Genomic DNA, 57,671 nt, shown 5'->3' on the forward strand with positions numbered 1-57,671 from the left:
GCCGTATTCGGTAGACGGCATTAATCGTGAACAAATCAGCAACGGCCAACTGGGCATCAACGCCTCCGAAGCCCTGTCCCGCGTGCCCGGCCTGGTGGTGCAGAACCGCCAGAACTATGCACAAGACTTGCAGATCTCGTCCCGCGGCTTCGGCGCCCGTTCGGCGTTTGGCGTACGAGGCATCAAGCTGATCGCCGATGGCATCCCCGCCAGCACCCCCGACGGCCAGGGCCAGGCCGCAACGTTCAACCTCGACACTGCCGAGCGCATCGAAGTGCTGCGCGGCCCGGCGGCGACTCTGTATGGCAGTAACGCCGGCGGTGTGATCCAAATGTTCTCCCGCGACGGCGAAGGCCCACCGCGCATCGGCGCAGAAACGCTGGTGGGCAGCGACGGGCTGAACAAGAACCACCTTAGCGCGGAAGGCGCGGCGAATGGTGCCGGGTTCGTGCTCGATGCCTCACGCATGGACACCAACGGCTACCGCGACCACAGCAGCGCCCGGCGCGACCAGACCTTCGCCAAGCTCAACTTCCAGCCGGATGACGACAGCAAGCTGGCATTGATCTACAGCAGCCTGGAGCAGAACGGTACGCAGGATCCGCTGGGGCAGACCTGGACAGCGTACAAGGCCGATCCGCGTTCGGTAAGCGCCAACGCGCTGACCTATAACACGCGTAAAAGCATCGATCACCAGCAATTGGGAATGAACTACGAGCGCTACATCGGCAATGCGACGTTGCAGGTCAATGCGTATACCGGGCGCCGCAGTGTGATTCAGTACCTGTCGATCCCAAAAGGCACACCCGCCAACGAACGTGGCGGCGGCGTGGTGCAATTCGACCGCAAGTTCTACGGTGGCAGCGTGCGCTGGATGCAGCCCATCGACAGTGCGCCCGGCGACTTGATGATCATCACTGGCCTGGACTTCGACCAAAGCGAAGACAGCCGCCACGGTTATCAGAACTACAGCGGCAACACCCTCGGCGTGAAAGGCCAACTACGCCGCGACGAAATCGACACGGCTCGTAGCCTCGATCCGTATATCCAGGCCAACTGGGCCCTCGACCGCTGGACCCTGCAAGCCGGTGTCCGGCACAGCACCATGCAGATGGACGTCGATGATCAATTCCTGAGCAATGGCGATGCCAGTGGTAACAAGACCTACCAGAAAAACACGCCTTCGATGAGCGTGATGTATGCATTCACGCCCGACCTGCACGGCTATATCAGTGCAGGCAAGGGCTTTGAAACCCCGACCCAGGCCGAGCTGGCCTATGCCCCGGGCAACGTCGAGGGCTTCAACTTCGGCTTGAAGCCGCCTGAAAGCACTCAGTATGAAATAGGTGTGAAGGCGCAACTGAACAACACGCGGATCAACGCCGCCGTTTTTCAAATCACTACCGAGGACGAACTGGTGGTGCAGCAATCCATCGGTGGCCGTACCAGCTACCAGAACGCCGGTCGCACACTACGTCGCGGCTTCGAACTGGGTGTTGAAAGCCAACTGAACGAGCACTGGAGCACCAGCCTCGCCTATACCCGCCTCCAAGCCACCTACGACAGCGATTTCGCCAGCGGCGCCAACACCATCGACAAGGGCAACTACCTCCCCGGCGTCCCCCAAACCACCCTGTTCGCCGAACTGAACTGGAAGCCACGGGACTGGGTCAGCACGGCCATCGAAGGTATGTACCGCAGCAAAGTCTATGTCGAAGACACCAATAGCCAACACGCTGCACCGGGCTACAGCGTCTTCAACTGGCGGGCACGGTTTGAGCAGAAGGTGGAGCACTGGACCTTTCACCAGACCTTGCGCCTGGATAACCTGCTGGATCGTCAATATGTGGGGTCGGTGATTGTGGGTGACGGCAACGGGCGCTACTACGAAGCAGCACCGGGGCGCTCGTGGTATGCAGGCGCTGGGGCTGAATATCAATTCTGATGTGGGAGGGGGCTTGCCCCCTTCCACATTTGGGTATCAGGCGCCCGCTTAAACCACGATGGTTTTAGGCAACCGCTGATCGATCAACTGATACAACGCACTGCCCTGCGGCCAATTGCGCATAAACCGCGCCCGGTCTTTAGCGTATGCCGGCGCAAAACTGGCAACAGAGCCGTGCTGACACATGGCATCCAGATCAATCATCGCCCAACGCCCGTCATTCCAGAACAGGTTATGGCCTTTGAAATCGCCATGACTGATGCGCTCGCCAATCAACTGGGTAAACAACTGTTCCAGTGCGAGCAGCTCGCTCTCAGGCGCATCGCCGTTTTCAACATACGGCGCAAAGCGCTCGATGATGTCCGGCCCCGGCAGAAACTCGGTGACCAGATACGCACGGCTGCGCAGCCATAAAAAGCGCTTCTCCAGCACCGCCAGTGGCTTGGGCGTAGCAAAGCCGAGAAACGCCAGGCGGTTACCCTCGCGCCAGGAATGCCAGGCTCGGCTCGGGCGCCAGAAGCGCTTGAGCCAGTGGGCAAAGCCTTTGATGTTGTAGCGCTTGATCACCAACGGCCGACCAGCCACTTCGACCTTGGCCACACTGGCCGCGCCGCCAGTCTTGTACAGGTGGCCCTGGTCGAGCAAGGCGTCTGCCTGTTCCAGCACCGGTAACATGGCCGTTTCTTCTTCGCGACGAATCGCACGCAAGCCAAAGGCGCCACGCACCACGCTGAACAGCGTGCATTCGCGGCCAGTCTTGTCCAGAAAGTCCTTCAAGCGCCAGGCGCTGACTTTGCGCACCTGCTTTTCCAGGGCTTGCAGCGGCAAGGCGTGCTCACCATTACCCAGCAGGTAGTACACCAATAATTCTTCGGTAAACGGCTCAAGGTTTTTCGGCAGCTGGGCGAAAAACACGCCGAGGTTTTCCAGCACGCGATTGCGCGACAACGGCTTACCCGCCTCCTCGACACAAATGCCTGCGCCATCGATCAAGTACAGCTTGCCGTCCTGGCGCAGCAGGTTGTCCAGGTGCAGGTCTTCCTGCCACAGGCCTTTGGCATGCATTTGCGCAATCGCGCCCAATGCTTCGGCGAGCACGGCGGTTTGTTCGTCCGCCAACGGCGGCAGATGTTCGACGGCGTGCCACGCATCGGCTAGGCTTTGGGCGCCCTCGATAAACTCAAACAGCAGCCAGCCGCCCTCGCCGTCCTGCAAGCCATCGGCCAACAACAACGGTGTGGTCAGGCCTTGCTCAGCCAACAAACGCACACCCTTGAGTTCACGCTGAAAATGCCGCGCCGCCTTGCTGCCAACCAACAATTTGGCCAATACCGGGCGACCACGCCACACTGCCGCGCCCACGTAGCGCTGCCCGGGCAACACCCGCAGCAGGCTCAGCAGTTGCAACTGCCCCGGGCCTGCCGCATCCGCCAGATCGATGGTCAACGGCAGGCTGGGGCTACGGCCGGCATTTTTCAGCTCGGATAAACGCATCAGCGGTTCTCCTTGTGGCTGCGGCGTGCGGTCAGGCGCTGGTGCCAAGTGGAGACCAGGTCGCTGTCCTCGGGCTGCTCAAGATACGCCGCCAGCAGCTGGCGCACCTGCGCGTCCGACCATTGGGGCGCGCGACGCAGCAGCGGTTCCAGGTCCTTGACCCGGTCACGCCAGCCAAACAGCAACGGACGGGTTTTTTCCAGGTCGATCAGCTGCGCGGCATAACCCTCAGCGGTGGCCTGCAGGAAAATATGCTTGGGGTAAAAACAGCCATGCACCTGCCCGACGCTGTGCAGATGACGCGCCAGCTTGCCGCACGCCGACAGGATCGCACTGTGCTGGGCGACGCTCAATTGCTGCCACTGCTCCAGCAACGAATCCAGGTCGTTCCAACCATCCAGAGCACGGGTAAGCAGCATTGCCCGGCGCTCGCCCTTAACCTTGCGCTCACCGAAGAACGCCGCCTGCAGAGCAGGGATTCCGAGCTTTCGATACAGGCTGATATTACGGAACTCGCGCGCAAAACTCGGCTCGCCAAACGGCCGGTGCAAGGTGCGCGTCAGGTAGTTGCTCTGGCGCTTGAGGTAATAGCCCTGCCCTTCAAGCTCCAGGCGATACACACTGCTCCAGCCGCCGTGACTGGTATTGGGCTCGTCCACTGCGTCCAGTTGCTTGGCCCACAGGGCGTCAAACGTCGCCAGACCGTTGCGCTCAAGCAAGGCGCGGTCTTCGGCCGCCAGGAAGTCACTCATTCGCGTCCCTCAAAAAACTTCACCACGTGACGAATTCGCCGTTTGTCCGACGCCGACAAGTGCGTGCGCTGGCGGTATTGCAGGTAGAAACGCAGGCGCTGGGTGGCCGACAGGTGATATTTGGCGACCTTGTCCAGGCAAGCCAAGTCCTTGGTGATGCGGTACTTGAGCCAGAAACCACGCCAGAAATCACCGTTGGGGCAATCGATCAGGTACAGGGTTCGTTGGTCGTCCACCAGCAGGTTGCGCCACTTCAAGTCGTTATGAGTGAAGCGGTGCTCATGCATGGTGCGCGTGTATTCGGCGAGCTGGCGGCTGATGCCATCGACCCACCGGGGGTCTTTCAGGCGTTCGTCATTGCGCTCGGCCAGCACTGACAAGTCTTCCGTCTTGGGCAGCTCGCGGGTAATCATCGCGCCCCGGTTATAAGCCAGGCCCTTGCGGTCCAGGCCCCAGGCGACGACATCAGCCGTCGGGATGCCCCACTTGGCGAAACGCTTGAGGTTCTGCCATTCGGATTTCACCCGCGGCCTGCCCAGGTAACGGCGCAAGCCTTTGCCGGCGCCCACGTAGCGCTTGACGTAATAATTGACCCCGCCGCGCTCGACCCGGATGACTTCCGACAGCGGGTCGCGGGTCAATCGCTCGCCTTGCAAGGCAAATACCGCCTCCAGGCTTCCAAAGTCATCCGCCAGGGCGGCATAGGCAGGTTCCAGGTTCCAACCCGCCATCAGAGCGCATCCCCGTATCGTTGCTTGCGCGCGTAAAGCTTGGCGGCCATGCGCTCAAGCTCAGACAGCAGCGCAGCTTGCTCCGCCAGGATCTGGCGCAACGGCTGCTGGAAGTACGTCTTGAGAAAGCGCAGCTTGTCGCGCTGGGTCAGGCCGATCTCCAATGCGGAGTAATACAGGCCGGCCAGGTCCTTGTTACGCCAGCGCAGTGGAATCGTCGGACGCACCTGCGCACGGTGCAGGTCGATCACCGACAATTTCAGATTGTCGACGGTAATGGGCTGGTCCGTGTGCAACAGGAAATGGCAGAGGTAGCAGTCGCGATGGTTCACGCCACCGCGGTGCATCGCGCCGACGGTGCGCGCCAGCTCACGGGTCAAGGCGTGTTTGATGGCCGGCACGGGCGGTTGCTTGACCCAATCGAGGGTCAAGTCTTCCAGGCTGATAATCGGCGTCAGTTCCTGGGTAATGATGAACGAATGCTGGTCGGCCGGGTTGCTGCCTTTTTCGCCAAAGGCCACGGCGGTCATGGTCGGCACGCCCAGCGCTTGCAGGCGCTGGATCGCCAGCCACTCCAGGCCTGCGCCCAGTACCGGCAACTTGGCCGTGACCAGGTTCTTGAGGATTTCGCCCCAGCCAATGCCACGGTGAATCTTCACAAAGTAAGGCTGGCCTTCGACCACCGTACGCAACGTACGGCGAGCGGCCAGCTCGCGGAACACCTGGCCTTGCAGCTTCTCGACCTCGGCGAACGCATCGCGTCCGGCCCAGAGGGTCTTGAAGGGTTCGGCTAGAATCAACTTCATCGGTTTGGCTCCGCCAGAATCAGGTCCGCAGCGTACTGCGGCATGCTATAGAGGTCGGCCGTCTCGGCGAAGGCCAGACCATTGCGACTCCAGGTCGCACGCGCGTGTGGATCGTCGAGCATATCCACCAGGTACTGGTTGAGCTGGGCTTGCTCGAACGGCTCGTCCAACACCCGGCCGCTCTGGGCCTTGTCGATGTAGAACGCGTAGCCACACACCCGGCTCACCAGTACCGGGAGGCCGGCGACCACCGCTTCGACCAGCACCATGCCGGCCGCCTCGTTGTACGCAGGGTGAATCAGCAGGTCGGCGCCCAGCAGGAAACGCGGGATATCACTGCGGCCCTTGAAGAACTGCACCTGATCGCCCAGACCCAATGCCGCACTCTGCAATTGGAATACCTTGGGGTCGTCCTGACCGATTACAAACAGTCGGGTGCGCTTCTTCAGCTTGGAAGGCAAGGCGGCCACGGCCTTGAGGCTGCGGTCGACGCCCTTGGTCTTGAAGCCCGAACCGATCTGCACCAGCAACAGGTCGTCCTCGGCCAGGCCGAACTCACGACGAAACTCGGCGCGGATTTCGGCCGCGTCAGGCGGAGCGCGCCGGTCGCGGGCAATGCCCGGCGGCAGCAAGTGGAAACGCTCGGCCTGGGTGCCGTAATACTGGGTGAACAACTTCTGCTGATGTTCGGACAGCACCATGATTTGGGTCTTGGCGTCCTTATCGAACACCGCGCGCTCGTATTCGGCGAAGTGCCGATAGCGCCCGAACCAGCGGTACATGGGGTTGCGCAGGTTTTGAGCCTTGTCTTCGAACACCCCGTCGGCGGCAAAATACACATCCAGCCCCGGCATCTTGTTGAAGCCCACCACGCGATCCACCGGCCGCTTGGCCAGGTCGGCCTGTATCCAGGCATACAGCTTTTCATTGCGACGGTGATTGACCAGCGCCTTGACCGGCGCCACCAGTACTTCGAAGCCGGGTGGGATGTCGCCTTCCCAGATCAGCGTATAGACACGAATCTTGTGGCCGCGCTGCTGGCACTCCAGGGCGATGCGCATGAAGTCGCGCTGCAAGCCACCGAAGGGAAAGTACTTGTACAGAACAAAAGCCAGTTGCATCAGTGCTGCTCCTCAGCCAGTAACAACGTGCTCAGCCGGCTTGCTACACGCTCAGGATTCAAGCGCGTGAAGCACAGGGGCGACTCACGCTTGATGTCGAACCGCCGCAGGTCGTCGGCGGTAGGTTGATAGGTACACTGCTTTTGCAGGCACGGCGCACACGGCCAGTCGCTGGCCAAATGGATCTGGCCCTTGCCGTAAGCGCCAGTAAGGCCCGGATTGGTGGGGCCGAACAGGGAAATGGTCGGCACATCCAGCGCTGCCGCCAGGTGACCGAGGCCGGTGTCCACCGCCACACAGGCGCGGGCGCCCGCCAACACGCCGGCCACGCCCGCCAGGTTGAGTTTGGGCAGCACTTCGGCGTTGGGCAGGCCTTGGGCCAGGCGCTCGGCCCGAGCCTTTTCGGCGGCGTTACCCCACGGCAATTTCACGTCCACGCCCAGGCGCCCCATGCGTTCGGCCAGCTCACGCCAATAGGCTTCGGGCCAGTGCTTGGTGTCCCAGGTAGTGCCGTGCAGCAGCAACACAAAGGGTTTTTTCGGCGGCAGGCCCAGCAGCTTTTCAACGCTCAGGCCATAGTCGCCCAAGCCTTTGGGCAGGTCGTAGCCCAGGGCCACGGCGAACAGTTGGCGCAAGCGCTCTACCGCGTGTTGCCCGCGGGCCACGGCCAGGCGTCGTGAATAAAAACGCGCAGCGATCGGCTCACGGGCCGAGTTTTTATCAAAGCCGGCCACTGGAGCACGCACATAGCGGGTCAGCCAGGCGCTTTTCAGCAGGCCCTGGGCGTCGATCACCAGGTCATACTTGGTCGACTGCACGGTCTGCTTGAAACGCCGCCACTCGCCACTCTTGATGGTTTGCCAAAGGTTTTTGCGCCAGCGGCGAATCGCCACCGGGATCACCTTGTCCACCGCCGGGTGCCAGGTCGGGATTTCGGCAAAGCCTTCTTCCACCACCCAATCAAAGCGAATGCCGGGAATCGCCCGTGCTGCATCGGTCAACGCCGGCAAGGCATGGATCACATCGCCCAGGGATGAGGTCTTGACTACCAGTACCCGCAACTCAGTGAACCTCGACCACATCGCCCTGCAACCGCTGCAAGGCATCGGTTATCGGCTGCGGCAGCAATTGGCGCAGGCAGTTGTAGTGGCCGAAGCGGCAGGTGCGATCAAAACACGGGCTGCAATCCAGGCCCAGGCGCACCACTTCGACCTTGTCGGCCAAGGGCGGGGTGAAGCCTGGGGACGTGGAGCCGTACACCGCTACCAGCGGGCGGTTCAGCGCCGCCGCCACATGCATCAGGCCGGAGTCGTTGGACACCACCGAGTCGGCGCAGGACAACAAGTCGATAGCCTCGGCCAGGGACGTGTCGCCACTGAGGTTCACCGCCTCTTCGCGCAGGCCGGGAATCAGGCGCTGACGAATATCTTCACCTACCGAATGATCGTTCTTCGAACCGAACAGCCACACCTGCCAGCCTTCGCGGATCTTGGTCTCGGCGACCTTGGCGTAATGCTCCGACGGCCAGCGCTTGGACTCGCCAAACTCGGCGCCAGGGCACAAGGCCAGAACCGGCCGATCAAGGGTGAGGCCGAACTTGGCCAGCGCCGCATCGCGGGTCACCGGGTCGATCTGCAAGCTGGGGCGCGGGTACGGCGTGGGCAATTGCGCGCCGGGCTCGTAGGCCAGGGCCATGAAGCGCTCGATCATCAGCGGGTAGCGGGCTTTATCCAGGGTGCGTACGTCATTGAGCAGCACATAGCGAAACTCACCGCGCCAGCCGGTGCGCTTGGGGATGCCGGCAAAAAAAGGCACCAGCGCCGACTTGAGCGAGTTGGGCAACAGGATCGCCTGGTCGTACTGGCCGGCCATGGATTTGCCGATGCGTCGGCGGGTCGCCAGTTCCAGGGCACCGTGGCCGAGCGGAAAGCTCAAGGCCTTGCGCACCTCGGGCATGCGCTCCAGGATCGGCCGGCTCCACTCAGGGGCGAGCACGTCGATCTGGCAGTCTGGATAGCGCTGGCGCAGGCACTGGAAAAGTGTCTGTGCCATCACCATGTCACCGACCCAACTGGGCCCAACGATCAGAATATTCATGTAGTTTCCACAAACGATGCGGGGAGGCTTATGCCTCCCCGCCTCGATAATGACTGTAGATCGCGGCGCGCCAGGGAGCATCTTTATGTGGGAGCTGGCTTGCCTGCGATTGCATCACCTCGGTATCACTGATAAACCGAGGCGCCTGCATCGCGGGCAAGCCCGGCTCCCACATTAATCCGCATCCCATATAAAAATTGGCGTCGCCCAATCAGTCGAGTTTCAATTTAAGCCCAGCGCTTGCCAGATTCGCATCACGTGTCGCCGTTCGTCGGCAAACTGGTCCCCGGCGACCGTGCCGGCCTCGTTCTGCAAGGCCTGGCGGTGGGCGGCGGAGCGGTAGGCCTTATATACCTCACGCAGCAAATGGGCATCGGCGGCGGGCATCAGCCCGACCTGCTCAAGGCCCTCCAGAATGCGAATATTGTCGGTGTAGCGCAGCAACGATGGATGTTGCGCAGACCACGCCAAAGCCGCGTATTGCACCATAAATTCAATATCGACGATACCTCCGGCGTCCTGCTTGAGGTCGAACACCGCCGTGGCCTCGAAGGCATTGGCGCCCCTGCCGGCCGCCGTGGCCTTGGTACCCAGGTTATCGCGCATCTTGGTGCGCATCTCGCTGACCTCCTGGCGCAGCTTCGCCAAGTCCCGTTCACGCCCCAATACGTTGGCACGTACCTGCTCGAATGCATGGCCCACATCCTGGCTGCCCACCAGCACCCGTGCGCGGATGAGCGCCTGATGTTCCCAGGTCCAGGCTTCATTTTGTTGATAGCGATCGAAGGCGCCCAGGGAGCTCACCAGCAAGCCGGATGCGCCGGAAGGTCGCAGGCGCATGTCCACTTCATACAGCTGGCCGGAGTTGGTTTGGGTGGTCAGCAGGTGAATGATGCGCTGGCCCAGACGCGTGAAGAACTGCGCGCCGTCAATCGGCTTGGCGCCATCGGTCTCGGCCTGGGGGTCGCCATCGTGGATAAACACCAGATCCAGATCCGAACCATGCCCCAGTTCGATGCCGCCGACTTTCCCATAACCGACAATGATGAACCCAGGATCGCACAGGGTACCGTCCAGGCGCTGCGGCGCGCCGTGGCGGGCGACAGTCTGGCGCCAGGCCAGGGCCAGCACTTGCTCAAGAATGGCTTCGGCCAGCCAGGTGAGGTAGTCGCTGACTTTCATCAGCGGCAGGCTGCCAGCGATTTCCGAGGCCGCGACTCGCAGGCGGTGCGCCAATTTAAAGTGACGCAGGGCCTCCATTTGCTGTTCAAGGTCGTCCTCGGGAATGCGGGTGAGGCGCTCGCGCAGCTCGGCTGCCAACTCCGGCGCCAGCGGCGGCTTGAACAGGCGGCCCTCGTTGAGCAGTTCATCGAGCAACAACGGGAAACGGGTGATCTGTTCGGCGATCCACGGGCTGGCGGCGCACAGGGTCAGCAGGCGACGCAGCGCATCCGGGTTCTCGGTGAGCAACACCAGATAGGCCGAACGCCGGGCGACGGCCTCCACCAACGGCAACACGCGCTCCAGCACCAGGTCCGGGTTGGCGTGCTCGACCGCCTGGGCCAGCAGGCGCGGAATGAATGCATCCAGGCGCTCGCGCCCCAGCCGCTGCATGGCACGCAACTGCGGGCTGCCACGCAGGCCGGCCAAGGCCTTGAGGGCTTTGGGTGCATCGGTGAAACCGCCCTCGGCCAATTGACGGCACGCGGCGTCGTCATCCTGGGATTCCTCCCACAGCGGCAACCACTCACCACCGACGACCAATTCACTTTCTTCGCCTTCTTCTTCATCAGGGTCGGCAATCACTTGACGAAAGTGCCAGTCCACGCGGCCACGCCAGTACATCAGGCGTTCGTGGAACGCAGCCCAGTCGCTGAAGCCCAGCATGAAGGCGATACGCGCCTGATCTTCGGGATTGTGCGGCAGCATTTGGGTCTGGCGGTCGGCAATCGCCTGGATGGCGTGCTCGGTGTAGCGCAGGAATTCGTAGCCATTGCGCAGTTCGGTGATCACCGCAGCCGGCAGGTAACCCTGCCCCTCAAGCGTACCCAGCACGTTCAGCAGTGGGCGTTGTTGCAGGCTGAGGTCGCGGCCGCCATGAATCAGCTGGAACGCCTGGGCAATAAACTCCACCTCCCGAATGCCGCCTGAGCCCAGCTTGATGTTCTCGGCCATACCCTTGCGCCGTACTTCCTGCTGGATCAACTGCTTCATGGTGCGCAGCGCTTCGATGGCGGAAAAGTCCAGGTAGCGGCGGTAGACGAACGGGCGCAGCATATCGAGCAACTGCGCGCCGGCGACTTGATCACCGGCCACTACGCGCGCCTTGATCATGGCGTAGCGTTCCCAATCCCGGCCCTGATCCTGGTAGTACTGCTCCAACGCGTTGAAGCTGAGCACCAGCGCACCGGCCGAGCCGTAGGGACGCAGGCGCATATCCACACGGAAGACAAAACCGTCGACCGTCATAGGATCAAGGGCCTTGATCAATTTTTGACCAAGACGAATAAAGAATTCCTGATTGTCCAGGGAGCGCTTTACCCCCACCGTCTCGCCGCCTTCGGGGTAGGCAAAAATCAGGTCGATATCCGACGAGAGATTCAGCTCCACCGCACCGAGCTTGCCCATGCCGAGGATGACCATATGCTGCGCCTCACCGCTGCGCCGCCCGGTCGGCGTGCCGAACTGCGCGCAGTGGCGCTGGTACAGCCATTGGTAGGCCTGGTCGATGCTGGCGTCGGCCATGTCGGAAAGGTCGCGACAGGTTTGCACCAGGTCGGCCTGGCGCGTCAGGTCGCGCCAGATGATGCGCACCTGCTGGCGCGTGCGCTGGCGGCGCAGCACGCGGCCCAACTCATCTTCTGTTTCGGCCTGTTGCACGGCGCCGGCAATCTGGCTGCACAGCTCACCGGGCGCAAAGCTGCGGTCCAGCTCACCCCAGGCCACCAGTTCGAGCAACATCAAAGGGTCACGAACACTCTGTTCAATGACAAAATCACTGGCAGCGCACACGCGGGCGAAGTCGGCCCACCGTTGCGGCGTCCACGCAGAAAGGCCATGATCGTCGTCCAGCGCGGCCACCGCGTCACGAAATGACTGCTCGGCCCGCTGGGCATAAGGCAAGAGAATGGCCGGCAGTTCGGCCAGCGTTGGAAGGCTCATGGTCTATCCTTGATCGGCGTGTAATTGGCGTGTAGTTGTGAACGCAAGAGCCATGCTCGATGAAGGACTGTCGAACAAAAGTTAGAAATAGCTGAAATTAAATTAATCTTGGCAGGCAACATCAAACTTTCACCTTTTCTTGTTCGCAATAGACCAACAATAACGATTATGCTCACCAGCAAGACCGAGCCATACGCTCAGTCTTGTGTAGTTTTACTACTCGTATATACATTCGAAAGGCTGAAATGGCCGACGATTTGTAGTAAAACTACAGGACGCCGAAGCAACCTTCGGCCATCCAAGAATTTATGTCGTCTGCCCACAAGGCCAGTCGCAAACTTCAGGCAACCGATTCTGGTAGCCTTTCCGCCCTGGAGCAAGCCATGCAAGACCTCGATCCCGTCGAAACCCAGGAATGGCTGGACGCCCTGGAATCGGTTCTCGACAAAGAAGGCGAAGACCGTGCTCACTACCTGATGACCCGTATGGGCGAACTCGCGACCCGCAGCGGCTCGCAACTGCCTTACGCCATCACTACGCCATACCGCAACACCATCCCCGTTACCCACGAAGCACGCATGCCTGGCGACCTGTTCATGGAACGCCGCATTCGCTCGCTGGTACGTTGGAACGCCATGGCGATGGTAATGCGCACGAACTTGAAAGATTCGGACCTGGGCGGTCACATTTCCAGCTTCGCTTCCAGCGCCACCCTGTATGACATCGGCTTCAACTACTTCTTCCAGGCCCCGACCGACGAACACGGCGGCGACCTGATCTACTTCCAGGGCCACACCTCGCCAGGCGTCTACGCCCGTGCGTTCATGGAAGGTCGCATCAGCGAAGAGCAAATGAACAACTTCCGCCAGGAAGTCGACGGTCAGGGCCTGTCGTCCTACCCGCACCCTTGGCTGATGCCTGATTTCTGGCAGTTCCCGACCGTTTCCATGGGTCTGGGCCCGATCCAGGCGATCTACCAGGCACGCTTCATGAAGTACCTGGAAGCCCGTGGCTTCATCCCGGAAGGCAAGCAGAAAGTCTGGTGCTTCCTGGGTGACGGCGAGTGCGACGAGCCGGAATCCCTGGGGGCCATTTCCCTGGCCGGCCGCGAGAAGCTCGACAACCTGATCTTCGTCATCAACTGCAACCTGCAGCGCCTCGACGGCCCGGTTCGCGGCAACGGCAAGATCATCCAGGAACTCGAAGGCGTGTTCCGTGGTGCTCAGTGGAATGTGACCAAGGTCATCTGGGGCCGTTTCTGGGACCCACTGCTGGCCAAGGACGTCGACGGCATCCTGCAACGTCGCATGGACGAAGTCATCGACGGCGAGTACCAGAACTACAAGGCCAAAGACGGCGCGTTCGTTCGCGAACACTTCTTCAACACGCCTGAACTCAAGGCGATGGTTGCCGACCTGTCCGACGACGAAATCTGGAAGCTCAACCGTGGCGGCCACGACCCGTACAAGGTCTACGCGGCGTACCACGAAGCGGTCAACCACAAAGAACAACCAACCGTCATCCTGGCCAAGACCATCAAGGGTTATGGCACCGGTGCCGGCGAAGCGAAGAACACCGCGCACAACACCAAGAAAGTCGATGTCGACAGCCTGAAGTTGTTCCGCGACCGCTTCGACATTCCGGTCAAGGACGAAGAGCTGGAGAACCTGCCGTTCTTCAAGCCTGAGCCAAACAGCGCCGAGGCCCGCTACCTGAGCGAGCGCCGCAGCGCACTGGGTGGCTTCGTGCCACAGCGCCGCGCCAACAGCTTCAGCGTACCGACGCCGGACCTGAGCACCCTCAAGGCCATCCTTGACGGCTCGGGCGACCGTGAAATCTCCACCACCATGGCCTTCGTGCGCATCCTCGCGCAATTGGTCAAGGACAAGGACATCGGCCCGCGCATCGTCCCGATCATCCCGGACGAAGCCCGTACCTTTGGTATGGAAGGCATGTTCCGCCAGTTGGGCATCTACTCCTCCGTCGGCCAGCTCTACGAGCCAGTCGATAAAGACCAGGTGATGTTCTACAAGGAAGACAAGAAGGGCCAGATCCTCGAAGAAGGCATCAACGAAGCGGGCGCCATGAGCTCCTTCATCGCTGCCGGTACTTCGTACTCCAGCCACAACCAGCCGATGCTGCCGTTCTACATCTTCTATTCGATGTTCGGCTTCCAGCGTATTGGCGACCTGGCTTGGGCAGCAGGCGACAGCCGTACCCGTGGCTTCCTGATCGGCGGTACCGCCGGGCGCACCACGCTGAACGGCGAAGGCCTGCAACACGAAGACGGTCACAGCCACATCCTGGCTGCCACCATCCCGAACTGCCGCACCTTTGATCCAACCTACGGCTATGAGCTGGCGGTGATCATCCAGGACGGCATGAAGAAGATGACCGAAGAGCAGCAGGACGTTTTCTACTACATCACCGTGATGAACGAGTCCTACCAGCAGCCAGCCATGCCGGCCGGTGTGGAAGAAGGCATCATCAAGGGCATGTACCTGCTCGAAGAAGACACCAAGGAAGCGGCGCACCACGTACAGCTGATGGGCTCCGGCACCATCCTGCGCGAAGTGCGTGAAGCGGCGAAGATCCTGCGTGACGAATTCAACGTCGGCGCCGACGTGTGGAGCGTGACCAGCTTCAACGAACTGCGTCGCGACGGCCTGGCCGTAGAGCGCAGCAACCGTCTGCACCCTGGCCAGAAGCCAGCCAAGAGCTACGTCGAAGAGTGCCTGGCCGGCCGTAAAGGTCCAGTCATTGCCTCTACCGACTACATGAAACTGTTTGCTGAACAAATTCGCCAGTGGGTCCCGTCCAAGGAATTCAAAGTCCTGGGCACCGATGGTTTCGGCCGCAGTGACAGCCGCAAGAAGCTGCGTCACTTCTTCGAAGTCGACCGTCACTTCGTGGTGTTGGCAGCCCTGGAAGCCTTGGCTGACCGTGGTGAGATCGAACCCAAGGTGGTGGCTGACGCCATCGTCAAGTTCGGGATCAACCCGGAAAAACGCAACCCACTGGACTGCTGAGGAGATTTTTTGTGAGCGAACTCATTCGCGTACCTGACATCGGCAGCGGTGAAGGTGAAGTAATCGAGCTGTTTGTGAAGGTCGGCGACACCGTCGAAGCCGACCAGAGCATCCTGACCCTGGAGTCGGACAAGGCGAGCATGGAAATTCCTGCTCCCAAGGCCGGCGTGGTCAAGAGCCTGAAGGTCAAGCTGGGCGACCGCCTGAAAGAAGGCGACGAACTGCTGGAACTGGAAATCGAAGGCGCCGCTGATGCAGCCCCTGCGGCGGCTCCGGCTGCCGCTGCTGAACCTGCGCCTGCCGCTGAAAAACCTGCTGCCGAGGCCCCAGCGGCCCCGGCTGCTGCACCTGCCGCCGCCACCGTCCAGGACATTCACGTCCCGGACATCGGCTCGTCGGGCAAGGCCAAGATCATCGAGCTGCTGGTCAAGGTCGGCGACACCGTCGAAGCCGATCAGTCGCTGATCACCCTGGAGTCCGACAAGGCCTCCATGGAAATCCCTTCGCCGGCTGCCGGCGTAGTGGAAAGCATCGCGGTCAAGCTGGAAGACGAAGTCGGCACCGGTGACTTCATCCTCAAGCTGAAAGTACAAGGCGCTGCCCCGGCCGCCGCTCCAGCACCGGCGGCTGCTCCGGCTGCCAAGGCTGAAGCCGCTCCGGCCGCTGCTGCCCCGGCACCTGCTGCAAAAGCCGAGGCCACACCGGCCCCTGCTGCTGCCGCACCTGCGCCAAGCGGTGCCAAGGTGCACGCCGGCCCTGCCGTGCGTCAGTTGGCCCGCGAGTTCGGCGTCGAGCTGAGCGCCGTCTCGGCCAGCGGCCCGCACGGTCGTGTGCTGAAGGAAGACGTGCAGGCTTACGTCAAAGCCATGATGCAAAAGGCCAAGGAAGCACCGGCTGCCGGCGCGACGGGCGGCTCGGGCATTCCGCCGATCCGTACCGTGGATTTCAGCCGCTTCGGCGAAACCGAAGAAGTGCCGATGACCCGCCTGATGCAAATCGGCGCGGCCGGCCTGCACGCCAGCTGGCTGAACATCCCGCACGTGACTCAGTTCGACCAGGCCGACATCACCGACCTGGAAGCTTTCCGCGTTGCGCAGAAAGCCGTGGCCGAGAAGGCCGGCGTGAAGCTGACCGTGCTGCCACTGCTGCTCAAGGCCTGCGCGCACCTGCTCAAGGAACTGCCGGACTTCAACAGCTCGCTGGCGCCAAGCGGCAAGGCGATCATTCGCAAGAAGTACGTCAACATCGGCTTTGCCGTCGACACTCCGGATGGCCTGCTGGTACCGGTCATCAAGAACGTCGACCAGAAGAGCCTGCTGCAACTCGCTGGTGAAGCGGCTGCGCTGGCTGCCAAGGCCCGCGACAAGAAGCTCACCCCGGATGACATGCAGGGCGCCTGCTTCACTATCTCCAGCCTCGGGCACATTGGCGGCACTGGCTTCACGCCAATCGTCAACGCGCCGGAAGTGGCGATCCTGGGTGTTTCCAAGGCCACCATCCAGCCTGTGTGGGACGGTAAAGCGTTCCAGCCCAAGCTGATGCTGCCACTGTCGCTGTCCTACGATCACCGTGTGATCAACGGCGCCGCCGCTGCACGCTTCACCCAGCGCCTGAGCCAGTTGCTGAACGACATCCGCACCATCCTGCTGTAAGCCGCAGAGCCTTCCCTTTACGGGGAAGGCCCTTGCCGCACCGATTTCCGAGCGCCACGCTCGTACCTCAACCCCGCCACTTGGCGGGGCTTTTTTTGTGCGCTCGGTGTACGCACAGAACAGGTTTGTACACCTTCTGTCACTTCGATTGCAGAAATCCCCCGCACGGCCGATAACTGCCTTATAGCACTTAGCCTTCATCCTCTCTTGTCAGTGCGTGCCGCATGATGCAACCTTGCCGCAGGCGACAGTAAAGAGGGCGTGAGCCGGGCGCCACGCGCATTTTCCCAAGCGAGTTTCCCCATGAAAAGCCAACCCGATGTCGCCCGTATGGCGGCCGAGGTAGTGACGCAATTACCGGTGCCTTCGCGCCTCGGTATGCTGCGTTTCGAGCGGCTTAATGAGGCAAGCTGGGCCCTGCTGTACCTCGATCCCAATTGCGAGCGCCAGTTCGGCCTGCCAGCGGTGGAACTCTGCGCGCTGATCGGCACGCCCTACGCCAGCCTGATGGAGCCCCAGGCCCGCTATCAGCTGCACGACGCAATCCAGCAGCAACTGACCCACAGCCCCCATTACCTGGTGCGCTATACCCTACACACCCATGACGGCCCGATGAGCCTGCTGGAAATGGGCGAGGCCTACAAACAACACAACCGCCATCTGCTGCGCGGCTACCTGATGGTGGTCGACGGGCTGTTCAGCGATACCACCGCGCCCGCCCCGACCGCTGACCTGGAAAACCAGAACAGCCGCCTGCAGATCGCCCTGGAACTCAACCAGCGTGCGCAGCAGGAACAGTTGCAACACCTGGAACGGGTGCGCGCCCAGCAGGAGCTGATCCTGCTGCTGGCCCGACAGCGCTACACCACGCCCAATTCGCTGCAAGAAGCCGCTGAGCTGATCACCCGTAGCGCGTGCGACATTTACCAGATCGACTGCGCCAGCATCTGGCACCTCGAAGGCCAACATCTGGTGCCTATCTCGGCGTACCACCGCGCCGACCAACAGCACCGCCTGCCCCAAGCCATCGACGCCAGCGGTTTCCCGGATTATCTGGAAGCCCTGCACTCCAGCCGCGCCATCGACGCCACCCATGCCCAACGTGACCCGCGCACCCGGGAAATGGCCGAAAGCCTGCGCGCCAACGATATCCACGCGATGCTCGACGCCAGTATTCGTGTCGACGGCCAGGTCGTCGGCGTGCTGTGCCTGGAACAAAGCGGCAGTTCACGTGCCTGGCAGTCCGATGAAATCGCGTTTGCCGGCGAGCTGGCAGACCAGTTCGCGCAAGTCATCAACAACCACAACCGCCGTACCGCCACCAGCGCCCTGCACCTGTTCCAGCGTGCTGTGGAACAAAGCGCCAACGCCTTTCTGCTGGTCAATTGCGACGGCGTGGTGGAGTACGTCAACCCCAGCTTCACCGCAATTACCCAATACAGCGCGGAAGAAGTCCACGGCCATCGCCTGGCGCAACTGCCAGCCCTGGAAAATCTCAGTGAGTTGCTGTTCGACGCGCCGTCGGCCCTGGCCAAAAGCAACAGCTGGCAAGGCGAGTTCAAAAGCCGGCGCAAGAACCTGGAGCCCTACTGGGGCCAGTTGTCGATTTCCAAGGTGTATGGCGATAACCGCGAGTTGACCCACTACATCGGCATCTACGAAGACATCACCCAGACCAAGCTGGCGCAACAGCGCATCGAGCGTCTGGCCTACACCGACAACCTGACCAACCTGGGCAACCGACCGGCGTTCATCCGTAACCTCGACGAACGCTTTGCCCGCGACAGCGACAGCCCGATCAGCCTGCTGCTGGTGGACATCGACAACTTCAAGCGCATCAACGACAGCCTCGGCCACCAGACCGGCGACAAGTTGCTGATCAGCCTGGCCCGCCGTTTGCGCAATAGCTTGAGCAGCGGTGGCAGCCTGGCACGCTTTGCCAGTAACGAGTTCGCAGTGCTGTTGGATGATTCCGACCTGGAGACCGGCCAGCAGGTCGCCAGCCAGTTGCTGGCCACGCTCGACAAGCCGATGTTCGTCGACAACCAGTTGATCAGCGTCACCGGCTCCGTGGGCCTGGCCTGCGCGCCGCTGCATGGCCGCGACCCGCAGACGCTGATGCGTAACGCAGGGCTGGCGCTGCACAAGGCCAAGGCCAACGGCAAACACCAGGTGCAAGTGTTTACCGAAGCGTTGAATGCCGAAGCCAGCTACAAGCTGTTCGTGGAAAACAACCTGCGTCGCGCCCTGACCCAGAACGAGCTGGACGTGTTCTACCAGCCCAAACTGTGCCTGCGCAGCGGCCGTCTGCTGGGCATGGAAGCCCTGTTGCGCTGGAACCACCCGGAAAAGGGCATGATCCGCCCCGACCAGTTCATCAGCGTGGCCGAAGAGACCGGGTTGATCATTCCGATCGGCAAATGGATCGCCCGCCAGGCGTGCCGCATGAGCAGGCAGTTGAGCGCCGCCGGCATGGGCAATTTGCAGGTGGCGATCAACCTGTCGCCCAAGCAATTTTCCGATCCGGACCTGGTGACCTCGATTGCCACCATCCTCAAGGAAGAACAGCTACCGGCCAACCTGCTGGAGCTGGAGCTGACCGAGGGTTTGCTGCTGGAAGCCACCGAAGACACGCGCCTGCAACTGGACCAGTTGAAAAGCTTTGGCCTGACCCTGGCCATGGACGATTTCGGCACCGGTTACTCGTCGCTGAGCTACTTGAAAAAATTCCCCATCGACATCATTAAGATTGATCGCAGCTTTATCCACGAGATCCCGGATAACCAGGACGACATGGAAATCACCTCGGCAGTGATCGCCATGGCTCACAACCTCAAGCTCAAGGTGGTGGCCGAAGGCATCGAGACAGCCGAACAGTTGGCGTTCCTGCGCAGACACCGCTGCGATGTCGGCCAGGGCTACCTGTTCGACCGACCGATCCCCGGTGCAGAGCTGCTGACAATGCTTAAACGCTACCCGCGCGGGCCAATCGCCTGACAGCGCTGTAACACTCGGGCACACTGACTGTCTGACAATTTACTGTTACTCAACCTGACGAGAGGACTGATCATGGTCTTGCGCTCGGAAATTCTGGTGAACAAAAACGTGCTGCCTACTCAAGAACAAGCTTTGCCTGGCCGTGAAACCCCGATGAAGCTGCCGGAAACGCACTTCGTCAACGGCAACCCGCTGCTGGGTCCGTTTATTGATGACGTCGGTTTTGCGATCTTCGGCCTGGGTTGTTTCTGGGGCGCTGAACGTAAATTCTGGGAACGCGACGGCGTGGTCAGCACGGTGGTCGGCTATGCCGGCGGTTTCACGCCGAACCCGACCTACGAAGAAGTCTGCTCGGGCCTGACCGGCCACAGCGAAGTGGTGCTGGTGGTGTATGACCAGGCCAAGCTCAAGTATGAAGACCTGTTGAAGATGTTCTGGGAACTGCATAACCCGACCCAGGGCATGCGCCAGGGCAATGATATTGGCAGCCAGTACCGCTCGGTGATCTACGCCACCACGCCTGAACAACTGGCGGCGGCCAAAGCCAGTGCCGAGGCTTATCAGCAAGAGCTGAACAAGGCCGGCCTGGGTGAGATCACCACGGAAATCGAAGAAGCACCGACGGTGTACTTTGCCGAGGCGTATCACCAGCAGTACCTGGCGAAGAATCCGCAGGGGTATTGCGGGATCGGCGGCACAGGCGTGACCTGCCCGATCTAAGGTCAACATAGAACCAAATGTGGGAGGGGGCTTGCTCCCGATTGCGGTGTGTCAGTTACAGAAGTACTGACTGACACTCAGCAATCGGGAGCAAGCCCCCTCCCACATTTAGTTTTGTGTGTGGCCTGAGCGCTGACTATTCAGCGATAAGCCAATCCATCTGCCACCCACCCTGGGTCTGCCCAAGTTTCTTGGACAGCCACGGCAGCAACTCACGCAACTCCTCTTCCAGACCCCACGGCGGGTTGGCAATCGCCAGGCCCGAGCCGGTCAGGGTGTTGGGCGTGTCCAGTGGATGCACCAGCAGTTCCACCCGCAGCAGCTTCGGCGCACCGGTACCGGCCAGGTCCTGGTAGAAGCGGCGCAACATGCGCTGGTCCTTCACCGGGTACCAGATCGCCGCGACCGTCTGGCGCATGCGGCTGACGGCTTCCTTGAGGGACGCCGCACAACGCTGCATTTCGTCGAGCTTCTCGAACGGCGGATCGATCAGCATCAACGCGCGTTTTTCCGGCACCGGCAACAGGGCACGCGGCACATGCCAGCCTTCGCCCAGATGCACTTTGACCCGGCGATCACCCTTCATATTGTCCTTGAGCAGCACGCCATCTTCGGGGTGCTTCTCGTTGAGCAGCACACGGTCCTGGGGACGCGTGAGGCGTCGCGCCAGCTCCGGCGAGCCCGGGTAGTAGCGCAACTGGCCGTCCGGGTTCATCTCGTGCAGCACGCGCATGTAGTCCGCGGTGAGCGGCGGCAGGTCGCTTGCGCCCCACAGGCGAGCGATGCCTTCCAGGTATTCACCGGTGCGGTTGGCCTGGTCGCCCTGCAAGTCGTACAGGCCAATGCCGGCATGGGTGTCGAGGTAGGCGAACGGCTGCTCCTTGCGCGACATCAGGGCGATGAGGCGGGTCAAGGTCAGGTGTTTGAAGACATCGGCGTGGTTGCCGGCGTGAAAGGCGTGACGATAATTCATGGTTGCTCCTGCGCAGGGGGCGAAGTTTACCTTCTACCGGTGCAAAGGTGCAGGGCCGCATGGCGGGCGGTACGGATATCACGCGAGCCTCATGGGTTTAACTCAGTTGTGCGCCAAGGTAGTCCGCCAACTCGGCATGGCTGATATCCGGCCTGCGTGCGAAGTAGGCGACCTTGTGCTGCAGGATCGTGGGTGTAAACACAGTGTATAAGTCGGGACGCTGCTCCTGGAGCCATTGCAACACGTTGTCGATCAGCACCTGGGGCGAGTGTTGCGCCAGGCTTGCCAACAATGGCGCCGGCACTCGCCACCAAGGGCTGGGTTTGGCCGCAGCCACCTGGCGGGGCGAGACTGCCAACGACTGTCCATTGATTAAGTAACGCTGGAATACGGGCAGCACAGTGGCGGCATCGTCACCCAACTGCTGCAACATCGGCAAAAACTGCGCGCCATCCCAGAAGCGCAAAAATACCGGCTGATCTTCAGCCAGGTACACCTGGGTCAAACCCTTCAAGTGATCGATCACAACCTCCAACGGGCACGAAGACACCGCCAGCCAGCCCCAGTCCAAGGCCTGGGTGGTGGCTACCCAGTCGAGAAAAGCACTGCCAGGCTCGACAACGCCAACATAAGGCATCACCTCATTCCAATCGGCATAGGGCGTGCCCGCCCACACCGGTTGCGGCGGTGGTGCGACCGCTATGGTTTGCCAGGCTGCAAACGGCTTGGCCTCGCTGGTGTTGCCCATGACGACGTATAGCTGCTCATCAGGCTGCAACGGTTTTTGGGCCAGCCAGGCGCGGGGCGTCAAGGGTGAGGCCATCAGGGGAAACTCCGTGCGTAGGCGCTGATATCGCACTGCCCGTTTTTGCAGCGCTCACACTCTTCGCAAAACGGCGCACTGCGCTTGAGGCTGGCCACTTGCGCAGGGCTTAGCGGCGCGGGAATAACGGCCAACAATGTTTCCTTCACCCCCGGCATTAACGGCGGCGCCGCCGGAACAGGCGCGCCGCCTGGCTGGATTGGCACACTGCTGAATATCCCGCCCGCCGACAGCGTGATCGACTGCCCGCCCGCTTGAATCGTCACGCTGGCCCCCGCATCAATGACGATGCTTTGCCCAGCGCCCAATTGAATGGTCTGCCCGGCACGCATGTACTGCGAACCGCCGACCGCCAGATGATCATCCTGCTTGAGTTCAGTGAGGCGGTTGCCATGGGTGATGCGCCGCTCTTCACCCTGCAACTCATGGTGCGACTCGCCGCCCACCCGCACACGACGCTGGTTATCGACCTGCACCTGTTGGTCATTGAGCACATGCTGGGTCCAGTCCCGCTGGGCGCGCAGGTAGATTTCCTCGGCCCCCTTACGGTCTTCGATGCGCAGTTCGTTGTAGCCTCCACCGCCCGGGCTGCTCTGGCTACGCAGGATACTGCGGGTCTTGTCCGCCGGCAGGTCGAGGGGCATCGGCGTGGCGGCATTAGGCAGGCACCCCACCACCAGCGGCATATCCAAATCACCATTGACGAAGCCCACCAGCACCTCCATGCCGACCCTGGGGATCAGCACCACACCATAGCGGTCATGGGCCCAGCCGCTGGCCACCCGCAGCCAGCAACTGGAATGATCGTTGTGCTCGCCGATGCGATCCCAAGCCATCTGCACCTTTACCCGTCCGTATTCGTCGCAATGGATCTCACTGCCAACCGGGCCAGTGACCACTGCGCTTTGGTAACCCGATATCGTCGGGCGCGGCTGCTCAGCCAAGGGCGGGCGAAAGATTGCATCCCACGGCGTGGCAACAAAGGTGTTGCCATACCCCTGACGAAACGCCCCGCCAACCACCTCGGTGACCGCTTCCTCCAGCACCTGGGGCTGTTTGCCTTCGTGGGTGACTTGGGTGACCAACCATAAGTCATTCCACTCCTCGCGCGGGTGCTCCCTCAATTGCAGGAACCTGCCGCCGGCCAAGGCCGGCTCGTCGCTTTGCCCCTGGGCGATGCGGTAGTCGCTGCGGTGCCGCTCCAGGCTACGCTGGGCGAGGTATTTGCCATGGGCCCGGTCGGAAAAATAGCCGGGGAACTGCTGCGCCTCAAGCTTGGGCAACTGCGCGTCGGCCGCCGTGCTTTGCAGCTCGAGGTGCGGTTTGCAAAAATCGTAATCGCGCAGATTGACCGCCGTGGTGCGGGCTGCCAATTGCAGTGTGAAACGCTTGATCGCCGGCGCCTGGGCAACCATGCCCGACCCAGGCCGGTACGGCGTGGGCTGATCGACCTGGGCAAATACCGTCTGGTCATCGCCAAACACCAGCAAATGAGCATCGGGGCAATGCTGAAAGTGATAGTGAATGCCGACTTCGGCACACAGGCGTTGGATGAACGCCAGATCCGTCTCACCGAATTGCACGCAATACTCACGCTCAGGGTATTGACCGCTCAGCCGGAACTCAAAGCTGTCACTGTGGATGCCCTGCCCCGCCAACACCTGCGCAACGATCTGCGGCACCGTCTGATGCTGGAAAATCCGCTGATGACTGCTGTGCGCCAGATACGCCAGGTGCGGCGCCAGGCTGAGCTGGTAGCGTGTCAGGCGCCGTCCGGAATCGCCTTGGGCGACCCGGTACACCAGGCCATGCACACCATGGCCGCGGTCATCGAAACCCAGGTATACCTGACGATGCAGCAAGCTCTCCAGGTCGATATCCGGCTGCTCGCTGACCAGCTCAAGTTCGAAACGGTAAGGCTGGCTGATGGCCTCGGAGCCACTGAACTCATACACCTTGAGGTCACTGGGCGCCCCATCCAGGGCCAGGGTAAATGCACTTTGGTTGGCAGGAGCGAACATCCGGTGTTTCTCTGCGAAGGGTGGGCAGCCGATTCTGCACCAGCTTTTTGCCGGGCCGGGCGTAACGCAGCCAAATCAGTAAGGTCCTACCTGTGCCTTCATCCAGCCACCCTCGAAGGCAACCAGGCGAACTGGCCGAAACAAAAACGGCCCGCCATCCAAAGGACGCGGGCCGTTTTTGTTTCAACTGGACAGGCGCTCAACGCCCGGCGCAGTTATTTGTTGAGGTTGTAGTCTTTTTCGGCAGCATCAAAACGCTCGACCATACCAACCGTCGGTGCGCCCATCTTGCTCACGAAGTAGATCGCCAGGCTGGCGAAGATGAAGCCTGGGATGATTTCGTACAGACCCAGCAGTTCAAAGTGCTTCCACACGATCACGGTGATCGCACCGACCAGGATGCCGGCCAGTGCGCCGTTGCGGGTCATGTTTTTCCAGATCACCGAGATCAGCACCACAGGGCCGAACGCAGCGCCGAAACCGGCCCAGGCGTAGCTGACCAGGCCCAGGACGCGGTTTTCCGGGTTGGCGGCCATGGCGATGGCGATCAAGGCCACTACCAGCACCATGATCCGACCGACCCAAACCAGCTCAAGCTGGGAAGCGCCTTTACGCAGGAACGCCTTGTAGAAGTCTTCGGTCAGGGCGCTGGAGCACACCAGCAACTGGCAGCTCAAGGTACTCATCACCGCCGCGAGGATCGCCGACAGCAATACACCGGCAACCCATGGGTTGAACAGGATTTTGGCCAGTTCGATAAACACTCGCTCAGGGTTTTCAGTGACCGGGCCAGCCACTTCCGGATGCGCCGAGAAGTAAGCGATACCGAAGAAGCCCACCGCCACGGTGCCGCCCAGGCACAGGATCATCCAGGTCATGGAGATGCGACGTGCGTTGGCAATCGACTTCACCGAGTCGGCCGCCATGAAACGCGCCAGGATGTGCGGCTGGCCGAAGTAGCCCAGGCCCCAGCCCATCAGCGAGATGATGCCGATGAAGGTGGTGTTTTTCAGCATGTCGAAGTTGGTCGGGTCTTTGGCTTCGATGGCCAGGAACGTGGTGTCCACACCGCCGGTGGCCAGTAGCACGATGATCGGCGTCAGGATCAGCGCGAAGATCATCAGCGTGGCTTGTACGGTGTCGGTCCAGCTGACCGCCAGGAAACCACCGATAAAGGTGTAGGCAATCGTTGCCGCAGCACCGGCCCACAGCGCGGTCTCGTAGGACATGCCGAAGGTGCTTTCGAACAGGCGGGCACCGGCGACAATGCCGGAGGCGCAATAGATGGTGAAGAACACCAGGATCACCACTGCCGAGATGATCCGCAGCAGGCCGCTTTTATCTTCGAAGCGGCTGGAGAAGTAATCCGGCAGGGTCAGGGCGTCGCCGTTGTGTTCGGTCTGCACCCGCAGGCGGCCAGCCACGAACAACCAGTTGAGGTAAGCACCGGCGATCAAGCCGATGGCAATCCAGCTTTCCGACAGGCCGGACATGTAGATGGCGCCCGGCAGGCCCATCAACAACCAGCCGCTCATGTCGGAAGCACCGGCCGACAAAGCTGTCACCACGCTACCAAGGCTGCGACCGCCGAGGATGTAATCGGAAAGGTTGTTGGTGGAGCGATAGGCCATCAAGCCGATCAGCACCATTGCTGCGATGTAGATCACGAACGTGATCAGGGTTGGATTGCTAACGCTCATATGAGTGACGCCCTGGCTTTGTTTTTATGTAGCGACGGTCTGTCAGATCGCCACTGGTGGATAACCGAGTAGACGAGCCTGCTAGCCGCGCATTTATGACTGGCGTTTCCCCAGGAAAGCCGCCAGCCGATGAACCAAACCTTAGAGGTGGTTGCACCTTGGTGCGCGAATGCTATTCAACAAAGCAAATAAGGTGCAACCAGTTTCTTGCGAATAAGTTGCACCCAGGTGTGATTTAGGACAAACGCCGTGTTTTTGCTCCTTTTCGGAGCAAGAACAGCCGATCTCAGAAGCAAACGCACCAATGCCGAGCGGATTTTGTCGAAGGCCAATTTTTTTCCGATCAACCGTCGAAAATTTCCTGAACAAAAGGGTTGCACCCGGTTGCACCTCTGCATGGGCAAAGCTAATCTTGCCGCCAGCAGATGCCACTCGGTAGTGGCACCCATGAGGATAAGAAAATGGCAACGACCACCCTTGGGGTCAAACTCGACGACCCAACCCGCGAGCGCCTGAAAGCCGCCGCGACCTCCATTGATCGCACGCCGCACTGGCTGATCAAGCAGGCAATTTTCAATTACCTGGAGAAACTCGAGGGTGGTGCAACCCTGTCCGAGCTCAATGGCTTGAGCAGCAAGGACGCCGAAGACGCGGGCGAGATCCAGGCTGACCACGCCCACCAGTGCTTCCTTGAGTTCGCTGAAAGCATCCTGCCGCAATCGGTACTGCGCGCATCGATCACCGCCGCTTACCGTCGCCCGGAACCGGAAGTGGTACCGATGCTGATCGAGCAGGCACGCCTGCCGGCAGACATGGCCGAAGCCACCAACAAGCTGGCTGCCACCATTGCCGAGAAACTGCGTAACCAGAAGAGCGCCGGCGGCCGTGCCGGTATCGTCCAGGGCCTGCTGCAAGAATTCTCCCTGTCGTCCCAGGAAGGCGTGGCGCTGATGTGCCTGGCCGAAGCGCTGCTGCGCATCCCGGACAAAGGCACCCGTGACGCGCTGATCCGCGACAAGATCAGCACCGGCAACTGGCAGCCGCACCTGGGCAACAGCCCGTCGCTGTTCGTTAACGCCGCCACTTGGGGCCTGTTGCTGACCGGCAAACTGGTCGCCACCCACAACGAAGCGGGCCTGACCTCCTCCCTGAGCCGCATCATCGGCAAAAGCGGCGAGCCGATGATCCGCAAGGGCGTCGACATGGCCATGCGCCTGATGGGCGAACAGTTCGTCACCGGCGAAACCATCGCCGAAGCCCTGGCCAATGCGAGCAAGTTCGAAGCCAAGGGCTTCCGCTACTCCTACGACATGCTCGGTGAGGCCGCCCTCACCGAACACGATGCCCAGAAGTACCTGGCATCGTATGAACAAGCCATTCACTCCATCGGCAAAGCCTCCCATGGCCGTGGGATCTATGAGGGCCCTGGCATCTCCATCAAGCTCTCCGCCCTGCACCCGCGCTATAGCCGTGCGCAGTACGAGCGCGTGATGGACGAACTGTACCCGCGCCTGCTGTCGCTGACCTTGCTGGCCAAGCAATACGACATCGGCCTGAACATCGACGCCGAAGAAGCCGACCGCCTGGAACTGTCCCTGGACCTGCTGGAGCGTCTGTGTTTCGAGCCGCAACTGACCGGCTGGAACGGTATCGGTTTTGTGATCCAGGCCTACCAGAAGCGTTGCCCGTATGTAATCGACTACGTCATCGACCTGGCCCGCCGCAGCCGCCATCGTCTGATGATCCGCCTGGTAAAAGGCGCGTACTGGGACAGCGAAATCAAACGCGCCCAGGTCGAGGGCCTGGAAGGCTACCCGGTGTACACCCGCAAGGTGTACACCGACGTTTCCTACATTGCCTGCGCACGCAAACTGCTGTCGGTGCCGGAAGCCATCTACCCGCAGTTCGCCACGCACAACGCCCACACCTTGTCGGCCATCTACCATATCGCCGGTCAGAACTATTACCCCGGCCAGTACGAGTTCCAATGCCTGCACGGCATGGGTGAACCGCTGTACGAACAAGTGGTGGGCAAGGTCTCCGAAGGCAAGCTGAACCGTCCGTGCCGTGTGTACGCGCCGGTCGGTACCCACGAAACACTGCTGGCCTACCTGGTACGCCGCCTGTTGGAAAACGGCGCCAACACCTCGTTCGTCAACCGCATCGCCGACCAATCGATCTCGATTCAGGAGCTGGTGGCCGATCCAGTGGCCAGCATCGAGCAGATGGCTACGCTGGAAGGTGGCTTCGGCTTGCCGCACCCACGTATTCCGCTGCCGCGTGACCTGTATGGCAGCGACCGCGCCAACTCGGCCGGTATCGACCTGGCCAACGAACACCGTCTCGCGTCGCTGTCCTGCGCCCTGCTGGCTACCGCGCACAACAACTGGAAAGCCGCGCCGATGCTCGGTTGCGCCTCCAGCCAGGAAGCGGCCCAACCGGTGCTGAACCCGTCCGACCTGCGGGATGTGGTCGGCCACGTACAGGAAGCTACCGTCGAAGACGTCGACAACGCGATCCAGTGCGCGATCAGCGCCGCGCCGATCTGGCAGGCCACCCCGCCCGCCGAACGCGCCGCGATCCTGGAACGCGCCGCCGACCTGATGGAAGGCGAGATCCAGCCGCTGATGGGCCTGCTGGCCCGTGAAGCCGGCAAGACCTTCGCCAACGCCATCGCCGAAGTGCGTGAAGCCGTGGACTTCCTGCGTTACTACGCGGTGCAGGCGCGCAACGATTTCACCAACGATGCCCATCGCCCACTGGGCCCGGTGGTATGCATCAGCCCGTGGAACTTCCCGCTCGCCATCTTCAGCGGCCAGGTGGCTGCGGCATTGGCCGCCGGTAACCCGGTACTGGCCAAGCCTGCCGAACAGACCCCGCTGGTCGCCGCCCAAGCCGTGCGCATCCTGCTCGAAGCCGGCATTCCCGAGGGCGTGCTGCAACTGCTGCCGGGCCAAGGCGAAAGCGTCGGTGCCCGCCTGGTGGGGGATGATCGCGTCAAAGGCGTGATGTTCACTGGTTCCACCGAAGTTGCTCGCTTGTTGCAACGCAATGTCGCCGGGCGCCTGGATGCCCAGGGTCGCCCGATCCCGCTGATCGCCGAAACCGGTGGCCAGAACGCGATGATCGTTGATTCGTCGGCGCTCACCGAACAGGTGGTGATCGACGTGGTGTCGTCGGCCTTCGACAGCGCCGGCCAACGCTGCTCGGCCCTGCGTGTACTGTGCCTGCAGGAAGATTCGGCAGACCGCGTGATCGAAATGCTCAAGGGCGCCATGGCTGAATGCCGTCTGGGCAACCCGGAACGCCTGTCGGTGGATATCGGCCCGGTGATCGACGCCGAAGCCAAGGCCGGCATCGAGAAGCACATCCAGGCCATGCGCGACAAAGGCCGCAACGTTTATCAGGTTGCAATTGCCGATGGCGAAGAGATCAAGCGCGGCACCTTTGTGATGCCAACCCTGATCGAGCTGGAAAGCTTCGACGAGCTGCAACGCGAGATCTTCGGCCCGGTGCTGCACGTGGTGCGCTACAAGCGTAAAGAGATCGACCAGTTGATCGGCCAGATCAATGCGTCGGGCTACGGTCTGACCCTGGGCGTGCATACCCGCATCGACGAGACCATCGCCAAGGTGATCGACAACGTCAACGCCGGTAACGTCTACGTCAACCGCAACATCGTGGGTGCCGTGGTCGGCGTGCAGCCGTTCGGCGGCGAAGGTCTGTCGGGCACTGGCCCGAAAGCCGGCGGCCCGTTGTACCTGTACCGCCTGCTGTCGACTCGCCCTACCGATGCGATCGAGCAATCCTTCGTACGTGGCGACGCATTGACTGCACCGGACGTACGCCTGCGCGACGCCATGAGCCAACCGCTGACCGCCCTGAAAACCTGGGCCGACAGCCATAAGTTCAGTGAGCTGAGCGCGCTGTGCACGCAATTCGCAGCGCAGTCGCAAAGCGGTATCACCCGCCAACTGGCCGGCCCGACCGGCGAGCGCAACAGCTACGCAATCCTGCCGCGTGAACACGTGCTGTGCCTGGCTGAAGTGGAAGGTGATCTGCTGACCCAACTGGCGGCAGTGCTGGCCGTCGGCGGTTCGGCGGTATGGCCGGAAACCGAGCTGACCAAGGCCCTGTTCCCACGCCTGCCGCGAGACATTCAGGCGAAGATCAAGCGCGTGGCCGACTGGACCAAGGACGACGTAGTGTTCGACGCCGTCCTGCACCACGGTGATTCCGACCAACTGCGTGCGGTGTGCCAGCAAGTGGCGCAGCGCGGTGGGGCGATTGTTGGGGTGCATGGTATGTCTCAGGGTGAGACGGCCATTGCCTTGGAGCGATTGGTGATCGAGCGGGCGTTGAGCGTCAACACCGCAGCGGCAGGCGGTAACGCCAGCCTGATGACTATCGGTTAAAACCTGTGGGAGGGGGCTTGCTCCCGATAGCGGAGTGTCAGTCAGCACATTGGACACTGACACACTGCTATCGGGAGCAAGCCCCCTCCCACATTGACTGCATTTCAATTCCCTGCCTGCGTTTTGCCCTTCCATCACCCAGATCAATCTTGCTATCCAGCCTCTATTCACGCGCTTAGACTCAGGCCAATTCCTTCAAAGGTAGTCCGCCATGTCCGAGACGCTGCTCAGTTCCCGCAATCTGGCTTTCGAGCTGTACGAAGTCCTCGATGCCGAGGGCCTGACCCAGCGTGAGCGGTTTGCCGAACACAACCGCGAAACCTTCGACGCTGCGATCAGCACGGCGCGCAGCATCGCCGAAAAGTACTTCGCCCCCCACAACCGCAAGAACGACGAAAACGAACCGCGTTATGAGAACGGCCAAGCGATCCTGATCCCGGAAGTCAAACCCGCCGTAGACGCCTTCCTGGAGGCCGGTTTCCTCAACGCAGCCCGCAGTTTCGAAGCAGGCGGCATGCAACTGCCGACCCTGTTGTCCCAGGCTTGTTTCGCGCACTTCCAATCGGCCAATGCCGCCTCGACGTCCTACCCGTTCCTGACCATGGGCGCCGCCAATCTGATCGAAAGCTTCGGCACCGAGGAGCAGAAACAGCGCTTCCTGCAACCGATGATCGACGGGCGCTTCTTCGGCACAATGGCCCTGACCGAGCCCCACGCCGGCTCCTCGCTGTCAGATATTCGTACCCGCGCAGAACCGGCGGCTGACGGCAGTTATCGCCTCAAAGGCAACAAGATCTTCATCTCCGGTGGCGACCACTCGCTGTCGGAAAACATCGTGCATATGGTGCTGGCCAAATTGCCGGACGCACCCGCGGGCGTGAAGGGCATTTCGCTGTTTATCGTGCCCAAGTTCCTGGTCAACGATGACGGCAGCCTGGGCGAACGCAACGATGTGCTGCTGGCCGGGCTGTTTCACAAGATGGGCTGGCGCGGCACCACGTCCACGGCGCTCAACTTCGGCGATAACGGCAACTGCGTCGGCTACTTGGTGGGCAAACCGCACCAGGGCCTGAGCTGCATGTTCCAGATGATGAATGAAGCACGCATTGGCGTGGGCATGGGCGCGGTGATGCTCGGTTACGCCGGCTACCTCTACTCGCTGGACTACGCCCGCGAACGGCCCCAGGGTCGCCTGCCCGATAGCAAAGACCCAGGCACCGCACCAGTGGCGATCATTCAGCACGCCGACATCAAGCGCATGTTGCTGACCCAGAAAGCCTATGTGGAAGGCGCCTTTGACCTGGGCCTCTACGCAGCCCGACTGTTTGACGACACCACCACCCTGGCAACCGACACTGAGCGCAAGCACGCCCACGAACTGCTGGACCTGCTCACCCCCATCGTCAAATCCTGGCCGTCGGAGTTTTGCCTCAAGGCCAACGAACTGGCGATCCAGATTCTCGGCGGCCACGGCTACACCCGCGAATACCCGGTGGAGCAGTACTACCGCGACAACCGCTTGAACCCGATCCATGAAGGCACCCACGGCATCCAGTCCCTGGACTTGCTTGGGCGCAAATTGGCGCAGAACGGCGGCGCCGGCTTGAAGCAATTGATTCGCCTGATCGCCGAGACCGGGGCCCGTGCGCAGAAGTACCCGTCACTTACGGCACTGCGAGAGCCGCTGGAGCAACTGGTCAATCGACTGCAAGGCGTCACCATTGGCCTGCTGACCGATCTCGCCCAGGGCAAGGTCAACAGCAGCCTGGCGAACTCGGCGCTGTACTTGAAAGTATTCGGGCATACGGTGATCGGCTGGCGCTGGCTGGAACAGGCGATCCGCGCTGAAGAAGGGCTGGCCAAGGGTGAAGCGGCCGATGCGGCCTTCTACAAGGGCAAGCTCCAGGCCGCCCGGTACTTCCTGACTTGGGAAGTACCGAGCTGCCATCACGAACTGGCAATTCTGGAGGCACGCGACGATACGTGCCTGGGGATGCAGGATGAGTGGTTCTAAGGCTGGATCGCCTTGGAAATCACCTCGACCGTGGCGCTGACTTGCTCTTGGTAACGGTCGAGTTCCTGCTGGTGAGCCTGTTGCATTTCGATCTGCTCGGCGCACAGGTTCAGCGCGGCCAGTACCAATAATTTATCACCGATCAGCGTCGGGTACTTTTTCTTGGTAACCGCCAGGGAAGCCTTCAGCATAGTCACGGCATGCATCAGGGTCTGATCTTCGCCGGCCGGTGCCTTGATCGAGTAATCCTCTCCGAGAATCGAAACGACCTTTATCCCCTCATTCATGCGCTGACAGGCCCTGCACTCACACGCTCAACCAGGGCCTGGATGCGTGCGGCGGTGGCGCCGTGCTTTTCTTCCTGCTCCATCAGGTTCAGTTGCAGGCTGTCGTTTTCATCCTTGGCGCGAGCCAGTTCGGCCTTGAGGGATTCGTTGCTGCCCAGCAGCTCTTGATTCTGCTGTACCAGGTCGCTGACCAGTTGTTCCAATTGGCTGAGAGATGCTTCTAACATTTTGATTTCCCGGGCTTTTAAAAGGGCGGTGACGATAAAGAAAATTCACCTCGGATGCCAGGGATATCCCCGGCGTGCAGCCCGATTTATCGGGGCCGGGCAGCACTTTCGAGCCTTAGTGACTGCAATTACCCGATCTGGTTCCTCCAATGCCCCCAACCCTTCGTCAGATGCGACAAAAGCGCGCAGCCCCTTAAGACTTTAGTCGCAGGGCCGATAACGCAGGCACACCTCGTCTCATGGCCGCACGGATCGCGCTTCCCCCCAGGATTCCAGCATGTCTCTTCGTAATATGAATATCGCCCCGAGGGCCTTCCTCGGCTTCGCGTTTATTGGCGCCCTGATGTTGTTGCTGGGTGTGTTCGCCCTGAACCAGATGAGCAAGATTCGCGCAGCCACCGAAGACATCACCTCAGCCAGCGTGCCAAGCATTCGTGCCCTCGACGAATTCACCCAACTGACCCTGCGCCTGCGCGTGCTGTCGTATCGCTTGCTGACCAACCGCGAGCCGGATGTACAGCAAAAGACTTTGGAAGCCTTCGAGTTGCGCAATCAGCAGATTCGCACGGCCCAGGGCATCTACGAAAAATTGATCACCAGCACTCAAGAGCGCAACGCCTACGACGAATACGTGCGCCTGCTGGGCCAGTACCACCAGATTGAAGAGCGCATGAAGAGCCTGTCACGCGCCAATCAGGTCGACGAGCTGCGCAACTTGCTGAACACCGAGTTGCTGAGCAACTCCGAGCAAGTCAACGCCGTATTGACCCGCTTGCTGGATATCAATAACGACGACGCCAACGCCACCAACCAGCAAGCCAAAGACCAATACGACATGGCCTTCGACCTGGTGGTGGGCCTGCTGGTGGTTGCCACGGCGCTGACCGTGTTGTTCGCCTGGTTGCTGACCCGCAGCATCACCCTGCCCATCGCCCGTGCCCTTGAAGCCGCCGAAGAAGTGGCCGAAGGTAACCTGACGCGCCCGATCACCGTAGACGGCAACGACGAAGCCGGCCGCCTGCTCGCCGCCATGGCCAAGATGCAAAACAAACTGCGCGATACCCTGCAACGCATCGCCGGCTCCGCCACTCAGTTGGCGTCTGCCGCCGAAGAGCTGAACGCCGTCACCGACGAAAGCGCCCGTGGACTGACCCAGCAAAACAACGAAATCGAACAAGCCGCCACCGCCGTCAACGAGATGACCAGCGCCGTTGAAGAAGTCGCACGCAACGCCGTGAGCACTTCCGAAGCTTCGCGCAACGCCACCACCTCTGCCGGTGATGGTCGGGACCTGGTGCAGGAAACCGTCAGCGCCATCGAACGCATGAGCGCTGACGTGCAGGCCACCGCCTCCCTGATTGGCGACCTGGCCAATGAATCGCGGGATATCGGCAAAGTGCTGGACGTGATTCGCGGCCTGGCCGACCAGACCAACCTGCTGGCCCTGAACGCGGCGATTGAAGCCGCACGCGCCGGGGAAGCCGGACGTGGTTTCGCCGTAGTGGCCGACGAGGTGCGAGCGCTGGCCCATCGCACGCAACAATCCACCAGCGAGATCGAGCGCATGATCGGCAGTATCCAGACGGGTACTGAGCACGCAGTGGATTCGATGCGAAACAGCACCGAGCGGGCCGAATCGACGCTGAACATCGCCAAGGGCGCGGGCATGTCGCTGGATACCATCAACACCGCAATTGTCGAGATCAACGAGCGCAACCTGGTGATCGCCAGCGCGGCGGAAGAACAGGCCCAGGTGGCGCGGGAAGTGGACCGTAATCTGGTGAATATTCGCGACCTGTCAGTGCAATCCGCTACGGGCGCCGGCCAGACCAGCGCCGCGAGCAGCGAATTGTCGCGCCTGGCAGTGGATCTGAATGGGATGGTAGGCCGCTTCCGCCTCTAACTGACGGCACTTGAAAATGTGGGAGGGGGCTTGCTCCCGATTGCGGTATATCAGTCAACTTATCTGTGGCTGACCCACCGCTATCGGGGGCAAGCCCCCTCCCACATTTGCTTCTGCAAAAATTCAGAAAAAGCTTTTTGACAGCGCAGCAATTCAACAGGTTAGAATCGCTGGCACGCAGACTGCATGGTCAGTTTGCGCCCCGTCTTCCCTGCTCTGGAGTACTGCCTTTGAATGCGACGACCATCAACAGCCTGTTCTTGATCGGCGCGTTGCTGGTAAGTGCAAGCATTCTGGTGAGTTCCCTTTCGTCCCGCCTGGGCATCCCGATCCTGGTGATCATCCTGGCCGTGGGCATGACCGCCGGTGTCGATGGCGGCGGCATCATTTTCGATAACTACCCGACTGCCTACCTGGTGGGCAACCTCGCCCTGGCCGTGATCCTGCTCGACGGCGGCTTGCGCACACGGGTGGCGAGTTTCCGCGTGGCGCTGTGGCCGGCCTTGTCCCTGGCCACGGTGGGGGTGTTGATTACCACCGGCCTCACCGGCATGGCGGCGGCCTGGCTGTTCGACCTCAATATCATCCAGGGCTTGCTGATCGGCGCCATCGTCGGCTCCACGGACGCTGCAGCGGTGTTCTCGCTGCTGGGCGGCAAGGGCCTCAACGAACGGGTCAGCGCCAGCCTGGAAATCGAATCCGGCAGCAACGACCCGATGGCGGTGTTCCTTACCGTCACCCTGATCGACATGCTCGCCAGCGGCCAGACCGGCCTGCACTGGAGCCTGCTGACTCATCTGATTCGCGAATTCGGCATCGGTGGCCTGGTGGGCCTGGGCGGCGGCTGGCTGATGCTGCAGCTGGTCAACCGCATCAACCTGGCCAACGGCCTGTACCCGATTCTGGTAATCGCCGGCGGCCTGTTCGTTTTCGCCCTGACCAACGCCCTGCACGGCAGCGGCTTCCTGGCCGTGTACCTGTGCGGCCTGGTGATTGGCAACCGCCCGGTGCGCAGCCGCCATGGCATTTTGCATATGCTCGATGGCATGGCCTGGCTGGCGCAGATCGGCATGTTCCTGGTGCTGGGCCTGTTGGTCACGCCCCATGACCTGCTGCCCATCGCCCTGCCCGCACTGGGCCTGGCGCTGTGGATGATCCTGTTTGCGCGGCCTCTTTCGGTGATGGTTGGCCTGCTGCCGTTCAAGGCATTCCACGGTCGCGAAAAGGCCTTTATCGCCTGGGTCGGCCTGCGCGGCGCGGTGCCGATCATCCTCGCGGTGTTCCCGCTGATGGCTGGCCTGCCCCATGCGCAGCTGTACTTCAACCTGGCGTTCTTTATCGTGCTGGTGTCGCTGCTGGTGCAGGGCACAAGCCTGCCGTGGGTGGCCAAGTTGCTCAAGGTCACCGTACCACCGGACCCGGCACCGATTTCCCGCGCAGCCCTGGAAGTACACGTCACCAGCGAGTGGGAGCTGTTCGTCTACCGCCTGGGCGCGGAAAAATGGTGCATCGGCGCGGCCCTGCGCGAGCTGAAAATGCCCGAAGGCACGCGCATCGCTGCACTGTTCCGGGGCCAGCAACTGCTCCATCCGTCGGGTAGTACGGTGTTGGAAGTCGACGATTTGCTCTGTGTAATCGGCCACGAACACAACCTGCCGGCCCTGGGCAAACTGTTCAGCCAGGCACCGCAACGGGGCCTCGATTTGCGCTTCTTCGGCGACTTCGTGCTCGAAGGCGACGCCCAGCTGGGCGCGGTTTCGGCCTTGTACGGGCTCAAGCTCGAGGGTATCGACCCGGACATGCCGCTGAGTCGCTTCATCACCCAGAAGGTCGGCGGTGCACCGGTGGTGGGCGACCAGGTGGAATGGAACAACACCATCTGGACTGTCGCGGTCATGGACGGGAACAAGATTGGCAAAGTCGGCGTCAGATTCCCCGAAGGAAGTCGCCCGGGCCCCGGACTCTTCCTCTAAACTGCGGGGCAACAACGCCCCGATTCTTCACCTTGCAAGACCGGTCTCTATGCCAACCCTGCGCACTTTTATCGCCACTGCCCTGCTGGGCCTGACCCTTTGCGTCGGCGCCGTTCACGCTGCCGACCCGCCCAGCGCCGACGCCATCCAGCAAACCCTGGATAAACTGCCCGACCGCAAGCTGCCCGACGCTGACATGAAGGCGTTGCAGGGCATCCTGCAGCAGACCCTGACGTACCTGGCGAACCAGCAGGATTACGAGCAGCGCCTGGCCGATCTCAAGCGCCAGCTGGAAGAGGCCCCACGCCAGACCGCCGACAACCAGCGCGAGCTGGCCCGGCTCAAGGCCACCAAAATCATCCCGGTAGCCCAACGCTACGCCTCGCTGCCCGTGCCGCAGCTTGAGCAATTGCTGGTGCAACGCAGCACCCAGCAAGGCGACCTGCAAAAAGAGCTGGCCGACGCCAACAGCCTGACCATCGCCGCCCAGACCCGCCCCGAGCGCGCCCAGACCGAAATCAGCAGCAGCCAGACGCGCATCCAGCAGATCAATGCCACGCTCAAGCTGGGCAAAGACAACGGCAAAGCCCTCAGCGGCGACCAGCGCAACCAGTTGAACGCTGAACTGGCAGCCCTGAATGCGCTGATCCCCCTGCGCCGCCAGGAGTTGGCCGGCAACAGCCAGTTGCAAGACCTGGGCAACAGCCAGCACGACCTGATCCAGGAAAAAACCGCGCGCCTGGAGCAGGAAATCCAGGACCTGCAAACCCTGATCAACCAGAAACGCCTGGCCCAGTCCCAGCAGACGGTGACGCAACAGTCCATCGAAGCCCAGAAAGCCGGGGGCAGCAGCATCCTTGCCAAGGAAAGCGCCGACAACCTGAAGCTGTCCGACTACCTGCTCAAGAGCACTGACCGTCTCAATGACCTGACCCAGAAGAACCTGCAGACCAAGCAGCAACTGGACACGGTCAACCAGAGCGATTCGGCCCTGGACGAGCAGATCAACGTGCTCAAGGGCAGCCTGCTGCTTTCCAAGATTCTGTATAAGCAAAAACAGGCCCTGCCGCGCCTTACCGTCGACCGCGACCTGGCCGACGATATCGCCAACATTCGCCTGTACCAGTTCGAGGTCAACCAGCAGCGTGAGCTGATCAGTTCCCCCAGCGCCTATGTGGATAACCTGCTGGCCAACCAGCCACCGGACGAAGTCACGCCGCAACTGCGTCGCACCTTGCTGGAACTGGCGATCACCCGCAGCGACCTGCTGGAGCGCCTGAGCCGCGAGCTGAGTGCGCTACTGAACGAATCGATCACCCTGCAACTGAACCAGAAGCAACTGTTGAGCACCGCCACTACACTGCGCGCCACGCTTGATGAGCAGATGTTCTGGATCCCGAGCAACAAGCCGCTGGACACCGAATGGCTGGAAACCGTGCCGGCGCACCTGAGCAAGCAAGTCGCCACGCTGCCCTGGGCGTCCAGTGTCAGCGAACTGTATGACGGCCTGACCCAGCGCCCGTTGCTGTTCCTGCCGCTGCTGCTGTTGCTCGGCGCGCTGTTGTGGCGGCGCAAGGCGTTGTATCAGCGCCTGAACAAGGTCCATCTGGACATCGGTCACTTCAAGCGCGACAGCCAGTGGCATACGCCACAGGCGATCCTGATCAATATCCTGCTGGCAATGCCGGTGTCCCTGGGCCTGGCGCTGTGCGGCTATGCATTGCAGATCGACGCCCGCGGGCAAAACGCCAACCTGGGCTCGGCCCTGCTGCAGATCGCCCAGGCGTGGCTGGTGTTCTACACCGCCTACCGCATCCTTGCGCCGGGCGGCGTGGCCGAGCTGCACTTTCGCTGGGAGAAACCTCAGGTCCAGTTCCTCCAGGGCTGGATACGCAAGCTCGGGCTGGTGGTACTGGCCCTGGTGGCAGTGGTGGCGATTGCCGAACACCAACCGGCGGCACTGGCCGAAGACGTGCTGGGCATCGCCGTGGTGCTCACCTGTTATGGCTTGATGGCGTGGCTGCTGAGTCGCCTGCTGCTCAACAGCCCCACCCATGAAAAGGCCTCGCTGTTTCGCAAGGCCATCGGGCTGGTGTTCACCGCCCTGCCGATCGCGCTGTTCATCGCCGTGTGCTTTGGCTACTACTACACCGCCCTGAAACTCAGCGACCGGCTGATCAACACCCTGTACCTGCTGATGTTCTGGCTGGTGATCGAAGCCACCTTCGTGCGCGGCCTCGGCGTGGCCGCCCGGCGCCTGGCCTATGCCCGCGCCCTGGCCAAACGCCAGGCCGCCAAGGAAGCCGGTGATGGCGAAACGGTGATCGAGGAGCCGACCCTGGACATCGAACAGGTCAACGAACAGTCCATGCGCCTGATCCGCCTGGCCTTGCTCGGCGGCTTTATCGCGGCGCTGTACTGGGTGTGGTCGGACCTGATCTCGGTGTTTTCGTACCTGGATAACGTCACCCTGTACGAATACACCAGCGGTACGGGTACCAATATCAGCATGGTGCCCATCAGTATCGGCGACCTGCTCGGCGCGTCGATCATCATCGGCATCACCTTCGCCCTGGCGCGCAACCTGCCCGGCCTGCTGGAAGTGCTGGTGCTGTCCAAGCTGGACCTGGCCCAAGGCAGCGCCTATGCCACCACCACCTTGCTGTCCTACATCATTGCCGGCGTAGGGTTTGTCACCACCCTGTCCACCCTCGGCGTGAGCTGGGACAAGCTGCAATGGCTGGTTGCGGCGCTGTCGGTGGGCCTGGGCTTCGGTATGCAGGAGATCTTCGCCAACTTCATCTCCGGTATCATGATTCTGTTCGAACGCCCGGTGCGCATTGGCGATACCATCACCATCGGCAACCTATCGGGCACAGTGAGCAAGATCCGCATTCGCGCCACCACCATCACCGACTTCGACAACAAGGACATCATCGTCCCGAACAAGACCTTTATTACCGGGCAACTGATCAACTGGTCGCTGACCGACACCATCACTCGCGTCACCTTGAAACTCGGCGTGGACTACGGCTCCGATCTGGATCTGGTGAAGGAATTGTTACTCAAAGCCGCACGGGAAAACCCGCGGGTACTGAAAGAACCCGAACCCCATGTGTACTTCCTCAACTTCGGCGAAAGCACCCTGGACCACGAGCTGCGCATGCATGTGCGCGACCTCGGCGACCGCAACCCGGTGCTCGACGAGGTCAACCGCTTTATCAACCGTGAGTTCAAGAAACAGCACATCAACATCTCGTTCAGGCAGATGGAGATCTACCTGAAAAACCTCCACGGCCAGGAATACAAACTGGTACCGGCCGAGGATGAGCGCAAGACCATCGTTGAGCCCGTCGACAAGCCCGACGCACCAGAGCCACCCGCCGGCAAAGTGGTGGATGCGCCGGAGCCGCCACCGAGCAAACTCGACTAAACGCCCTATCCCCAGCAGAATGCTCGGACATTCTGCTGGAGATGGCCGGTGAAAGCCCTCGACGAACTGACCTTCGACAACCGCTTCGCACGCCTGGGCGATGCGTTCTCAACCCACGTTCTGCCCGAGCCTCTGGACGAGCCGCGCCTGGTCGTGGCAAGCAAGGCCGCCATGGCGCTGCTCGACCTCGACCCGGCCGTGGCTGAAACGCCCGTGTTTGCCGAACTGTTTGGCGGCCACAAGCTGTGGGCCGAAGCCGAACCAAGGGCGATGGTCTATTCGGGGCATCAGTTTGGCGGCTACACCCCGCAATTGGGCGACGGCCGCGGGTTGTTGCTGGGCGAGGTCTACAACGACGCCGGCGAGCATTGGGATTTGCACCTCAAGGGCGCGGGGATGACGCCTTACTCGCGCATGGGCGACGGGCGTGCGGTGTTGCGCTCTTCGATCCGCGAATTCCTCGCATCCGAAGCGCTACACGCGCTGGGCATCCCCAGCAGCCGCGCGCTATGCGTGATCGGCTCCAGCACCCCGGTCTGGCGTGAGAAACAGGAACGTGGCGCCATGGTGTTGCGCCTGGCCCATAGCCATATCCGCTTCGGGCATTTCGAATACTTCTACTACACCAAAAAGCCCGAACAGCAGGCCGAGCTGGCCGAACACGTGTTGAATCTGCATTACCCCGAGTGCCGCGAGCAGCCTGAGCCGTACCTGGCGATGTTCCGCGAAATCGTCGAGCGCAATGCCGAGATGATCGCTAAATGGCAGGCGTACGGCTTCTGCCACGGTGTGATGAACACCGACAACATGTCGATCCTGGGCATCACCTTCGACTTCGGGCCGTTTGCGTTTCTCGATGATTTTGACGCGCACTTCATCTGCAACCATTCCGACCATGAAGGGCGTTACTCCTTCAGCAACCAAGTACCGATCGGGCAGTGGAACCTCAGCGCATTGGCCCAGGCGCTTACGCCGTTTATCAGTGTTGATGCGCTCAAAGAAGCCCTCGGCCTGTACCTGCCGCTATACCAAGCCCACTATCTGGACCTGATGCGCCGCCGCCTGGGGCTGACCACCGCCGAAGAGGATGACCAGACGCTGGTGGAGAGTTTGCTCAAGCTGATGCAGAACAGCGGCGTGGACTACACACTGTTCTTCCGACGCCTGGGCGATGAATCCGCGGCGCTGGCCGTGACGCGGCTACGTGACGACTTTGTCGACCTGGCCGGGTTTGATACCTGGGCCGAGCGGTACAAGGCCCGCGTTGCGCGGGACGGGGATTTCACCCAGGAACAGCGCCGTGAGCGGATGCATGCGGTGAACCCGCTCTACATCCTGCGTAACTACCTGGCCCAAAACGCCATCGCCGCCGCCGAATCAGGCGACTACAGCGAAGTGCGACGGCTGCATGAAGTGCTAACCAGGCCGTTTGAAGAGCAAGCGGGGATGGAGCAGTACGCGCAACGGCCGCCGGATTGGGGTAAGCATTTGGAGATTAGTTGTTCGTCGTAAGTCCTGAAACCCATAGCCACCCCCAAGGAGCCCCCGATGTCCGAATCTCTTGTCATCCCCTGCCCATATTGCAACGGCCTCAACCGCATCCCCGGCGAACGCCTGGGTGATGCGCCCAAATGCGGGCGTTGCAAGCAGCCGGTGTTGTTGAATAGGCCCTTTGAATTGAAACAAGGCGACTACGCCAGCCAGATCAAGGGCGACCTGCCGCTCCTGGTCGATGTGTGGGCCGAATGGTGCGGGCCGTGCAAGTCGTTTGCGCCGGTATTCGAACAGGCAGCCGGGCAGCTTGAAGGCAAGTGCCGGCTGGCGAAGCTGGACAGTGAGGCTAATCAGCAGCTGTCGGCGCAGTTGGGGATTCGTTCTATTCCCAGTTTGATCCTGTTCAAGAACGGTCGCGAAGTGGCGCGCCAGAGCGGGGCGTTTCCGTTGCCGCAGCTGATGAGCTGGTTGCGTAGCCAGGGCGTATAAACATCCCCCGCCATCAACTCGGTCAATGTGGGAGCTGGCTTGCCTGCGATGCAGGCGACTCGGTCTGCCTGGTACACCGAGGCGATGCTATCGCAGGCAAGCCAGCTCCCACATTGAATGCATTTCAGCTTTAGGTCAGGGGTGCTTCGCGGTCCATCATCTGGCCGACCAGCATGACACCCAGTTCGCTTAATTGGTGAATCGCCAGGGCCACATCGCGATGTTCGCCTGTGAGGTCGTTGGACAAGTTGAGTAATAGCGTGCGCACGGAGGAGAAGGTTTCGTAGCTGTTGAGCACGAGGGCTTCGGTGGGGAGGTTGGGTGAAACATTGAAAAGACGGATAGACATGCATTTGTTCCCTGATAGGGCCACTACCGTTTCGCTACTAAACGAAGGGTGGCAGCTGTACGCAGGTTAGTAGACCGGGGAACAAAGCAAAGACCGGCGCACCCGAAGGTGCCCTGCGCACAGCCACCATCAGATAGGCGATAACGCCATGCTTTTGGAGCTGGTGCACATGCTTTGGTCGGTCGGGCTACTAAACCCGATCACTGAACATTCAGCGACCGGCAAACCTTAGAGACGCCCATCCAGACGCACAAGCCGGCGGATTCTGGCGTAGCTGTAGGCAAGGTTACAAGGCACAAGCCCAATTGCCAGACCCTTCCTACAGACCCTGTGGGACAAATCCAACCCACCTGCCGAAATGCAATCCAAACTGTGGGAGCTGGCTTGCCTGCGATGCAGGCGACTCGGTCTGCCTGGTACACCGAGGTGATGCCATCGCAGGCAAGCCAGCTCCCACAGTGTTCTGCGCTGCCTGTGGGGTCAGGCATTTTCCAGCAGATTATGCAGCTCCACAAACTGCTGCGTCAGTTTATGCCGTGGGTCGAGGTGGATCAGCGGCTTGCTCTCCTGGTGCGACTCGCGCATTCGCACCGAACTGGCCAGGTACACCGGCAGCACCGGCAGCCCTTCGGCAATCAGTTCATCCAGAATCTGCTGCGGCAGGCTGGCCCGGGCCTGAAACTGGTTGACCACGATACCTTCCACTTCCAGGCCTTCATTATGGTCTTCCTTCAGTTCTTCGATTTCCGCCAGCAGGCCATACAGGGCCTGGCGCGAAAAGCTGTCGCAATCGAAGGGGATCAGCACACGATCAGCCGCAATCAGCGCAGAAACCGCATAGAAGTTCAACGCGGGTGGAGTATCGAGGTAAATCCGGTCGTAATCCTCGCTCAACTCATCCAGCAGCTTTCGCAGCTTGTTGATCTTGTGCTTGGCTTCGAGCTTGGGCTGCAGGTCTGCCAGCTCGGCGGTGGCGGTGATGACGTGCAGGTTGTCGAACGGCGTTTCGTAGATATCAACCTTGTTCTTCTTCGAAAACGGCCCGGAAGACAATGTTTGCTTGAAAAAATCCGCGATCCCCATGGGGATGTCTTCGCCCGTCAACCCGGTGAGGTACTGGGTCGAGTTGGCTTGCGCATCGAGGTCCACCAACAGGGTTCGATAACCTTCGCTGGCGCTGACCGCCGCCAGGTTGCAGGCGATGCTGGACTTGCCCACGCCGCCTTTTTGATTGAACACCACGCGCCGCATGGAAAAACCTCCGTGTATCAATGAATGACCGAGTGTAGAGCGCAAAAGCGCCAGTTAGCTACCTCGTTCATCCATACGCTGTGCCTGGCTCACAAATGAATGGGAAATCTCCGACGACCCAGCCTGGCCTGTGATCGCCGACAATCTGTAAATTCTTCCAACTTATTTGTGATCAATAGTGAACAAATTTTCACCACTATTTGCTAGAACCCCGCGGCACCGGGATAATGCGCGCCATTCGGCTATTGCTCTCTGTCCCGGAATCCGGGGCCATTGGCCGCACATGGAAGCCCGCAGGGGCGGGATAACTTCTCAGTGATCAACTTCAACATCGCCCAATGGCGCGCCTGGGCTCCTGGCCTTGAGAGTGCGCACGACTGGCACGCCTGGTGCCGGGACCCGGTGTTGCTGCCCGTCAGCGAAGCCTGCCCGGATGTGTCATTTCTGCCAGCTATGCAGCGCCGCCGCTTGAGCCGGCTGGCGCGCATGGCGTTCAGCGTCGGCTGGCCGCTGGCCGAGGGCCTTGCAGAGCTGCCGCTGGTGTTCATTTCCCGCCACGGCGAAACCCCGCGCACCCTGGATATCCTCAGTGATCTGGCCAACGAGCAGCCGCTGTCGCCCACCCAGTTCAGCCTGTCGGTGCACAACGCGGTGATCGGCCTGTGGTCGATCCTGCGCAATGAAACCGCCGAGATGACTGCCCTCGCCGCCGTTGGCGATGGCCTGGAGCACGGCCTCCTCGAAGCCGCCGCACTGCTCAACGAAGGCGCCCCGGCGGTGCTGCTGGTGATCACTGAAGAACAGCCGCCCGAAGCCTACGCCGGCTGGATCCATGACGTACCGTTCCCCTATGCCCTCGGCCTGTTGCTCACACCGGGCGACGAGTGGCAGCTGGAACTTACCACCGGCACTGTCCAACCCTCCACCATCGCCCAGTGGCCCCACGCCCTGAACCTGCTGCGCACCCTGCTGACCGAACAGGGCGCCTGCCAACATGCCTGGAAGAACCGAGTATGGAACTGGCAACGCAAGCCCTGACCGACAAGCCTCGGGACGCCTATTACTGGCGCCTGCTCGCTACCGCCGCGAGCTTTTTCCTGTTCGGCGTGGGCGGGTTGTGCCTGCGTTTGCTGGTGTTTCCATTGCTCAGTTGCTTGCCGGGCAGTGCCGAACAGCACCAGCGCCGTGCACGTCACACCATCAGCCGGCTGTTCTGGTTCTTTGTGCGGTTGATGCAGCGTGTCGGCGTGCTGACCTACAGCGTGGAAGGCGCCGAGAAGCTCGGGCGCCCAGGGCAGATGATCGTTGCCAACCACCCGTCGCTGATCGATGTGGTGTTCCTGATCGGCCTGATGCGCCAGACCAACTGCGTGGTCAAGCAGAGCCTGTTCCAGAACCCCTTCACCCGCGGGCCGGTGCGTGATGCCGGCTACATCAGCAACGACGGCAGCGCCGATATGCTCGATGCGGCTGCCGATGCCCTGCGCGCCGGCCAGACCCTGATCATCTTTCCCGAAGGCACCCGCACCACACCCGGCGCGGCCCCCGCCTTTCATCGCGGCGGCGCGGCCATTGCCCTGCGGGGTGCGACAATCATCACCCCGGTGGTGATCAAGGTCAGCCCCACCACCCTGACCAAGGCCGAACCCTGGTATCGCATCCCCAAACGTCGATTTCACTTCAGTTTGCGCGTGGGGGCCGATATAGAGCCACAAGCGTTTGCCGCGCTCGGCGCCGCGCCCCAGGCTTCACGCAAGCTCAACGATTACCTGCATCACTATTTCATTAAGGAGCTCGCCGAAGATGAGCGACCAAAAAAGCCTTGAGCACGAGATAAAAGAGCTGATCATCGAGGCCCTGGGCCTGGAAGACATCAGCGCCGACGACATTGGCAGCGAACAGACTCTGTTTGGCGAAGGCCTGGGCCTGGACTCGGTCGATGCCCTGGAATTGGGCCTGGCGATCCAGAAAACCTACGGTATCAAGATCGATGCCGACGCCAAGGACACCCGCAATCATTTCACCAACGTGGCCAGCCTTGCGGCGTTCGTCACGGCCCGACAGGCAGCTTGAGACCGTACCATGCAAACTCGTGATGATATTTTCAACACCCTGCGCGATGCCTTGGTGGAACTGTTTGAGCTGCCCCCGGAGCGCGTCACCCTCGACGCCAACCTGTATCAAGACCTGGAAATCGACAGCATCGACGCCGTGGACCTGATCGACCACATCAAGCGCCAGACCGGCAAGAAGATCGCCGCCGAAGAGTTCAAGGCCGTACGCACGGTGAACGACGTGGTTGAGGCGGTATACCGTCTGGTCCAGCCCGCCGCATGAGCCGGCTGATCGGCCTTGGCCTGTTGTTGGCGGGGCTGCTGTACCCCTTTGCGGTGTATTACGGCACCGAGCATTTTGCACCGTGGCAATTCGGCCTGTTGCTGGGCAGCCTGTGGCTGTTGCGCGCCCTGACCGCTGGGCGGCGCCCGGGCAGCCGCTGGATGGCGGTGACGGTGATCGTGTTCTGCGTGCTGCTGGCCTGGTTCGATAACCCGCAGTGGCTGCGTTGGTACCCCAGCCTGGTCAGCGCGTTCATGTTGGCGCTGTTCGGCCTGAGCCTGAAATACGGCCCGCCGATGGTCGAGCGCCTGGCACGCATGACTGACCCGCAACTGCCGCCGAAGGCAATCGTGTATACCCGCCAGGTCACCGTGGTGTGGAGTGCATTTTTTCTGTGTAACGGCTTGCTCGCCGCCGCGCTCACGCTGTGGGCGCCGCTGAGCTGGTGGACGTTGTACAACGGCTTGATCGCCTACGGGCTGATGGCGCTGTTGTTTGCCGTGGAATGGCTGGTACGACAAAGGGTTCGAGGCCGCGTATGAATGGGTTGAAACTTGAGCACTTGTTGCTTGAGCCGCTGCAACAGCGCTGGGTCACCACCGAGCCTGACATGAATCACGCCCAGCTGTGGGAAGCATCCCTGCGCCTGGCGGCCGGCCTGCAGGCGCGAGGCATCCAGCGCCTGGCCGTGTACCTGGAAGACGCAGGCGTCCTGGCGATTGCCTTGCTGGGCGCCTGGCGCGCCGGTGCCAGCGTACTGCTGCCGGCCGACCTGCAGCCCCAGACCCGCCATCGCTGGGATCCTGCCGTCGACGCCTGGTTGATCGAAGCCGCTGATCTCGAGGCGCTGTACCAGGCGCCACTGAGCCCTGCGGTTCTCGACCTGGACACCTGCCAACTGAGCCTGTGCACCTCCGGCTCCAGCGGCGAGCCCAAGCGCATCGACAAGTCCCTGCGCCAGTTGGCCAATGAAGTGGAGGCGCTGGAAGCCCTGTGGGGGGCGGACCTCAAAGACGCCTGCATCATCGGCAGCGTCGCCACCCAGCACATCTACGGCTTGCTGTTTCGCGTGCTGTGGCCGCTGTGCGCAGGTCGCACCTTTGTGCGCAAGCAACTGGCGTTCCCCGAAGACATGCAGCGCGCCAGCCGCGAGCACCCACAATTTGCCTGGGTCGCCAGCCCGGCGCTGCTCAAACGCATGGGCGACAACCTCGACTGGCCGGCACTGAGCCAGGTTGCGCGGGTGTTTTCCTCCGGTGGCGCGCTGCCCGTTGAAGCCGCCGGCAGTCTGTATGACCGCTTGCAGCAATGGCCGACGGAAATTCTCGGCAGCTCGGAAACCGGCGGCATCGCCTGGCGCCAGGGCGCGCAACCCTGGCAGCCGTTTGCCGATGTGCAACTGAGCCAGGATGCCGACGGCGCGCTGCGCATCGCATCAAAGTACCTGCCCGAAGGGCACATCGAACAGACCGCCGACGCTGCACGCATCCATGCCGATGGCCGCTTCGAATTGCTGGGCCGCCTGGACCGCATCGTCAAGCTGGAAGAAAAACGCATCTCCCTGCCGATGCTCGAACAGGCATTGATGACCCATCCCTGGGTCGCCGAAACCCGCTTGGGTGTAGTGCAGGAAAACCGCGCCTCCCTTGGCGCGCTGGTGGTGCTCAGCAGCGATGGCCTGCATGCCCTGCGCAACCAGGGCCGGCGCACGCTCACCCAAACCCTGCGCCAGCACCTGGGCCAACATTGCGAAGCCCTGGCCCTGCCCCGTCGCTGGCGGTTGCTGCGCCAATTGCCGCTCAACAGCCAGGGCAAGCTGCCCCAGGCCGATATCGAAGCACTTCTGCTGGCTCCCCGGCCAAAAGCCCCCGAAGTGCTGGAGCAGGTCGAAGCCGATGGCGAATGGACCGTGCAACTGAGCGTTCCGCCGGACCTGGCCTATTTCAGCGGACACTTCCCGGTAACGCCCGTGCTGCCGGGCGTGGTGCAAGTGGAATGGGCGTTCAACCTGGGCCAGCAACTGTTCGACTTGCCGAGCACCTTCGCCGGTATGGAAGTACTCAAGTTCCAGCAACTGGTGCGCCCGGGCGATCAGATTGAACTGCACCTGCGCTTTGACCGGGAACGCAGCAAGCTTTATTTCACCTACCGTAACGGCGTTGCCGCCTGTTCCAGCGGTCGCATACAGTTGGTGACTGCGAATGCATAACCCCTGCGCCCTGATTCCGGTGTACAACCACGAAACTGCCGTACCCGCCGTGGTCCGCAGCCTGCTGGGCAGCGGCCTGCCGTGCCTGCTGGTCGACGACGGCAGCAGCCCGGCCTGCGCAGCGGTGTTGGCGCAATTGGCCACCCTCGACAACGTCACCCTGTTGACCCTGCCCAGCAACCAGGGCAAGGGTGGCGCCGTGATGGCCGGCTTTCGCGAAGCGGCGCGCCAGGGCTACACCCACGCCCTGCAAGTGGACGCCGACGGCCAGCACGACCTGCGTGAAGTCGAGACCTTTATCGACACCTCGCGCCGGCACCCAGACGCCGTCATCTGCGGCTACCCCGAATACGACGACAGCGTGCCCAAAGGCCGTTTGTATGCGCGTTACCTGACCCACGTATGGGTGTGGATCAACACCCTGTCGTTGCAGATTCGCGACTCGATGTGCGGTTTTCGCGTGTACCCGCTGGCGCCAACCCTGGCCTTGATGGACTCGGCCTACATCGGCACGCACATGGATTTCGACTCGGACATCCTGGTGCGCCTGGCCTGGCGCAACCAACCGATGCGCTGGCTGCCGACCCAGGTGCACTACCCGGCCGACGGCCTGTCGCACTTTCGCTTGTTCCGCGACAACGTTCGCATCAGCGCCATGCACACGCGGCTGTTTTTCGGCATGTTGGTGCGTGCGCCGATGATCCTGTGGCGACGGTGGCAGGCATGAGCGACAGCACCAAGCACTGGGCCGACCGCGAGGAACGCGGCAGCTTCTGGCTGATGAAGCTCACGGCGCTCGCCGCAAAAGTCCTGGGTCGTCGCCTGTTGAGCCCTTTGCTCTACAGCATCGTTTTCTACTTCTTTCTGTTTGGCCGCACGGCGCGCCACAGCGCCTGGCAATATCAACAGCGCCTGGCCCAATGGAGTGGGCGCGATGAACTGCTGCCCAGCCACCGGAAAGTCTTCGGCCAGTTCATGGCCTTCGCCGATTCCCTGCTCGACAAGCTCGACGTATGGAACGGCAGGCTGGGCCTGGAACAGATCGAAATCAACGACCCGGCGCAATTGCGCGGGCAACTGCGTGGCGAGCGCGGGCAGATGCTGGTAGGCGCGCACCTGGGCAACCTGGAAGTGTGCCGTGCACTGGCGGAGATCGGTGAACAGGTCACCATGAACGTGTTGGTGCACACCAAGCACGCCGAGCGTTTCAACCGCCTGTTGGGCGAAGCCGGGGCCAGCCATTTGCGCCTGATCCAGGTCAGCGAGCTGGACCCGGCCACCATGCTGCTGCTCAGCCAGCGCCTGGACGACGGCGAATGGCTGGCGATTGCCGGTGACCGCATACCGTTGCACGGTGGGCGCACGGTGCGCGTGGATTTCCTCGGTCACCCGGCTGCGTTCCCCCAAGGCCCGTGGCTGCTGGCCGGGCTGCTCAAATGCCCGGTGAACCTGCTGATGTGCCTCAAACACCAAGGCCGCTATCGCCTGACCATCGAGCCTTTCGCACCGTTGATCGAATGGAAGCGCAGCACCCGCGAGCAGGTGATTGCCGAGTGGACCTCCCGCTACGCCGCACGCCTGGGCCAGTTCTGCCTGCAAGCGCCCCAACAATGGTTCAACTTTTACCCTTTCTGGAAGACCGATGACGACGCATCTTGAGCCGGTAACCTTTGGCGAACGCCCCTTGCGCATCGAAGACGTGCTGGCCCTGGCCAACCGTCAGGCGCCCACGCAATTGCAGGGTGATGCTGGCTATCGTCAGCGCATCGCCAAGGGCGCGCAGTTTCTCGACTCGCTGCTGGACAAGGAAGGCGTGATCTACGGCGTGACCACCGGCTACGGCGACTCCTGCGTGGTGGCGGTACCGCTGGAACACGTCGAAGCCTTGCCGCGTCACCTGTACACCTTTCACGGTTGCGGCCTGGGCAAGCTGCTCGACGCCCAAGCCACCCGCGCCGTGTTGGCGGCGCGTTTGCAGTCGCTGTGCCATGGCGTGTCGGGCGTACGCGTGGAACTGCTGGAACGCCTGCACGCCTTCCTCGAACACGATGTGCTGCCACTGATCCCGGAAGAAGGCTCGGTGGGCGCCAGCGGTGATCTGACGCCGCTGTCCTACGTGGCAGCGACCTTGTCCGGCGAACGTGAAGTGCTGTTTCGTGGCGAACGCCGCCCGGCGGTCGACGTGCACCGCGAACTGGGCTGGGAGCCTTTGGTGCTGCGCCCCAAGGAAGCCCTGGCCTTGATGAACGGCACCGCCGTGATGACTGGCCTGGCCTGCCTGGCTTTCGCCCGCGCCGACTACCTGCTGCACCTGGCGACGCGCATCACCGCGCTCAATGTGGTGGCGCTGCAAGGCAACCCGGAACACTTCGACGAGCGCCTGTTCGCCGCCAAGCCGCACCCTGGGCAGATGCAAGTGGCCGCGTGGCTGCGCAACGACCTGGCGATTGATGCGCCAACGGCGCCGCTGCATCGCTTGCAGGATCGCTACTCCTTGCGCTGCGCCCCTCATGTCCTCGGCGTGCTGGCCGACAGCCTGAACTGGCTGCGCTCATTTATCGAGATCGAGCTCAACAGCGCCAACGACAACCCAATCATCGACGCCGAAGCAGAACGCGTGCTGCACGGCGGGCACTTCTACGGCGGGCATATCGCCTTCGCCATGGACAGCCTCAAGACCCTGGTGGCCAACGTCGCCGACCTGCTCGACCGCCAGCTCGCGCTGCTGGTGGACGTGCGTTACAACCATGGCCTGCCAAGCAACCTCTCGGGCGCCCCCGCCGACCGCGCGATGATCAATCACGGTTTCAAGGCCGTGCAGATCGGCACCAGCGCCTGGACCGCCGAAGCATTGAAGAACACCATGCCGGCCAGTGTGTTCTCACGCTCCACCGAGTGCCACAACCAGGACAAGGTGAGCATGGGCACCATCGCTGCCCGCGATGCAATCCGCGTACTGGAGCTGACCGAACAAGTAGCCGCCGCCACCCTGCTCGCCGCCAACCAGGGCGTGTGGCTGCGCGCCCAAGCAGAAGATGCCCGAGCGCTGCCACCGGCACTGGCCGCAATGCACGCAGAATTGGCCCTGGACTTCCCGCCAGTCATCGAAGACCGTGCCCTGGAAGGCGAACTGCGCCTGTGCCTGCAACGCATCGCCGCGCAACACTGGAGGCTGCATGCGTAGCCCCGGCGTATTGCACTGCGACACGCAAATCCTCGTGCCGTTTTTCGATATCGACACCATGAACGTGGTGTGGCACGGGCACTACGTGAAGTACCTGGAAGTGGCGCGCTGTGCGCTGCTGGACAAGATCGGCCATAACTACACGGCGATGCTCGAGTCCGGCTACGCCTGGCCGGTGATCGACATGCAGCTACGCTATGTACGTGGCGCGACCTTCGGCCAGACGCTCAATGTGCGTGCCAGCCTGGTGGAGTGGGAGAACCGTTTGAAGGTCAACTACCTGATCACTGACCTGGCGAGCGGCGAGCGCTTGACCCGCGCCAGCACCGTGCAAGTGGCGGTGCAAATCGCCAACCGCGAGATGCAACTTGCCTCGCCCAAGATATTCACCGATGCCGTAGAAAGGGCCCTGAAATGCTGACCCCTGTGGGAGCGGGCTTGCCCGCGATGGTCGTTAACGATAACGCACGACGCCTGACACTACGCAGCGTCCTCAGGTTCTTCGCGGGCAAGCCCGCTCCCACAGGGATTGTGCTTATCCTGCTGCTGGGCGTTCCAGGCTTGGCCCAGGCGTTCGACTTGCAGCAGTTGAGCGATCAGCTTGCAAAACCCTCTGTCATCCACGGCAGCTTCACTCAGGAAAAACACCTGCGCGCCCTGCCCCAGCCGCTGGTCAGCAAAGGCACCTTCGTGCTCGCCAAGGACCACGGCCTGTTATGGCTGCTCAAGACCCCGCTGCAACAGGACTACCGCATCACAGGCCAAGGCATCGCCCGGCGTGACGCCAACGGCTGGCAACCGCTGCCGAACAAGAGCGCCGGGGCCGAACAGAATCGCCTGTTTCTCGCCGTACTCCAGGGCGACAGCAGCGGCTTGCAGCGTGACTTCGAACTGCAACTGCAAGGCCAGCCCCACAACTGGAAGCTCACGCTGACCCCGCGCTCATTGCTGCTCAAGCAAGTGTTCACCCGGATCAATATCGACGGCGGCGAACTGGTGCAAACCATCGAGCTGCTGGAAACCCAGGGCGACAGCACCGTATTGCGTATGCAGGACAGCACGGCCGACCAACCCTTGAGCGATGCGGAGCAACACGACTTTGCCCAGTGAGCGCCTGCTGCCGCGCCTGTTCCTGATCCTGCTGGTGGCCGTGCTGGCCCTGGCCGGCTGGCAGTGGCGCGATGGCGCGCCGTTGTCGGCCAACCTGATGGAACTGGTGCCGGGCAGTACGCCGGACGCTCTGGAACAGCAGGCCGAACAGCGTATGCAAGAACCGCTGAACCGCGAGATGCTGGTACTGGTGGGCCATGCCGACCGCCAGCAAGCACTGGCCGCGGCGCAGCAAATGGGCGAGCGTTGGCAGGCCAGCGGTCTGTTTGAACAGGTGCAATGGAACCTGCAAGCCGACTTGCCGGCGTTGCGCGAGCAACTGCTGCGTGGGCGTTTGTCGATGCTCTCGGCCAACGACCGTGAGCAACTGATCGAACGCCCCGACGCCTTTATCCAGCAACGGGTGCAAGCGCTGTTCGACCCGTTCACCGGCTTCAGCCTGGTGCCGAGCCAGGACGACTGGCTCGGCCTGACCGGGCGTATCCAGAACAGCCAGCCACAACACGGCGCGGTTCAGCTGGACATCGGCAGCGGCGCCTTGATCGCCGAAGCCGACGGCCAAAGCTGGGTGCTGGTGCGGGCACGCACCAACGGCAATGCCTTCGATATGAAATTGCCGTTGCAAGTGGCGGATTTACTCCAGGCCAGCCGCGAGCAGGCGGGTGAGCACGGCGCGCAATTGCTCGCCGCCAGCGGCTTGCTCTACGCGGCCAATGGGCAGCAGCAAGCCACGTGGGAAATCACCTGGGTCGGCGGTGGCGCAACCATCGGCATCCTGTTGTTGCTGTTGCTGGCTTTCCGACGCTGGAGGGTGTTGCTGGCATTTGTGCCGGTGCTGGTGGGCATGCTGTTTGGCGCAGTCGCTTGTGTGGCACTGTTTGGGCATATGCATGTGATGACCCTGGTGCTGGGCTCCAGCCTGATCGGCGTGGCGGTGGATTACCCACTGCACTACCTGTCCAAAAGCTGGAGCCTGCAACCCTGGCGCAGTTGGCCGGCGTTGCGCCTGACCCTGCCGGGGCTGAGCCTGAGCCTGGCCACCAGTTGCATCGGCTACCTGGCGCTGGCCTGGACACCCTTCCCGGCGCTGACGCAAATCGCGGTGTTCTCCGCCGCCGGGCTGGTGGGGGCTTATTTGTGTGCGGTGTGCCTGCTGCCTGCGCTGCTCAAGGGTGTGGAGCTGCGCCCGGCGCAATGGCCGCTGCGTGTCGCCCAGGCCCTATGGCAACTGCGTACCGCCTTGATCAAACGCGTGCCCGGTTCAGTGCTGCTGGTGGCGGTGCTGGTGTTCTGCGCCGCCGGCCTGGGGCAGCTCAACAGCAAGAACGATATTCGCCAATGGATCGGCGCGCCGCCGCAATTGCTCCAGGAAGCACAGGCCGTAGCGCGCATCACCGGGTTCCAGCCCACCAGCCAGTTTTTCCTGGTGCGCGCAGATAATCAGCAGCAGTTGCTGGAACGCCAGGCCGCCTTGGGCAAACGCCTGGATCAGTTGGTGAACATGGACAAGCTCCAGGGTTACCTGGCGCTCAGTCAACTGGTGAACCTGCCCGAGGAGCAGCAACAACTGCGCGATGCGCTGAACACTCTGGCGCAACACTGGCAACCGCTGCTGGACCTCGGCGTGCCCGTCAGTGCCCTGCAGGCTGAAGTCGCGCAGTTGCAGGCGCTGCCCACTCAAGACATTGACGCAGCGCTGCAAGGCCCGCTGGCCGAACCCTGGCGCACGCTCTGGCTCGGCCCGGTCGACGGCGGCGTGGCGGCCATGGTCAGCTTGCAAGGCTTGAACAACCCGGCGTTGCTGCGGGTGCAGGCGCTGGATTTGCCCGGCGTGCAACTGGTCGATCGCTTGGGCGACTTGAACCGCGTGTTTGCCGACACGCAAATCAGCGCAGCCGAATTGAAGTTGCTGTCGTGCGTGCTGATCGTGCTGTTGCTGATTGCGCCCTTCGGTTTTGGCGGCGCCTTGCGTATCGTCGCCCTGCCCCTGCTGGCCGCGCTGTGCAGCCTGGCCAGCCTCGGCTGGCTGGGCCAGCCGCTGACCTTGTTCAGCCTGTTTGGCCTGTTGCTGGTCACGGCCATCAGCGTTGACTACGCGATCTTGATGCGCGAGCAGATCGGCGGCCCGGCCGTCAGCCTCTTGGGAACACTGCTGGCGGCGTTGACAACCTGGTTGTCGTTCGGCCTGCTGGCGGTGTCGAGCACACCGGCCGTGAGTAATTTCGGTTTATCGGTCAGCCTGGGCCTGGCATTCAGCTTTATGCTGGCGCCCTGGGCAGCCCAGCAGAAACACACCTTATGAATGCGATTATCGCCCATGCGGCAAGGAGCCCTCGTGCCCACAGTTGAAATGGAACGTCGCCAGGTGGTGGTGATCGGTGCCGGGCCATCCGGTGCCATTGCGGCCGCGCTGCTAAAGCGCAAAGGGCATGATGTATTGATCATCGAACGCGAGCATTTCCCGCGTTTTTCGATTGGCGAAAGCCTGCTGTCGCACTGCATCGACTTCATCGAAGAAGCCGGGATGCTCGACGCTGTGCAAGCGGCGGGCTTCCAGGTAAAAACCGGCGCCGCGTTCGCCTGGGGCGAGCGCTACAGTGCGTTTGACTTTGGCGACACCTTCAGCAACGGCAAGCCCACCACCTTCCAGGTGCAGCGCGGCGAGTTCGACAAGTTGCTGGCCGATCAGGCGGCGCTGCAAGGTGTGGAAATCCGCTATGGCCAAAGCATTGTCGGTGTGGATTTCTCCGGCGAGTGCCGCTACCTGCATGTGCGCCGACAGAACGGCAGCGCGTACCACATCAAGGCCAAGTTCGTGCTCGACGCCAGCGGCTATGGCCGCGTGCTGCCGCGCCTGCTGGACCTTGAGGCGCCCTCGAACTTCCCGCTGCGCCAGGCCGTGTTCACTCACATCGAAGACCACATCGAACACCCAGGCTTTGATCGCAGCAAAATTCTGGTCACCACCCACCCGACCCAGCGCGACATCTGGTTCTGGACCATCCCGTTCAGCAACGGCCGTTGCTCGGTGGGCGTGGTCGCGGCCAAAGAGCATTTCGATGGCCGCGACAGCGACCTCGACGCCTGCCTGCGCAGCTTCATCGACGAAACGCCAAGCCTGGCCGCCGTGCTCAGCAATGCCGTATGGGACACCCCGGCGCGCAGCATCGGCGGCTATTCGGCCAACGTCAAAAGCCTGCACGGCCCAGGCTTTGCGCTGCTGGGCAATGCAGCGGAATTTCTCGACCCGGTGTTCTCGTCCGGCGTGACCATCGCCATGCGGTCGGCCAGCATGGCCGCCGCTGTGCTGCACCGTCAGCTCAACGGCGAGACCGTGGACTGGAAAAGCGAATTCGCCGAACCCTTGAAGCGCGGTGTCGATACCTTCCGCTGCTACGTCGAAGGCTGGTATGCCGGTACGTTCCAGGATGTGATTTTCCATCCTGGCAGCTCGCCGGAGATTCGCCGCATGATCAGTTCGATCCTGGCCGGTTACGCCTGGGATGAGCGCAACCCGTTTGTCAGCGAGCCTAAACGGCGATTGCGGATGTTGTCGGATATTTGTGCGAGTGAAGCGGTATGAGCAGTCCTGCCGTTGAAAAAAACTACCTGAGCAAAAATTATGTCGAGGAAACCAGGTTCGGCTTCTGGTTCCTGCGCAGCCACACCTGGCAGCATCACGTATTGCGTGTGGCGATCAACGACCTGCGCAGCCTGTTCAGCGAGCCGCTGCCGGTGGCCCCGGTGTTGCTGGACGCCGGTTGTGGCCAGGGTAAGTCCTTCCGGTTGCTGCAGCAGGTGTTTGCGCCTTCACGCCTGATCGGCCTGGATGCCGACCCCCACAGTCTGGAGCTGAGCCGTGAAGAGGCTGCGCGCCAGGGCCTGGCTGTCGAGCTGATCGGCAGTGACTGCGCCACCCTCGATGTACCGGACGCCAGCGTCGATATCGTGTTTTGCCACCAGACTTTTCACCACTTGGTCGAGCAACATCGCGCGCTCAAGGAGTTCTACCGGGTACTCAAACCGGGCGGCTATCTGCTGTTTGCCGAATCCACCGAAGCCTATATCGACACCTGGGTGATTCGCTGGTTGTTCCGCCACCCGATGCATGTGCAAAAAAGCGCCGAAGAGTACTTGGAGATGCTGCGCGAGCAAGGCTTTGAATTCGACTCGCAGAATGTCTCGTACCCCTACCTGTGGTGGAGCCGCTCCAGCGACTTCGGCCTGCTGGAGCGCTGGGGCCTGCGCAAGGCGCCGCCGGTGGGCCAGCGCGAGGAAACCCTGGTCAACTGCGTAGCGCGCAAACCTTTGGAGAACGCCGCCTCATGATGCGCCTGCTGTTAATGGGTTGCCTGTTGCTGCTCAGTGCCTGCGCCAGCCAGGCACCGCTGCCGGAAAAAATCCCGGCCCTGGCCTTGCCGATGCAACTGCATGTGCAGCGCCTGGCGGACGGGCAGCGCCAGGACTGGCTGCTGGTGATCCAGCGCGAAGGCCACGCGATTCGCTGGTCGATGATGGACCCCTTGGGCATTCCCCTGGCCCGGCAAAAACTGCTCGATGGGCAGTGGCAGGCCGACGGCTTGCTGCCACCCAATCCCCAGGCGCGGGAGCTGTTTGCCGCGCTGCTGTTTGCTTTGACCCCAGGCGGTGATGTGCCGGCGTTGTATCCACGCGCCGAGGCGATGGACCTGACGCGCACGCTGCCGGGCCATTGGCAAATCATCTATCAGTCTTCCGAGGTGTTCAGCGTGAACATGGCCGGCCAGCCGTTGAGTTATCGCATCACCCCGCTGGGTATCAGCCGATGATCGCTTACCTCAATGCCCTCGGTGTGATCTGCGCCCTTGGCCGAGGCCAGGCCGAAGTCAGCCGCAACCTGTTTGCCGGTGACTGCTCAGGCATGCGCGTCGAAAGCGGCTGGGTGCCGGAGCGCGTGGTGCCGGTGGCTGCCGTCCAGGGCGAACTGGTGCCTT

General features: G+C 61.8%; 43 protein-coding genes and 2 pseudogenes (1 of these 45 only partly in view). 29 read left to right on the forward strand and 16 right to left on the reverse strand.

Annotation, left to right across the window (positions count from 1 at the left end; genetic code table 11):
* A partial coding sequence (locus TK42_RS07340; RefSeq protein ID WP_256584523.1) for a TonB-dependent receptor occupies positions 1–1,945 on the forward strand: 1,945 nt, incomplete at its 5' end.
* 48 nt (positions 1,946–1,993) lie between these two features.
* On the opposite strand, the gene TK42_RS07345 is transcribed toward TK42_RS07340, so the two are convergent.
* From TK42_RS07345 to glnE, 8 genes are all read right to left on the reverse strand, one after another.
* Positions 1,994–3,439 (reverse strand): lipopolysaccharide kinase InaA family protein, encoded by a 1,446-nt coding sequence (locus TK42_RS07345; protein WP_103733917.1) that lies wholly within the window; start codon positions 3,437–3,439, stop codon positions 1,994–1,996.
* Positions 3,439–4,191, reverse strand: coding sequence for a lipopolysaccharide kinase InaA family protein (locus TK42_RS07350; protein WP_032878263.1), 753 nt, complete (start codon positions 4,189–4,191; stop codon positions 3,439–3,441). Before TK42_RS07350 ends, TK42_RS07345 begins: the two co-directional genes overlap by 1 nt.
* Entirely contained in the window at positions 4,188–4,922 is a 735-nt protein-coding gene (locus TK42_RS07355) for a lipopolysaccharide kinase InaA family protein (protein WP_005784139.1), read from the reverse strand. The genes TK42_RS07350 and TK42_RS07355 overlap by 4 nt, the downstream gene beginning before the upstream one ends.
* Positions 4,922–5,728, reverse strand: a complete 807-nt coding sequence (gene rfaP / locus TK42_RS07360) for a lipopolysaccharide core heptose(I) kinase RfaP (protein WP_032878264.1) — start codon at positions 5,726–5,728, stop codon at positions 4,922–4,924. Before rfaP ends, TK42_RS07355 begins: the two co-directional genes overlap by 1 nt.
* Positions 5,725–6,849 carry a glycosyltransferase family 4 protein gene (locus TK42_RS07365; protein ID WP_005784135.1) on the reverse strand — a complete coding sequence of 375 codons (1,125 nt, stop codon included), beginning with the start codon at positions 6,847–6,849 and terminating at the stop codon, positions 5,725–5,727. The genes rfaP and TK42_RS07365 overlap by 4 nt, the downstream gene beginning before the upstream one ends.
* The gene (gene waaC, locus TK42_RS07370) at positions 6,849–7,910 is read right to left on the reverse strand and encodes a lipopolysaccharide heptosyltransferase I (protein WP_078820124.1); all 1,062 of its coding nucleotides are present in this window, start codon (positions 7,908–7,910) and stop codon (positions 6,849–6,851) included. Before waaC ends, TK42_RS07365 begins: the two co-directional genes overlap by 1 nt.
* Before the next feature lies 1 nt (position 7,911).
* The gene (gene waaF / locus TK42_RS07375) at positions 7,912–8,946 is read right to left on the reverse strand and encodes a lipopolysaccharide heptosyltransferase II (RefSeq protein WP_103733918.1); all 1,035 of its coding nucleotides are present in this window, start codon (positions 8,944–8,946) and stop codon (positions 7,912–7,914) included.
* A 222-nt stretch (positions 8,947–9,168) separates the two neighbouring features.
* Positions 9,169–12,108, reverse strand: coding sequence for a bifunctional [glutamate--ammonia ligase]-adenylyl-L-tyrosine phosphorylase/[glutamate--ammonia-ligase] adenylyltransferase (glnE, locus tag TK42_RS07380; RefSeq protein ID WP_103733919.1), 2,940 nt, complete (start codon positions 12,106–12,108; stop codon positions 9,169–9,171).
* Between the two features lie 383 nt (positions 12,109–12,491).
* On the opposite strand from glnE, the gene aceE reads away from it, so the two are divergent.
* The 4 genes from aceE to msrA all read left to right on the forward strand — a co-directional run bounded on the left by aceE (position 12,492) and on the right by msrA (position 20,506).
* Complete coding sequence (gene aceE, locus TK42_RS07385; protein WP_003187985.1) at positions 12,492–15,137, forward strand: pyruvate dehydrogenase (acetyl-transferring), homodimeric type; 2,646 nt, start codon at positions 12,492–12,494, stop codon at positions 15,135–15,137.
* An 11-nt stretch (positions 15,138–15,148) separates the two neighbouring features.
* Positions 15,149–16,789: a dihydrolipoyllysine-residue acetyltransferase gene (gene aceF, locus TK42_RS07390; RefSeq protein ID WP_103733920.1), complete on the forward strand. Its 1,641-nt coding sequence runs from the start codon at positions 15,149–15,151 to the stop codon at positions 16,787–16,789.
* Positions 16,790–17,092: 303 nt separating this feature from the next.
* Positions 17,093–19,786: a bifunctional diguanylate cyclase/phosphodiesterase gene (locus TK42_RS07395; protein WP_032878268.1), complete on the forward strand. Its 2,694-nt coding sequence runs from the start codon at positions 17,093–17,095 to the stop codon at positions 19,784–19,786.
* Positions 19,787–19,858: 72 nt separating this feature from the next.
* On the forward strand, positions 19,859–20,506 hold the full coding sequence (gene msrA / locus TK42_RS07400) for a peptide-methionine (S)-S-oxide reductase MsrA (protein ID WP_078820121.1): 648 nt from the start codon (positions 19,859–19,861) through the stop codon (positions 20,504–20,506).
* Positions 20,507–20,642: 136 nt separating this feature from the next.
* On the opposite strand, the gene TK42_RS07405 is transcribed toward msrA, so the two are convergent.
* The 4 genes from TK42_RS07405 to putP all read right to left on the reverse strand — a co-directional run bounded on the left by TK42_RS07405 (position 20,643) and on the right by putP (position 26,023).
* On the reverse strand, positions 20,643–21,479 hold the full coding sequence (locus TK42_RS07405; RefSeq protein ID WP_005784124.1) for a 23S rRNA (adenine(2030)-N(6))-methyltransferase RlmJ: 837 nt from the start codon (positions 21,477–21,479) through the stop codon (positions 20,643–20,645).
* Between the two features lie 97 nt (positions 21,480–21,576).
* Positions 21,577–22,302, reverse strand: a complete 726-nt coding sequence (locus tag TK42_RS07410) for a DUF4123 domain-containing protein (RefSeq protein ID WP_103733921.1) — start codon at positions 22,300–22,302, stop codon at positions 21,577–21,579.
* Positions 22,302–24,323: a type VI secretion system tip protein VgrG gene (locus TK42_RS07415; RefSeq protein ID WP_103733922.1), complete on the reverse strand. Its 2,022-nt coding sequence runs from the start codon at positions 24,321–24,323 to the stop codon at positions 22,302–22,304. Before TK42_RS07415 ends, TK42_RS07410 begins: the two co-directional genes overlap by 1 nt.
* Before the next feature lie 215 nt (positions 24,324–24,538).
* Positions 24,539–26,023, reverse strand: coding sequence for a sodium/proline symporter PutP (putP, locus tag TK42_RS07420; RefSeq protein ID WP_005784119.1), 1,485 nt, complete (start codon positions 26,021–26,023; stop codon positions 24,539–24,541).
* Positions 26,024–26,484: 461 nt separating this feature from the next.
* Between putP and putA the strand changes: the two genes are divergently transcribed.
* Together putA and TK42_RS07435 are read left to right on the forward strand one after the other, a co-directional pair.
* Entirely contained in the window at positions 26,485–30,438 is a 3,954-nt protein-coding gene (gene putA / locus TK42_RS07430; RefSeq protein WP_103733923.1) for a trifunctional transcriptional regulator/proline dehydrogenase/L-glutamate gamma-semialdehyde dehydrogenase, read from the forward strand.
* A 211-nt stretch (positions 30,439–30,649) separates the two neighbouring features.
* Entirely contained in the window at positions 30,650–32,452 is a 1,803-nt protein-coding gene (locus TK42_RS07435; protein WP_103733924.1) for an acyl-CoA dehydrogenase, read from the forward strand.
* On the opposite strand, the gene TK42_RS07440 is transcribed toward TK42_RS07435, so the two are convergent.
* Positions 32,449–32,739 carry a cell division protein ZapA gene (locus tag TK42_RS07440; protein WP_005784113.1) on the reverse strand — a complete coding sequence of 97 codons (291 nt, stop codon included), beginning with the start codon at positions 32,737–32,739 and terminating at the stop codon, positions 32,449–32,451. The genes TK42_RS07435 and TK42_RS07440 overlap by 4 nt on opposite strands.
* Positions 32,736–32,966, reverse strand: a complete 231-nt coding sequence (locus TK42_RS07445; RefSeq protein ID WP_003187970.1) for a hypothetical protein — start codon at positions 32,964–32,966, stop codon at positions 32,736–32,738. The genes TK42_RS07440 and TK42_RS07445 overlap by 4 nt, the downstream gene beginning before the upstream one ends.
* Before the next feature lie 343 nt (positions 32,967–33,309).
* On the opposite strand from TK42_RS07445, the pseudogene TK42_RS27285 reads away from it, so the two are divergent.
* The 6 genes and pseudogenes from TK42_RS27285 to trxC form a co-directional block, all read left to right on the forward strand.
* Positions 33,310–33,966, forward strand: a pseudogene (locus tag TK42_RS27285) (MCP four helix bundle domain-containing protein); the annotation flags it as partial.
* Between the two features lie 303 nt (positions 33,967–34,269).
* A pseudogene (locus TK42_RS27290) lies at positions 34,270–34,869 on the forward strand (methyl-accepting chemotaxis protein); the annotation flags it as partial.
* 230 nt (positions 34,870–35,099) lie between these two features.
* Entirely contained in the window at positions 35,100–36,842 is a 1,743-nt protein-coding gene (locus TK42_RS07455; protein ID WP_005784108.1) for a potassium/proton antiporter, read from the forward strand.
* A 49-nt stretch (positions 36,843–36,891) separates the two neighbouring features.
* Positions 36,892–40,275 carry a mechanosensitive channel MscK gene (gene mscK, locus TK42_RS07460; protein WP_103733925.1) on the forward strand — a complete coding sequence of 1,128 codons (3,384 nt, stop codon included), beginning with the start codon at positions 36,892–36,894 and terminating at the stop codon, positions 40,273–40,275.
* 48 nt (positions 40,276–40,323) lie between these two features.
* The gene (selO, locus tag TK42_RS07465; RefSeq protein WP_103733926.1) at positions 40,324–41,787 is read left to right on the forward strand and encodes a protein adenylyltransferase SelO; all 1,464 of its coding nucleotides are present in this window, start codon (positions 40,324–40,326) and stop codon (positions 41,785–41,787) included.
* 36 nt (positions 41,788–41,823) lie between these two features.
* Positions 41,824–42,258, forward strand: coding sequence for a thioredoxin TrxC (trxC, locus tag TK42_RS07470; protein WP_103733927.1), 435 nt, complete (start codon positions 41,824–41,826; stop codon positions 42,256–42,258).
* Positions 42,259–42,388: 130 nt separating this feature from the next.
* Here the strand turns inward: trxC and TK42_RS07475 are convergent, their stop codons facing one another.
* Positions 42,389–42,607, reverse strand: a complete 219-nt coding sequence (locus TK42_RS07475; RefSeq protein WP_103733928.1) for a DUF6124 family protein — start codon at positions 42,605–42,607, stop codon at positions 42,389–42,391.
* A 480-nt stretch (positions 42,608–43,087) separates the two neighbouring features.
* Positions 43,088–43,858 (reverse strand): ParA family protein, encoded by a 771-nt coding sequence (locus TK42_RS07480; protein WP_032878281.1) that lies wholly within the window; start codon positions 43,856–43,858, stop codon positions 43,088–43,090.
* Positions 43,859–44,173: 315 nt separating this feature from the next.
* On the opposite strand from TK42_RS07480, the gene TK42_RS07485 reads away from it, so the two are divergent.
* The 16 genes in view from TK42_RS07485 to TK42_RS07560 are tightly spaced (at most 33 nt apart) and all read left to right on the forward strand, a layout consistent with a single transcriptional unit that may run on beyond the window.
* On the forward strand, positions 44,174–44,896 hold the full coding sequence (locus TK42_RS07485) for a beta-ketoacyl synthase chain length factor (RefSeq protein ID WP_078820110.1): 723 nt from the start codon (positions 44,174–44,176) through the stop codon (positions 44,894–44,896).
* Positions 44,872–45,684, forward strand: a complete 813-nt coding sequence (locus TK42_RS07490; protein WP_032878283.1) for a 1-acyl-sn-glycerol-3-phosphate acyltransferase — start codon at positions 44,872–44,874, stop codon at positions 45,682–45,684. Before TK42_RS07485 ends, TK42_RS07490 begins: the two co-directional genes overlap by 25 nt.
* Positions 45,662–45,931, forward strand: coding sequence for a phosphopantetheine-binding protein (locus tag TK42_RS07495; protein ID WP_005784090.1), 270 nt, complete (start codon positions 45,662–45,664; stop codon positions 45,929–45,931). The genes TK42_RS07490 and TK42_RS07495 overlap by 23 nt, the downstream gene beginning before the upstream one ends.
* A gap of 9 nt (positions 45,932–45,940) precedes the next feature.
* Positions 45,941–46,195 (forward strand): acyl carrier protein, encoded by a 255-nt coding sequence (locus TK42_RS07500; RefSeq protein WP_003187949.1) that lies wholly within the window; start codon positions 45,941–45,943, stop codon positions 46,193–46,195.
* Positions 46,192–46,737: a hypothetical protein gene (locus tag TK42_RS07505; protein WP_078820107.1), complete on the forward strand. Its 546-nt coding sequence runs from the start codon at positions 46,192–46,194 to the stop codon at positions 46,735–46,737. The genes TK42_RS07500 and TK42_RS07505 overlap by 4 nt, the downstream gene beginning before the upstream one ends.
* Positions 46,734–48,404: an acyl-CoA synthetase family protein gene (locus TK42_RS07510; protein WP_103733929.1), complete on the forward strand. Its 1,671-nt coding sequence runs from the start codon at positions 46,734–46,736 to the stop codon at positions 48,402–48,404. Before TK42_RS07505 ends, TK42_RS07510 begins: the two co-directional genes overlap by 4 nt.
* Entirely contained in the window at positions 48,397–49,131 is a 735-nt protein-coding gene (locus TK42_RS07515; protein ID WP_078820105.1) for a glycosyltransferase family 2 protein, read from the forward strand. The genes TK42_RS07510 and TK42_RS07515 overlap by 8 nt, the downstream gene beginning before the upstream one ends.
* The gene (locus TK42_RS07520) at positions 49,128–50,063 is read left to right on the forward strand and encodes a glycosyl transferase (protein WP_103733930.1); all 936 of its coding nucleotides are present in this window, start codon (positions 49,128–49,130) and stop codon (positions 50,061–50,063) included. Before TK42_RS07515 ends, TK42_RS07520 begins: the two co-directional genes overlap by 4 nt.
* A complete protein-coding gene (gene hutH, locus TK42_RS07525; protein WP_103733931.1) occupies positions 50,047–51,588 on the forward strand; it encodes a histidine ammonia-lyase in 1,542 nt (513 codons plus the stop codon). Before TK42_RS07520 ends, hutH begins: the two co-directional genes overlap by 17 nt.
* Positions 51,581–52,009, forward strand: coding sequence for a thioesterase family protein (locus TK42_RS07530; protein ID WP_032878289.1), 429 nt, complete (start codon positions 51,581–51,583; stop codon positions 52,007–52,009). Before hutH ends, TK42_RS07530 begins: the two co-directional genes overlap by 8 nt.
* Positions 52,003–52,698, forward strand: a complete 696-nt coding sequence (locus TK42_RS07535) for an outer membrane lipoprotein carrier protein LolA (RefSeq protein ID WP_032878290.1) — start codon at positions 52,003–52,005, stop codon at positions 52,696–52,698. Before TK42_RS07530 ends, TK42_RS07535 begins: the two co-directional genes overlap by 7 nt.
* Positions 52,670–55,000 (forward strand): MMPL family transporter, encoded by a 2,331-nt coding sequence (locus tag TK42_RS07540; RefSeq protein WP_103733932.1) that lies wholly within the window; start codon positions 52,670–52,672, stop codon positions 54,998–55,000. The genes TK42_RS07535 and TK42_RS07540 overlap by 29 nt, the downstream gene beginning before the upstream one ends.
* 33 nt (positions 55,001–55,033) lie before the next feature.
* On the forward strand, positions 55,034–56,281 hold the full coding sequence (locus TK42_RS07545; protein ID WP_103733933.1) for an NAD(P)/FAD-dependent oxidoreductase: 1,248 nt from the start codon (positions 55,034–55,036) through the stop codon (positions 56,279–56,281).
* Entirely contained in the window at positions 56,278–57,027 is a 750-nt protein-coding gene (locus TK42_RS07550) for a class I SAM-dependent methyltransferase (protein ID WP_078820101.1), read from the forward strand. Before TK42_RS07545 ends, TK42_RS07550 begins: the two co-directional genes overlap by 4 nt.
* Positions 57,024–57,506, forward strand: coding sequence for a hypothetical protein (locus TK42_RS07555; RefSeq protein ID WP_103733934.1), 483 nt, complete (start codon positions 57,024–57,026; stop codon positions 57,504–57,506). The genes TK42_RS07550 and TK42_RS07555 overlap by 4 nt, the downstream gene beginning before the upstream one ends.
* Positions 57,503–57,671 carry the start of a beta-ketoacyl-[acyl-carrier-protein] synthase family protein gene (locus TK42_RS07560; RefSeq protein ID WP_103733935.1) on the forward strand. 998 nt of this gene lie beyond the right edge of the window, so the window shows 169 of its 1,167 coding nt (coding positions 1–169); its start codon is at positions 57,503–57,505; its stop codon lies beyond the right edge, outside the window. The genes TK42_RS07555 and TK42_RS07560 overlap by 4 nt, the downstream gene beginning before the upstream one ends.

It is taken from the genome of Pseudomonas sp. GZJR-8 (assembly GCF_002916705.1).
Lineage (GTDB): Bacteria > Pseudomonadota > Gammaproteobacteria > Pseudomonadales > Pseudomonadaceae > Aquipseudomonas > Aquipseudomonas synxantha_A.

Excerpts from the sequence above, each read along its gene's own strand:
- TK42_RS07345 (WP_103733917.1), bottom strand. The coding sequence starts at position 3,439 with ATGCGTTTATCCGAGCTGAAAAATGCCGGCCGTAGCCCCAGCCTGCCG.
- TK42_RS07350 (WP_032878263.1), bottom strand. The coding sequence starts at position 4,191 with ATGAGTGACTTCCTGGCGGCCGAAGACCGCGCCTTGCTTGAGCGCAAC.
- TK42_RS07355 (WP_005784139.1), bottom strand. The coding sequence starts at position 4,922 with ATGGCGGGTTGGAACCTGGAACCTGCCTATGCCGCCCTGGCGGATGAC.
- rfaP (WP_032878264.1), bottom strand. The coding sequence starts at position 5,728 with ATGAAGTTGATTCTAGCCGAACCCTTCAAGACCCTCTGGGCCGGACGC.
- TK42_RS07365 (WP_005784135.1), bottom strand. The coding sequence starts at position 6,849 with ATGCAACTGGCTTTTGTTCTGTACAAGTACTTTCCCTTCGGTGGCTTG.
- waaF (WP_103733918.1), bottom strand. The coding sequence starts at position 8,946 with ATGAATATTCTGATCGTTGGGCCCAGTTGGGTCGGTGACATGGTGATG.
- glnE (WP_103733919.1), bottom strand. The coding sequence starts at position 12,108 with ATGAGCCTTCCAACGCTGGCCGAACTGCCGGCCATTCTCTTGCCTTAT.
- aceE (WP_003187985.1), top strand. The coding sequence starts at position 12,492 with ATGCAAGACCTCGATCCCGTCGAAACCCAGGAATGGCTGGACGCCCTG.
- TK42_RS07395 (WP_032878268.1), top strand. The coding sequence starts at position 17,093 with ATGAAAAGCCAACCCGATGTCGCCCGTATGGCGGCCGAGGTAGTGACG.
- msrA (WP_078820121.1), top strand. The coding sequence starts at position 19,859 with ATGGTCTTGCGCTCGGAAATTCTGGTGAACAAAAACGTGCTGCCTACT.
- TK42_RS07405 (WP_005784124.1), bottom strand. The coding sequence starts at position 21,479 with ATGAATTATCGTCACGCCTTTCACGCCGGCAACCACGCCGATGTCTTC.
- TK42_RS07410 (WP_103733921.1), bottom strand. The coding sequence starts at position 22,302 with ATGGCCTCACCCTTGACGCCCCGCGCCTGGCTGGCCCAAAAACCGTTG.
- TK42_RS07415 (WP_103733922.1), bottom strand. The coding sequence starts at position 24,323 with ATGTTCGCTCCTGCCAACCAAAGTGCATTTACCCTGGCCCTGGATGGG.
- putP (WP_005784119.1), bottom strand. The coding sequence starts at position 26,023 with ATGAGCGTTAGCAATCCAACCCTGATCACGTTCGTGATCTACATCGCA.
- putA (WP_103733923.1), top strand. The coding sequence starts at position 26,485 with ATGGCAACGACCACCCTTGGGGTCAAACTCGACGACCCAACCCGCGAG.
- TK42_RS07435 (WP_103733924.1), top strand. The coding sequence starts at position 30,650 with ATGTCCGAGACGCTGCTCAGTTCCCGCAATCTGGCTTTCGAGCTGTAC.
- TK42_RS07440 (WP_005784113.1), bottom strand. The coding sequence starts at position 32,739 with ATGAATGAGGGGATAAAGGTCGTTTCGATTCTCGGAGAGGATTACTCG.
- TK42_RS07445 (WP_003187970.1), bottom strand. The coding sequence starts at position 32,966 with ATGTTAGAAGCATCTCTCAGCCAATTGGAACAACTGGTCAGCGACCTG.
- mscK (WP_103733925.1), top strand. The coding sequence starts at position 36,892 with ATGCCAACCCTGCGCACTTTTATCGCCACTGCCCTGCTGGGCCTGACC.
- trxC (WP_103733927.1), top strand. The coding sequence starts at position 41,824 with ATGTCCGAATCTCTTGTCATCCCCTGCCCATATTGCAACGGCCTCAAC.
- TK42_RS07475 (WP_103733928.1), bottom strand. The coding sequence starts at position 42,607 with ATGTCTATCCGTCTTTTCAATGTTTCACCCAACCTCCCCACCGAAGCC.
- TK42_RS07480 (WP_032878281.1), bottom strand. The coding sequence starts at position 43,858 with ATGCGGCGCGTGGTGTTCAATCAAAAAGGCGGCGTGGGCAAGTCCAGC.
- TK42_RS07490 (WP_032878283.1), top strand. The coding sequence starts at position 44,872 with ATGGAACTGGCAACGCAAGCCCTGACCGACAAGCCTCGGGACGCCTAT.
- TK42_RS07495 (WP_005784090.1), top strand. The coding sequence starts at position 45,662 with ATGAGCGACCAAAAAAGCCTTGAGCACGAGATAAAAGAGCTGATCATC.
- TK42_RS07500 (WP_003187949.1), top strand. The coding sequence starts at position 45,941 with ATGCAAACTCGTGATGATATTTTCAACACCCTGCGCGATGCCTTGGTG.
- TK42_RS07505 (WP_078820107.1), top strand. The coding sequence starts at position 46,192 with ATGAGCCGGCTGATCGGCCTTGGCCTGTTGTTGGCGGGGCTGCTGTAC.
- TK42_RS07510 (WP_103733929.1), top strand. The coding sequence starts at position 46,734 with ATGAATGGGTTGAAACTTGAGCACTTGTTGCTTGAGCCGCTGCAACAG.
- TK42_RS07515 (WP_078820105.1), top strand. The coding sequence starts at position 48,397 with ATGCATAACCCCTGCGCCCTGATTCCGGTGTACAACCACGAAACTGCC.
- TK42_RS07520 (WP_103733930.1), top strand. The coding sequence starts at position 49,128 with ATGAGCGACAGCACCAAGCACTGGGCCGACCGCGAGGAACGCGGCAGC.
- hutH (WP_103733931.1), top strand. The coding sequence starts at position 50,047 with ATGACGACGCATCTTGAGCCGGTAACCTTTGGCGAACGCCCCTTGCGC.
- TK42_RS07530 (WP_032878289.1), top strand. The coding sequence starts at position 51,581 with ATGCGTAGCCCCGGCGTATTGCACTGCGACACGCAAATCCTCGTGCCG.
- TK42_RS07535 (WP_032878290.1), top strand. The coding sequence starts at position 52,003 with ATGCTGACCCCTGTGGGAGCGGGCTTGCCCGCGATGGTCGTTAACGAT.
- TK42_RS07540 (WP_103733932.1), top strand. The coding sequence starts at position 52,670 with ATGCGGAGCAACACGACTTTGCCCAGTGAGCGCCTGCTGCCGCGCCTG.
- TK42_RS07550 (WP_078820101.1), top strand. The coding sequence starts at position 56,278 with ATGAGCAGTCCTGCCGTTGAAAAAAACTACCTGAGCAAAAATTATGTC.
- TK42_RS07555 (WP_103733934.1), top strand. The coding sequence starts at position 57,024 with ATGATGCGCCTGCTGTTAATGGGTTGCCTGTTGCTGCTCAGTGCCTGC.